Raw genomic sequence first — 54043 nt, 5'->3', positions numbered from 1 at the left:
CGGAGCCGTAGAAGGCGCCCGGCGTGGAATGGTGGGTGGCGGCGTTCGCCTGGACGTTGAGCAGGACGCGCATCCCGGTCGCCAGCACCGCGTCGATCGCATCCGACAGGGTGCCGAGAAGCTCGGCCCGTCGCGCGCCGGTGAACGCCACGAACGGCCCCGGATCGAGCGGAAGCCGGGCGAAGTCGAAGCCGAGCTCTGCCAGCCGGCGCAGGTCGTCCCGGCTCGGCACGGGGCGGTCGGCCTGGAACGGCGGCCAGGCATAATCGGTCCGCGGCGCCGGAAACTCGGTGGTGAGCGAGAACCACGGCCATAGGGCGATGCCGCGGCGGAGCTGAAGCGGCTCCGGGGCGGCCACGACCGGGAGCGCGCCCGTGCCGGCGACGGCGAGCCCACCGGCCAGCACGGACCGCCGGCTCGCCCTCATCCCTCCGTCCCGGCCGTGGCGCGCTGCGGGCTTGCATGGGCCCTGAGACGGGGATCCGGGGTCGGCAGCCGCGGGTAGCCGCCGACCCGGCGCAGCTCGTCCTCATAGGCGGCCAGGACGTCGTCCCAGCGGAACCGTTCGGCCTGGGCACGCGCCGCGGCCCGGGCGGCCGCGACCGCACCCTCGTCGGTGAGGACCCGCTCGATGGCGGCGGCGCAGCTGTCGCCGTCGGTGAAGTAGAACTGGCCTTCGCCCGCGGTGCCGCGGTTGAACGGGTTGTCGTGCGCGATCACCGCGTTGCCGGCCCACAGGGCTTCCACCAGCGACGGGTTGGTGCCTCCGACCGTGTGGCCGTGGAGATAGGCGCGCGCGTGGACGCGCAGGCTCTGGACCATCTCCGGCTCGTAGATCGCCCCCGGCATCAGCACCTCGAGCCCGGCGGCGTCCTCGACGGCGCGGTGATAGGCGTTGCCGACCTTCAGGGTGCCGAGCACCACCAGCCGCATGCCCCTGGGCTTGCGGGAGAACGCCTCGACCAGGGTCAGGATGTTGTTGTCGGGTTCGATGCGGGCGATCGACACCAGGTAGCGCCCCGGCTCGAGCCCCAGGGGCGGTGGCCGCAGATTCGCCGGCGGCGGATCGCCCCCGTAGGGAATCGTCGCGATGGCGCGACGCGGGCGGCGGCGGGCCAGATGGTCGGCGATGGCCGGATGGTCGGCCACGAGCCGCTGCGACGACCAGGCCGCGATCCATTCGCTCCCGTAGAAGAACGCCCGCACCGGCAGCGGCCATTTCGGCCGGCGCCACTCGATTCCATCCATGTTGGTCAGGATCCGGCCGCCGCGCGCCCGCAGGTAGGGCAGGAACGCCGCGCCGTTATAGCCGAGGACGAGGCAGACGCCGCCTCGCGTCGCCGCGTCCTTCACGCAGAACGCATCGAAGGCCAGCGTCGCGGCCGGACCGCGCAGGGCCACCTCCACGGTGATCAGCGTGATGCCGTTCCAGGTCCGGGTCGAGACCCGGTCCCGCACCCGCTCGACCTCCGCCTGACAATAGACGCCGACCCGCCAGCCGCGACTGGCGAGATGCAGCGCAAGCCGTTCCGCGAAAGTCTCGAAGCCGCCATGGGCGGCCGGAATCCCGCGCGTCCCAAGAATAAGTAGTGTGGGCGCATCGACGGGCACGGCTCTTCCTTTCCTGTTATCGGTTCATATTGTACAGCGGCAGGAATAACGGTCGCCTAAATAGGCGATACAACCCTCGGTTGTTATAGATCGATAAGTTTTCATCTTATGGTAGATAGTTCGATACTGGCTTCATCTTCTAGCCCAGTTGGCGGCGGCGTGGCACCGCGTCCCTCGGCTTTGCGGCCGGATGCGCCCCCCGCCCTGCGGCGCGACACCGCCACCGATTCGGGAGCGACCGGGACGACCGGCACGTTCGCGTTCGGGCGCCAAGCGGGAAGCGCGCCGGTCACGCGCATCACCTGCGTGCATCAGGGCTTCGAGCTCTACGGATCGGATCGCTGCTTCATCGAGACGGTGCGGACCATCCGGGCCGCCCATCCCACCGCGCGGATCGAAATCGTCCTGCCCCGGCGCGGCCCGATCGTGGCGGCGCTCGAGCCCTATGCCGACGCGATCGTGATCGAGCCGCTGTGGATCCTGCGGCGCAAGAACCTCGCCCGCCTCGCCACGTTGGGAATGATGGCCCTGCCCTTCGCGGTGGCCCGGGCGCTCCGGCGGATCCGCGACAGCGATCTCGTCTACATCAACACCACGGTTGTGGCCGATTACCTGCTCGCCGCCCGCCTGCTGCCGGGGCGCAGCATCGTGCACGTGCACGAGATCCCGGAAGGCGCCGTGCTGAAGGTCCTGCGCGGGCTGATCCGCTGGAGCGGCGCCAACGTCGTGTTCAATTCGCGCGCCACCGAGCGCGCCTACGCCCTGCCCGCGGAGGCCACGGCGCGCGTGGTCTATAACGGCATCGCCGGACCGGCGGAGCCGAACGGGCGGGATTACGACGGCACGCGGCCCCTGCGGGTGCTGATGCTCGGCCGAATCAGCCGGATCAAGGGCCAGGACGTGCTGGTCGAGGCGCTGGCGTCCCTGCCGGCGGCCATCCGCAGCCGGATCGAGTTGAAGATCGTCGGCAGCGCCTTCGAGGACGCCGCGCGCGAGGAAGCGCTGGCCGCGCGGATCGCCGAGACCGGCCTGTCGCAGCAGGTTACCCTCCAGCCCTTCGTGGACGATCCGTCCGCGCTCTACCGCTGGGCCGACGTGGTGACGATGCCCTCGCAGCGTCCGGAATCGCTCGGCCGGGTGGCGATCGAGGCGATGTCCTACGGCGTGCCGCCGCTGGTCACGGATATCGGCGGCCTTCCCGAGGTGGTGGCCGACGGCAAGACCGGCTGGATCGTGCCGCCCGGCGGCCCGGAGCCGATCGCCACGGTGCTCGCCCGAATCGCCACCGACCCGGCCGGCTGGCGCGGCTTCGGCCGGGCGGCCCGGGAACGCTACGAGGCCCTGTTCTCGGAGGCCTCGGCCGCCGAGGGGATCGACGCCATGGTGCGCGCGACCCTGCGGCGCGCCCGGAGCCCCGAGACGGCGGTGGCCGCAGAACGGACCGCGCGCCCGGCGGCCTGACCAACATGTCTTCGGTCCGCGCCTATACAGGACGGAGACCGGCCTTTGTCCGCGCTCGATCTTCGGTGGACAATCACCGGCACTGTCAAATTCGGTAAGCACCGCGCGACGATAATAGCCGCCGCGCAGGTCGCCGACGATGCCGAGACGCGCGCAGCGCCGCGCCGGCGCGTTGAGCGTCTCAAGCGAATCCGGCGGTTTCCGTCGGCGTGCAAGCCGGGCTGGCGGAGGGAAACGACTCGTCATGGATGTCGTTCAGTTCATCACGCGGATCATCGACAGGGTCTCGGCCGAGAACCTGGTCGCCGCCGGCCTGCTGTTCGCGACGGCGTTCGGCTGCGCGCTGATCGCGTATCTGCGCACCGCGGAACGCTACTCGTTTGCCGAGTTCTTCGAATTCGCGCTGCCGCACGAGGTGATGACCCACCCCTCCGCCCGGGCGGATTTGCTGTTCTACGTCACCCGCAAGGCGATCATGCCGTTCCTGCTGATCCCGGCGGGCGTGACCTTCGTGGTGGCGGTCGGCTACGCGACCAACCGGGTGCTGGGCACCCTGTTCGGCATCGACCAGCCGATCTTCGGCGAGCCCGGGCCGGTGACCGTGGTGCTGTTCACCCTCACCATGCTGCTCGCCTACGACCTGTCCTATTACCTTTACCACACGGCCCAGCACCGCTACCCGTTCCTCTGGGAGCTCCATAAGGTCCACCACTCGGCCGAGGTGATGGTGGGCATCACCAAGGACCGGGTCCACCCCCTCGACGAGCTGATGAACCGGGCCTGGGACGGGGTGATCCCCGGGATCTGCTTCGGGATCTGGAGCCTGCTGGCCCTGAACCCGGTCGAGCTGACGGTGTTCGGGATCAACGTCTACATCATGCGCAACATCCTGATGATGGACTTCGTGCGCCACACCCATTTCAAGATCTCGTTCGGCCGGCTCAACGCGGTGATCCTCTGCCCGCACTGGCACCAGCTCCACCACTCGACGGCGCCGCAGCATTACGACAAGAATTTCGGGCTGCTGTTCTCGTTCTGGGACCGCCTGTTCGGCACCCTCCACGTCCCGGAGCCGAACGAGGATTTCACCTTCGGCTTGGTCGATCGCGATGTCGCCGATTATCAATCCCTCTCGGGTCTCTACGTGCTTCCTCTCAAGAAGATGGGCCGGCGGATCGCCCGGCAGGTCCGCCGCCTGCGCGGGATCCCCGCCCAGCCTCGCTCCGGCGCCTGACCATGTCCCCTGAACGTTTCGAGATCGTCCGCACCGCGGAGCGGCTGGCCGCCGTCGGGCCGGCCTGGACCGCGCTGTGGCGCCGCAGCGGCGCCCTGGTGTTCCAGAGCCATCCCTGGATCTCGGCCTGGTGGGCCAGCGCCCCCGACCGCGAACGGCGGGCGCTGGCGATCGTGCTCGCCTGGCGCGGCGACACCCTGGTCGGCGTGCTGCCCCTGGCCACCGTGCGGCGGAAGGGCTTCCGCGTGCTCGAATGGGCCGCCAAGGATTGCTCCGATTTCGGCGACGCTTTGCTGGCGGACCGCACGAATGCCGGGCTCGTCCGGCGGATGTGGCAGCAGGCCAGCCGGGCCGGCGGCTTCGACCTCGCCTATCTCAACCGGCTCCTGCCCGACGCCGCCGCGCGGGCGCTGCTCACCCCAATCTCGGGCAGCACGAGGCTGCGCCTCAACCACCGCGACGAGGCGAACTGGCGGGTGCGGGGCCCCTGGCCGACCGGGCAGGCCTGGTTCGACGCGCAATCGAAGAAGACCCGCCAGAATTACCGGCGGGGCCAGAAATCCCTGGGCGAGCACGGCCCGCTGACCTTCCGGCTGCTCGGCCCGGAGGAACCGCTCGGGCCTGTTCTGGACAAGCTCACCCAGTTCAAGCGCGCGTGGCTCGCGACCCACAACCTGCCCTCGACGGCTTTCTACGACGAGGGCTCGCAGGCGCTGCCCGCGATGGTGGAGGTGCTGGCCGGGACCGGACTCCTGCACGCCTTCGTGCTCGAATGCGCCGGCGCGCTGGTGGCCGTCTCGATCAACTTCGTCCAGGCCGGCACGATGATGGCCTTCGTCACCACCTACGACCCCGCCTTCGAGCGCGGATCGCCCGGCATGGTGCTGATGATGGACTACATCATGTGGTCGATCGACCAGGGCTTGCACACGGTCGACTTCCTGTGCGGCGACGAGGGCTTCAAGGGCCGCTTCGGCACCGAGAGCCTGACCCTCGCCTCGATGATGGGCGGTCGCACCCCGCAGGGGGCGGCGGCGCATCTGGTGGACCGCACCGGGCACGTCCTGAAGCAGCGCTTCGGCAAGGCGGACGACGCGGCGACGCACGCGGCCGAAGCGGCGGCGTGACTGGCAGACCCGTGCTGGTTGAGAGGAAAGGGTCCCGTCGGGGCGCTGAGCATCCCGACGATTCCAGGCGGCCGCGCTAGGGCGATCCCGTCGCCGAAACGCCCGCGCCGCGCCCGCCCCGCGACGACGCCCGAAACGCCCCCACCGACCAGATCAGCGTCGCGATCTCGGAGGCGAGAAGCCCGAGAAGGGCCGTGTCCGGCGGCATCAGCAGCAGGAGCGGCACCATGAGGGCGAAGCCCAACGCGGCGCTCGCCACGGCCCCGGCCGTGATCGTCCGGAACGCCGCGGAGGCTTCGAGATAGGCGCGCGGGATGGCGTAGAGCAGCGACGTCGTCACGACGGCCCAGACGCCGAGCCCGATCCAACCCATGGGCTCGGCGGCGAACCGCCCCTTGAACAGGACCTGCTCGATCAGCGGCAGGGTCGCGGCCATGACCAACCCGTAGACCAGGCAGGCACAGCCGATCAGCAGGACGTGGCGCATCACGAGCCGGCGGGCGGCCTGGACCTGCCCGGCGGCCAGCAGGCCGCTGATCTCCGGCAGGACCATGTTCATCAAGGCGCTCGTGGGGATGCGCAACGGCGCGTAGAGCACCAGCGTCGCGGCGATCGGCGCGTAGGCGGCCGGCCCGGCCAGCAGGGCGAACAGGAGCGTCAGGCCCTGGCCCTGCACGGTGAGGCTGGTGACGCCGGCGAGCGACCAGGCCAGGGTCCGCCAGATCGCCCGGTAGCGCGCCCGCGCCCGGGCGTGGAGCGAGATCCGCAAGCGTTGCCGCAGGGCCCCGTAGGCCACCGCGATGGCGATGGCATGGGCCAGCGCGATCGCGAGGAACGCCCGGTCGAGCAGGGCCGCGCCCTCCCCGCTCACCCCGCGCCACACGAAGGCGGCACCGCAGACGGCGTAGACGAGATCGCTCAGACCCGCGATCCGCGGCCGCCCGCGCGCCAGCAGCACGATCCGGAGGTAGCTGCGGAAGCCGTACAGGCCCACGAACGCCCCGGCCGCCAGGGCGCCGAGGCCGATCACCGGGATCAGCGCCACGGAGGTGGCGAGCGCCATCAGCACGGAGACCAGGGCTGCGCCGGAGCCGAACATCACGTCGTAGCCTAGCGCCGCCGGGCGGCCGAGGCTGCGGGCGAGGTGGAGCGTCGCCGGCACCGCGACCAGGGCGCGGATATAGGTGATGCCGACCGCGCCGACCGTGAACACGATCGCGAACAGCCCGTAATCGTGCGCCCCGAGTTCGCGCACCAGCAGGATGTTCAGCGCGAAGTGGAACAGGCTCTGGATCAGCTCGCCGGAGAGGATCACGGCGAACCGTCCGGAAAGGCCGGCGCGCGCCGTCGCGATCAGGTTCAGGCGGCGGGCCGGCATGGAAAGGGTCTCACCGGGTCGCGGCATCGGTCTCGGCATGATGGTGTGGGGCGGCCTTCTTCCGGTGACGACGGCCGCGCTTCGATCCGGTCATCTAGGGGCGGTGTCCGGGACGGCATCCGCATTCGCCCGGGCATGGCCCGGAAACTCTCAACCCTGCGCGTCCGTTCGGTCTCCGGCGCCGCGGCCGAGCACGCGTGCGAGTGCGCCGACGCAGCGGGCGACATCCTCCGCATCGGCCCAGACATGCGGGCTCAGGCGCAGTGCCCCCGACCGCTCGCTCACGAAAACGTTTGCCTCCTGCAGACGATCCACCAGATTTCCGGGCAGGCCCCCGGGCAGCCGTGCCCCGAGGATATGACCCGCGCGCAGGGGCTCCGGCGCGACGGCCAGGCCCAGCCCCGCGACGCCTTTGGCCAGGCGGTCGGTGAGGTCGCGCAGCCTGGCCGCGACGGCCGAAACGCCCCACCCGGCGATCAGGTCCAGGCCCGCCGCCGCCATGGAGAGCGCCACGGGATCGTTCAGTTCGCCGCGATCGTAGCGTCGGGCTCCGGCCACCGGCGACCGGTTCCCGGTATGCTCCTCGATCGGCACCCCGTCCTGCCGGCCGGGCGCGGCGTACAGGAAGGCGACGCCGTAGGGGCCGAGCGCCCATTTGTAGGTCGGAAAGGCCAGGAAGTCGGGCCGCCAGCGGGCGACGTCCACCGGCATCGCCCCGACGGCCTGGGTGGCGTCGATCACCAGGGCGGCGCCGGTGTCGCGCACCGCCGGAGCGAGCCGGTCGAGATCGATCAGGCCGCCATCGGTCCAGTGCAGGGGCGTCAGGGTGGCGACGGCGAGGGGCTTCGCCGCCGGGCGCCGGATGGCCGCCAGCAGAGCCGCCGTCCAGTCGCCGTCCGCCGGCCGGGCGACCTCCTCCACGACGAGATCATGGGCTTCCGCCAGCCGGTCGAAGGCGTAGCGCAGGGACGGGAACTCATCGGCCACCCGCAGCAGCCGGCCGCCCGGCGCGGGGGCGAGGTTGCGCGCGGCAATCGCCATGGCGTGGCTCACGGACCCGACGATCGCGACGTCGTCGATGCCCGCACCGATTAGCCGCGCCGCCCCCGTGCGGGTCCGCTCGGCGAGAGCCGGGATCGCCGTCCGGGGAAAGGTCCAGGGCTGGCTCTTCACCAGGATCCCGGCCTCCCCCGCCGCCCGCACGGCCCGCGGCAGCGGCGACCACGCCGCCGCATCCAGGTAGGCGACATCCGCGGGCACCTCGAACAGGTGGCGCTGGCTGGGAATCGGTTCGACGCGCGGCATGATGGCCGGGACCGTAGGAGATCGCGCGGGAAGCCGCCATGGTCCGGACTTGATCGCTCAGCCCCGATGCCGCAAGCCGGCAGGCCACAGCCCCGCGAGGCAACCGTGCCGACCCGCTCCCTGCCCAAGACCGATATCGCGTCACGATGGGACGCCTGAGCCGCGACTGCTTCGATGCCGGGCCCGCGCCGATGCGGGTCGCCGAGGCGGTGGCGCTGCTGCGCGCGCGGCTGCCGATCCTGTCGGGGATCGAGTCGGTCTCCGTCGAGCGCGCCGACGGGCGTGTTCTGGCGGAGGATCTGATCGCCCCGATCGATCTCCCCCCGTTCGATAATGCCGCGGTCGACGGCTACGCGGTGCGGGCCGGCGACCTTGCGCCGGCGGGCGAGACCCGGCTGCCGCTCGGCGGCCGCGTCCCGGCCGGCCACGCGCCGGCCGATCCCGGGCCGGGCTTCGCGGTGCGGATCTTCACCGGGGCGCCGATGCCGCCGGGCACCGATACGGTGGCGATGCAGGAGGATGTCCGGCTCGACGGCGACGCCGTGATCCTGCCGGCCGGCCTCGCCCCGGGCTCCAATCGCCGCCGGGCCGGGGAGGATGTGGCCCGCGCCAGCCGCGCGATCCCGGCCGGGACGCGGCTGGGGCCGCGCCACCTCGCGCTCGCTGCGGCCCTCGGCCTGCCCGCGCTGCGCCTGCGGGTGCCGCTTAAGGTGGCGCTGTTCTCCACGGGCGACGAGCTGACCCCGCCCGGCCACGCGCTGCCGCCCGCCGGCATCCACGACGCTAACCGGCCGATGCTCGCCGCCCTGCTGCGGCGGCTCGGCGCCGAACCCGTCGATCTCGGCATCCTGCGCGACGCGCCCGGCCCCCTGCGCCAGCGCCTCGCAGCGGCCGCCGCCGCGCACGACCTGATCCTCACCTCCGGCGGCGTCTCGGTGGGCGAGGAGGATCACGTCCGCGCAGCCGTCGAGGCCTCGGGCGGCCTGACCTTCTGGCGGCTGGCGATCAAGCCCGGCCGTCCCGTGGCCCTGGGCCAGGTGGCGGGAACCCCCTTCGCCGGACTCCCGGGAAACCCGGCCGCCGCCTACGTCACCGCCCTCGCCGTGCTCCGCCCCCTGGTCCTGCATCTCTCGGGCGCGCACGACGCGGCGCCGACGCTGACCGTCCGCAGCGGTTTCGACCGGGAGAAGCGGCCGGGCCGGCGGGAATACCTGCGCGTCTGCCTTCGCGCCGGAGCGGACGGCGTGCCCGAGGCGGTGCCGGCGCCCGGCGGCGCCCTGTCCGGCCTGGCGGCCAGCGACGGGCTGGTGGAGCTGGCCGAGGATCTGAGCGCCGTGCGAGTCGGCGATGCCCTGCCGTATCGACTGCATGGCGATTGGGGGATGTGACGGCGGGATTGGCGCCCCCGCCATCGACATGACGCCACGAACGTATATACTTTAGGGTATATACACGGAGGCCCGCATGACGAGGACCCGCGTCTTCCAATCGGGGAACAGCCAGGCCGTCCGGTTACCAGCCGGGTTTCGCCTCCGGGGTCCCGAAGTCGAGATCCTGAAACGGGGCGATGAAATCGTGCTGCGGGAGATTCGGCCGCACGATCTCTCTGCTGCCTTCCTCCTTCTGACTGAGCTTCCGATCGATGAGGTCGTCCGTGAGGACACGCCGCCTCAGGAGCGCGAAGGCCTATGAAGCCGCGCTACATGCTGGATACCAACATCTGCATCTACATCCGCCGCGCCCGGCCTCCTCAGGTGCTCGAACGGTTCCGCGACCTGACGCCGGGCGACGTGGTCATGTCGCCGATCACACAAGGCGAACTGCTGTTCGGCCTGGAGAAAATCCGGACGACGACCGGCTTCGACGCGGCGCTGCGTGGTTTCACAAAACTGGTCGAATTGATCCCGGTCGTGGCCTTGGGCGAGACCGTTTCCGCGCATTACGCGGGGTTTCGCGCCAAGCTGCAGACGACCGGGTTGATCATCGGGAACAACGACCTTTGGATCGCTGCGCACGCGAAAGCGCTCGATGTCACTCTCGTCACGAACAACACCCGGGAGTTCGATCGGCTCAAGCCCGCCCTTTCGGTCGAAAACTGGGCCGACGAGGCGGCCGGATTTGCCCCGTAGGCGCGCGCCCGCGATCGAGCTTCCATGACCTTTCGGCGGTGAATTGGACCAGACATCCTGCGGGACACCGCGCCCGTGAGCCTGTAGAGCGTCAGGCCCGATCACGCCGCCCTGTTCGAGACACCGTGTCCCTGCTCGCCGACCGCGCCCCCGCTAAAGTCAACCTGACGCTCCACGTCCTCGGGCGGCGCGCCGGCGACGGCTATCACGAGCTGGAGAGCCTGGTGGCCTTCGCGGGCAGTGCCGACCGCCTGACCCTCGACCCCGACGCACCGCTCGGCCTCACCGTCAGCGGCCCGACCGCCGGCCCCGCCGGCCCGACGCAGGACAACCTCGTCCTGCGCGCCGCCCGCGGGCTCGCCGCGAAGGTGCCGTCGCTGCGGATAGGAGCGTTCCATCTGGTCAAGCGCCTGCCGGTCGCGGCCGGGATCGGCGGGGGCTCCTCCGATGCCGCCGCCGGCCTGCGGCTGCTCGCCTACCTCAACGGCCTGGCGCTCGACCACCCGGCCGTCATCGCGGCCGCGCGCGAGACCGGGGCCGACGTCCCGGTCTGCCTCGACCCGCGGGCGCGGATGATGCGCGGCGCCGGTGAAGCGATCGGCCCGGCCCTCGGTCTCGCGCCGCTGCCGGCGGTGCTGATCAATCCGGGCGTGCCGGTGCCGACCGCCCCGGTCTTCAAGGCTCTGGGCCTCGCGGTCGGGCAGGGGCTCGACGGCGCACCGCATCCCGCGATCGCCGAAGGGCTCGGCGCCGACGCCCTCGTGGCGGCGCTCGCCCCGGCCCGGAACGATCTGGAGGTGCCGGCGCTCACGGTCGCCCCGGTGATCGGCGAGGCCCTGGCGGCCCTGCGCGACCAGGGCGGATGCCGCCTGGCGCGGATGTCGGGCTCGGGCGCGACGGTGTTCGCGCTGTTCACCGACCGGCGCGCCGCCATGCGGGCGGCGGCCACTCTGCGGGCCGCCCGTCCGGGCTGGTGGGTGGCGCCGACCTTCCTGCGCTGAGCGACCGACGGCTCCCGTCAGCCCCCGGCCGTACCGGCGCGCACCCGGCCGCGGCGGAAATACGCCCGGCGCTCGGCCTCGGCCCGGACCGTCGTGGCGCGCACCTGCAAGAGGTCCTTGCGGGTGAGAAGCCCGACCAGCGCGCCGCTCTCCGGATCGGTCACGGGCAGGCGCCCCTGCCCGGCCGAGAGCATCACGTCGAGGGCGTGCGAGACCACGTCGCCCGGATGGACGACCGCAAGGTCGGCATCCGAGACGCGCTCGGCGAGGGTGCCGTCAGGCCCGCCGCCCTCCCCCGTCTCGACCGTCCAGCGCAGGGCGTCGTTGCGCGTGACCAGCCCCACCGGCCGCCCGGCGCTGTCGACCACCGGATAGGCGTGATGCTCGCCGACACGGATCGCCGCCAGGGCCTCGGCGAGCGCGAGTTCTCCGTCGAGGGTCTCGACCGCGCGGGTCATCACCGCCTCGACCCGGGCGAGATCGTAGGGATCGATGCCGTATTCCCGGGTCACGTGCTGGCCCCGCCGGGCGATCTTCTCGGTGAGGATCGAGCGCTTGAGCAGCAGCACGGTCACCGCATAGGCCGCCATCGTGGCGGCGAGCAGCGGCGCCAGGGCGGCGACGTCCCCGGTCACCTCGACGGCGAACACCACCCCGGTGAGCGGCGCCGGCAGGGTTCCGCCGAGCATCGCCGCCATGCCGAGCAGCGCCCAGAACCCGTGCGCCCCCGGCAGAACGAGCCCGATCAGCCAGCCGATGGCGCCGCCCAGGATCAGCAGCGGCGCCAGCACGCCACCGGATGTGCCCGACGACAGGGCCGCGAGCCAGATCACCGCCTTCACCACCAGGATCGTCAGCACGGCCCCGGCCAGCAGATGCCCGGCGAGGAGGTCGCGGATCACGTCGTAGCCGACGCCGAGCGCCCGGGGCTCCACGAGGCCGCCGAGCCCGACCACGAGGGCGCCGAGGGCCGGCCACCACATCCAGTGGATCGGCAGCCGGCCGAACCCGTCCTCCAGCGCGTAGAGCGCCCGGGTCAGCACGCCCGAGATCAGTCCGCAGGCGACGCCGAGCAGGGCGCAGGCGGGCAGGCCCCACCACGGCAGGGCCGGGTTGTCGGTGAAGGGGAAGAGCGGGCCGGCCTCGAACAGGGCGGGGCGCCAGCAGGCCGCCGTCACCGCCCCGACCGTCACCGGCACGAGGCTGCGCGGCCGCCATTCGAAAAGCAGCACCTCGACGGCCAGCAGCACGGCCGCCACCGGCGTCCCGAAGATCGCCGTCATGCCGGCGGCGGCGCCCGAAACCAGCAGCGTCTTCCGCTCGCCCGCGCTGAGATGGAAGAACTGCGCGAACAGCGAGCCCACCGCGCCGCCCGTGACGATGATCGGTCCCTCGGCGCCGAACGGGCCGCCGGTACCGATCGCCACCGCCGAGGAGAGCGGCTTGAGCACGGCTACCTTGGGCGACATCCGGCTGCCGCCGATCAGGATCGCCTCCATGGCCTCCGGGATGCCGTGGCCGCGGATCTTCTCCGAGCCGTAGCGCGCCATGACGCCGACGATCAGCGCGCCGATCACCGGGATCGCGATCATCTACGGCCCGGGCGTGGCGCCGGCCAGGGAGGTGAGTGCGGTGTCGAGCCGGCCGTACCAGACGGCGTTGGTCACGAGACCGATCAGGGTCAGCAGGATCCAGGCCGTGCCGGAGGCCGCCGTGCCGGTGATCACCGCCAGCCCGGCCAATGCGAGCACGCGGCGATCCGCGCTGAAATCGCCGAGCGCCCGCCGCAAGGGCCTTTCGTTCGACCGCTCGATCCCAGGTTCGCCGTCCATCCGATCCTCCATCCGCCCGCGGCTAATTACATCGTGATACGATATATTCAATGACCGCGGGTCTGCGTGACGGTGCGACGGGGACGGCGAGCGCCTATGGATCGGCACGCCGGTGCGCTGGGCGCCGCGCGGGAGCGGCCGGGAGACCACCATGGACGCCGACGATCCTGAGACCGGGCTGCTCTCCCAGGAGCAGTACGCCGCGCTGGCCGAGTTCCGGTATCGGCTTCGGCGCTTCCTGGCCTTCAGCGAGGCGGCCGCATCCCGGGCCGGTATCCCGCCCCAGCAGCACCAGGCCCTCCTGGCCCTGGCCGGCCATGCCGGTCGCGCGCCGCCGACGGTCGGATTGCTGGCCGAGCAGCTCCTGATCGCCCCGCACAGCGCGGCCGAGCTGGTCGCCCGGATGGTCGAGGGCGGCCTGTTGACCAAGGAGCGGTCGAGCGAGGATCGCCGGCGCAGCGAGCTCGCGCTGACGCCCCGGGCCGAAGCGTTGCTGCGGGCCCTGACCGCCGCGCATCTGGAGGAGCTGCGCGGCTTGGCGCCGGCTCTGGCCGATGCGCTGACACCCGCGGCATCTTGACGCGAAATGGGACCGTTGGTTTCCTCCCCCATGGGGTGACCGGATGGCGGATCGAGTCGGTTCGGACGCGCGCAGCGTCAAACTTCGCGGCTTCTACGCGTCCCTCGTGGCGGGCCAGAGCGCGGCGGCCGACGGGCGCATCGAGGAGGCCTTCGCGGCAGTGCCGCGCGAGCCGTTCGCCGGGCCGGGTCCCTGGTCGATCCTGGCTGCCAATGTCTGGCGGTCGCGGGACCGCGGGTCGCCCTACGTGACCACTCCGGACGACGATCCGGCCTTTCTCTACCAGGATGTGCTGGTCGCTCTCGACGCCGCCCGCTCCATCAATATCGGCCAACCGAGCCTGCACGCCCTGTGCCTCGACGCGCTGGCGCCCCAGCCCGGTGAGACCGCGATCCAGGTCGGCACCGGCAGCGGCTATTACACGGCGCTGCTCGCCCATCTGGTCGGACCGGAGGGCCAGGTCCACGGATTCGAGATCGATCCCGGCCTCGCCGAGCGGACGGCGCGCAACCTCGCGCCCTGGCCCTGGGCCCGGGTCGAGGCACGCTCCGGCGCGTCGGACGGGCTGCCGCAAGCCGACGCGATCTACGTCAATGCCGGCGCACCGCGCCCGGCGCCCGCCTGGCTCGATGCCCTGCGGCCGGACGGGCGGCTGCTGTTCCCGCTCCAGCCTCGCTACGGCCGGGGCGGCATGCTGCTGATCCGCAAGGTCGCCGGTGCCGCCGCATGGCCGGCGCGGTTCGTCTCGCCCTCGGTCTTCATCCCCCTGCAGGGCCTGCCGGAGGCTGACACGGAGGGGTTGTCGGAGGCCTTCGCCCGGGGGCCGCTGATGACCGTCCGCGCGATCCGCTTCGGCGAGAAGCCCGATGCGAGCTGCTGGTACGATGGCGGCGATTGGTGGTTGTCCACCCGCGCGCCGTGAGGCCGCCGGCGGCTACCGGAACGGGCACGCCGTGAAGGCCGGCAGCGTCTCGGCGCGGGCGCAAAGGGCGGTGAGGTTCGGATGCGCGTCCTCCGAGACCGCATCGCCCTGGACGCTGCGGGTAAATCGGCAGACCACCGCGGCGGTGATGTCCGGCTGAAGCGGCTCGGGCCCGAACAGCCAGGGCTGCCGCGCACCGACCTCCCGCTCCAGCTCCGCATAGGCGGCCGCGAGCTGCGCCTGGACGCGCTCGAGCCACGGCGCGTGATGCTTCTCCTCGGGGCGCAGGTTGCGCTCGTAGACCAGTTGCACCGTCTTGTCGGCGGCCGCCAGGGCGAGGCCGAGGATGCGGCAGGCCCGGGCATGGGCATCCGGCGTCGCGGGCATCAGGCGGGCGCGTGCGGGGTGCAATTCGGCCAGGTGGGCCAGGATCAGCGTCGAATCCATCAGCACGATCCCGGCCTCGGTGATCAGGGTCGGGGCCTTGATCACCGGGTTGAGGGCGCGGAAGGCGTCGATGTTGCGCAACACCGACAGGGGCTCGAGGGTGAACGGGATGTCGGCCAGCCGCATCGTGATCGCGACGCGGCGGACATAGGGCGAATCGAGCATACCGATCAGGCGCATGGCGACATCCTCAGACTGGCCGCATCCCTCTGTGCGGATAGGCGAAATGTCCCCGGTGCGCGCCTCCGTTGCCAGTGGCACGATCGGCCATTACCAGCGGGATCATGCCAAAATCGCGCCGTCCCACCGTCGTCATCCTGGCCTATGACGGGCTCTGCACCTTCGAGTACGGCTGCGCCGTCGAGGTCTTCGCGTTGCCCCGTCCGGAATTCGGCGCGCACTGGTATCGCTGCGCCGTCGCGGCCGTCGAACCGGGGCCGCTGCGCGGCAGCGGCGGGGTCATGATCCAGGCCGATGGCGGCCTCGAACTGCTCGACGGTGCCGGAACGATCGTGATCCCGGGCTGGCGCGGCCCGACCGGCGCGATCCCGCCCGCCCTGCTCGACGCGTTGCGGCGGGCGCATGCGCGCGGGGCTCGCCTCGTCTCGATCTGCGCCGGGGCCTTCGTGCTGGCCGAGGCGGGGCTCCTGGCGGGGCGCCGCGCCACGACCCACTGGCATTTCACCGACCGGCTCGCGGCCTATCCGGGCGTGCAGGTCGCCGCCGACGTTCTGTATGTCGATGCGGGCGCGATCCTGACATCGGCCGGGAGCGCGGCCGGGCTCGACCTGTGCCTCCACGTCGTGCGGACGGATTTCGGCGCGCAGATCGCCAACCGGGTCGCCCGCCGCATGGTGGTCCATGCCCATCGGGACGGCGGCCAGGCGCAGTTCGTCCAGCGGCCCGTGCCGAAGCGGGCCGGCGCCAAGCTCGGGCTCCTGTTCGATCGCGTGCGTGAGACGCTCGGCGAGACCTGGACGGTCGAGCGCATGGCGGCCGAGGCCGGGCTCAGCCTGCGCAGCCTCCATCGCCACGTACGCGACGCCACCGGCCAAGCGCCGGGGACCTGGCTCATTGCCGAGCGGCTGGCCGAGGCGCGGACGATGCTCGAGGAGACGACCCGCTCGGTGGACGAGATCGCCCGGCTGGTCGGGTTCGGCTCGGCGCCGGCCCTGCGCAGCCATTTCCGCAGCCTCCTGGGCGTGACGCCCACCGCCTACCGACGCAGCTTCACCACCGGGCCTGCAAGGGCTCTGCAGGACGCAGCCTGAGCCGCCGCTTCAGCGCGCGCGGGCGACGCAGAACTCCACCGCGCCGTTGAGCGCAGCCTTCACGGGCCCGTCCGGGAAGATGTCGAGGGCGGCGCGGGCCTGGGCGCCGTACTGGTGGGCGCGGGCCACCGTCTCCTCCAGGGCGCCGTGGCGCTGGAGCAGGTCGAGGGCGGTGCCCAGGTCGTCCTCGCCGATCTCGCCCTGCTGGAGAGTCCGCCGCCAGAAGCCGCGCTCGCCCTCGCTCGCCCGGCGATGGGCCAGCACGATCGGCAGGGTGATCTTGCCCTCGCGGAAATCGTCGCCGACATTCTTGCCGAGCTCGGCCGAGGTGCCGCCGTAATCGAGCACGTCGTCGATCAGCTGGAAGGCGATGCCCAGATTCATCCCGTAGGCGCGGGCGGCGTCCTGCTCGGCCTTCGGCCGGCCGGCCAGGACCGGCCCGACCTCGCAGGCGGCGGCGAACAGCTCGGCGGTCTTGCCGCGGATCACCGCCAGGTAGGCGGCCTCGTCGGTCTCGAGGTTCTTGGCGTTGGTGAGCTGCATCACCTCGCCCTCGGCGATCACCGTGGCGGCGGCGGACAGGATGTCGAGCGCCCGCAGGGAGCCGACCTCGACCATCATCCGGAAGGCCTGGCCGAGCAGGAAGTCGCCGACCAGCACCGAGGCCTCGTTGCCCCACTTTATCCGGGCGGCGACGCGGCCGCGGCGCATGTCGCTCTCGTCGACCACGTCGTCGTGCAGCAGGGTCGCGGTGTGCATGAACTCGACGCTGGCGGCGAGCTTCACGTCGCCGTCGGCGTCGCCGGCATAGCCGCAGAGCTTGGCGCAGGCCAGCGTCAGGATCGGGCGCAGGCGCTTGCCGCCGGACGCGATCAGGTGGTTGGCCACCTCCGGGATCATCGCCACGTCGGAGCCGGTCCGCGACAGGATCGTGGTGTTGACCCGGGCCATGCCGTCCGCCACCAGCGCGACGAGGTCGTTCAGCCCCGCCTCGGCCTCGGGCTTCGGATTCTCGATGGAGAGGGCCATACCCAAGATCCGCGACCTCCAGTCCGGTTCCCCCGCAGGGAGCGGGCGATCCCTTCGCACGCGCCTCGCGGCGCCGCAACATCAGCGCCACCGGGATATGGTGCGACGAGCCTGCGCAGCGAACGCGACGAATGCGCCGGAAGCCCGGCCTCCCGCCGAAGAATTGCGATGATCGTGCTGATTTCCGCGAATGACCCGGTCCTGATCGGCTTCGCCCGCTCGGTGCTCGAAGCGGCCGAGATCCCGGTCCTGGTGGCCGACACCCATATGAGCGTGATGGAAGGCTCGATCGGGGCGTTCGGCCAGCGGCTGATGGTGCCGGGGGATTGGGCGCCCCAGGCCCGCCGGTTGCTGAAGGATGCCGGGCTCGCCAACGAGTTGCGCGACCCGTGAGCGACGCGCCGGACGCATTCCTGGGCGGGATCCTGCGCCTGCACCAGCCGCAACGGGGGGCGCACCGGGCGGGGACCGACGCGGTGCTGCTCGCCCGATGGCTGGCGCCGGCGGCGGGGGAGCGGTTCTGCGATGTCGGCGCGGGGACCGGCGCGGTGGGCCTGGCCTGCGCGGCGCTCAATTCCGGCAGCCGCCCGACCCTGGTGGAGCGCGATCCGGATCTGGCCGGGCTGGCCCGGGCGAACGCCGCCCTCAACGGACTCGACGCGACCGTGATCGAGGCCGACATGCTCGCCCCCGCGTCCGAGCGCCGCGCCGCCGGGCTGGAGCCCGACAGCTTCGACCTCGTCCTGACCAACCCGCCGTTCTTCACGGAAGGCCGCCACCGTCCCTCCCCGCATCCCGGCAAGGCCACGGCGCACACATTTCCCGAGGGCAGCCTGGATCTCTGGATCCGCGCCTGCACGACGATCCTGCGGCCGGGGGGGCGGTTCGGGCTGATCCACCGGGCCGATGCCCTCCCGGCCTGCCTGGAGGCGCTCAAGGGCCGCTACGGCGGGATCGCGATGCGCCCGGTCCATGCCAGAGCCGAAGCCCCGGCGATCCGGGTGCTGATCGCCGCGACACGGGGCAGCCGGGCGGCGCCAAGCCTATTGCCGCCCCTGGTGCTGCATGGCCCGGACCCGAAAACATTCACCCCGGAGGCCGAGGCGCTCCACCGGGGCGCCCCCTGGCCGCCGGCCTGATCAGGCCGCCAATGCGGTCGGCGCCACATCGCCGATGCCGAGGAACCGCTCGACGGCGGGCAGGTCCGAGAACCCCAGAAATTCCGGGCGCAGGGGCTCGGGCAGCCCGTCGAAATTGAGCCCCGGGAACGTGTCGGGATGCGGGTAGAGCTGCCACTCGGCCCCCGGCTCCACCGGCGGGAACAGGATCGCGACCTTCTCCTCGCCCAGGCGCACGATCCGGGTCGGGCTGTAGGACAGGGTCTCGATACTCCAGTTCCGGTGATGGTCCCGGCGGGCCTTCAGGGTACGGCGGCTCGGCGCGCGATGCATGGCGGTCTCCTGCGGTTGGGGGATGGTGTGGGGGTTCAGGCGGCGCTGCGGCGGCCGGTGCGCTTCGGCCAGCCCAGGGACACGAGGCGCGCCTTGGCGTAGTCGCGGACCTCGTCGCGGGTGCCGGGCGGCATCGCCGCCAGGATCGCTTGGGTCGCGCCGTCGAGCATCAGGTCGGTCACCGCGTTGATCGTCTCGGCCTCCTCGATCCGGCGCTTGAGGTCGCCCTCGGCCTCGGTGACCTCGTCGAAGGGCTGGGCCTCCTCGAAATCCTCGTCCACCGCCCGGACAGTCGGCAGCTGAGCGCGGAACTCGTCGGCCTCCTCCTCCGAGTAGACCAGGCCGTGGAGCTCGATCAGCTTGAGGATGACGCGGTCCTTCCCGCGCTTCTCGGCCATGGCGTAGACGTAGGCCGCCTGCTTGCCCGAGACGCGGTAATTCACGTTGACCAAAGCCTCGCCCATCGACCACTCGATCCGGTCGGGGGCCTGTTTCGCGCCGGCCTTGGCGCCGGGCAGGCACCCGGTCACCAGCAGCACGGCCTCGTCGCGCTCGGCCCGGATGATGGTCGGCGGATCGAACACGATCCCGGCCTGCGCGGCGATGCGCTCCAGGGTCTTGTGATAGATCACGGCCGTGCCCTGCACGCGCCAGACGTTGCCCCCGAAGGGCTCCCCGTAGCGCACCAGGATGTCGGCGATCTGCTTGTCGGCGGTTCGCATGCGGGGCTCGTTCCGGTGTGAGACAGCTGCGTCATCCACAGCTTTCTACGGCGACGCTCTTTGTTCCTGTTTTGTTTCACCGTATATGCGTGATTGCGGGGGCGTGCGCAAGGGTTGCGGCGCGTCCGCCCTGTCGATTGGTGGGGCTGCGTCAGTGCGCGCGGGCGTGCCGGGGGCAGGCGGGGAGGGTTCGGTTTCGAGGCGGTTTCAGGGATCGGCTTGAGGCGGGGCGGTGATGCGCGGGCGTTCGGATCGCTTCCCGGCACGCGACGCGGCGTCGTCCGGGCCCGATCGGCGCGCCTCCTTTTTGGGTCCTGGCTGGCGACCGACGATCGCGGGACCTCGACGAAGTCCTCCGGAAACCCGGGGCTGGCGGGACGCCGGCTTCGAAGCCTCCGCTTCGGCACTTCGGGATCGAGGAGCGGTTCGGAAGACCGGCAGGTTCGCCGCTGCCCCACCCTCATCGCCAGCGCAGGGACGGATCCGGGGGACCGAAACGGGTCCGCATGAGGGGTGCTGCGTTCGACCGATATGGGCCGCGCGGACAGCCCTTGGGGCTTCGCGCATGAGGCGGTCCTAACCGGCGCCCGGTCCTATAGCGTGCACGGAGGCGTCCCAGCATGTCAGGCGTCGAGGACGCGGACGTCGTTGAGCGCTGCGCCGTTCCACCAGGGCCGGCCCCATGCCCGGCCTCGGATCCGCGCAGCTGGTGTGGAACGCCGCCTCTTCCGAGCGCCGCCAAGTCTTCGCGTCAATGACCGCCTATCGTCCAGCTTTCGCGGCCAATATCTGCAATGGTCAAGGTAAGAACGGGGTGTCATTTTATTACAATTGATTTTAATAGTGCAGCCCCGGGAAACATTCCGGCGCGAATACATTCTATGCAGGAGCACCCTTGAGCAGAGTCGAGAATCCTTCCTCCTGATTGGGGAGACGGTCCATGAAAGCACTGGTTTGGCACGGCACTCAGGATATCCGCTGCGATACGGTTCCGGACCCCAAGATCGAGGATGATCGCGACGCAATCATCAGGGTCACCGCCTGTGCGATCTGCGGCTCGGATCTGCACCTCTACGACCACTTCATGCCCGGCATGGAGAAGGGCGACGTCATGGGCCACGAGTTCATGGGCGAAGTCGTCGAGACCGGCAAAGGCGTCAAAGGCGCTCTCAAGAAAGGGGAGCGCATCGTCGTGCCGTTCACGATCATCTGTGGTGAGTGCGATCAGTGCAAACGCGGCTATTTCTCCGTCTGCGAACGCTCGAACCGCAACAAGGATATCGCCGACAAAGCCTTCGGTCACACCACAGCGGGCCTGTTCGGCTACACACACCTCACCGGCGGTTATCAGGGCGGGCAAGCCGAGTACGTCCGGGTGCCGTTTGCCGACAAGACGCACATCAAGGTGCCGGAAAACCTGAGCGACGAGCAGGTCCTGTTCCTCGGTGACATCTTCCCCACCGGCTGGCAGGCGGCCGTACAGGCCGACATCCAGCCGACCGATACGGTCGCGATCTGGGGCGCCGGCCCCGTCGGCCAGATGACGCTACGCTCCGCGCTCCTGCTCGGGGCCAAGCGGGTGGTCTGCATCGACAGCGTGCCCGAGCGCCTGGAAATGGCGCGCGCGGGCGGTGCGACGACGATCGACAACAGTCAGGAAAGCACGGTCGAGCGCTTGAACGACCTCACGGACGGCAAGGGCCCGGAGAAGTGCATCGATGCCGTCGGCATGGAGGCGCATTCGCCGCGCGCGCTCGAACATGCTTACGACCGGCTGAAGCAATCTGTGATGCTCGAGAGCGACCGGGCCTCGGTGCTGCGCGAGATGATTTACGTCTGCCGCCCCGCCGGCATCCTTTCGATCCCGGGCGTTTATGGTGGGCTTGTCGACAAGATGCCGATGGGAGCCCTGATGAACAAGGGTCTCACCATCCGCACGGGTCAGACCCACGTGAACCGGTGGACGGACGACCTCGTCAAGCGCATCGACGACGGGCAGATCGATCCGTCCTTCGTCATCACCCATCGGGCCAAGCTCGATCAAGGGCCCGAGATGTATAAGACCTTCCGCGACAAGAAGGACAACTGCATCAAGGTCGTGCTCAGACCCTAAGTGGTTCCGCAGCCCGTCGCGCTGCGGCGGGCTGGCCACTTCGCCCCCATCGCGGCAGCGAGGAAGTCAGCATGTCCGACGGTACATCTCAACGCGATCCGAGGCGTGCGCCTGTGCGCTCTTCGCTGCCGAGCTATCTCACTGCGGACCCGCGCCGAAGACCGGATCCCGCGACCAGGGAGCTCGCTCACGGCTTAGGTTGGTTCTCGATCGGCCTCGGGGTGACCGAGGTGGCGTGTGGCGGTGCCATCGCGCGCTGGCTTGGAATGCCGCGCGCAGCCCCTGTCATCCGAGCCTATGGCGTGCGGGAACTCCTACAGGGGGTCGGGATCTTGGGCTCGCGTGATCCGACCCCCTGGGTCTCAGCGCGTGTCGCGGGCGACGCCCTCGACATCGCTACGGTCCTGCCCGGGCTTGAGGGCGATAATCCGCGCAAGGACAATGTGCTGATCACCCTCGTGGCGTTGCTTGGCGTGACCGCCGTCGACGTGATCTGTGCGCAGAACCTCGCGGAGGCACCCCTTGCCCCGTCTGAGACGGTCCGACGCGATTACCGCCGCCGCAGCGGCTTCCGCCGCCGTGCCGAGGCGATGCGGGGCGCGGCACGCACCTTCAAACCGCCACCCGACATCATTGGCCCGGAGGCGATGCGTCCTTGGACGCTGACCAACGTCTAAGGCTGGAAGGATGGCCGGCCGGTTGCGGCCTGTTCTCGAAGAGGCGGCGGGACGGGTCTTGTTGCGGACCGGTCCGCCCATCTCACACGGCCTCGGTCGTGAGCAGTCCCTGCGGCTCTGTTCGTATTTAGATAGTCACTGTCATAGGCGGACGGAGAGAAAACGGCCGCGATAAGGCATACCGGCGCAAGATCGGGCGAAGCGTAAGCGGCCGCGCTTTCACGGCTTCGTTTTGATGCTGTCATGCGCGTGGTTGGCCGCCTCAATCGCTGCGCCGTGATCAAGTGCCCACGCGCAGAGCGCCTCGAAGGGCTGGCGTAGCGAATGGCCCAGCGGGGTGATCGCATACTCGACGCCGATGGGTGCGGTCGGCAGCACGGTCCGGGTCACCAGACCGTTGCGCTCCAGCCGCTTGAGCGCGTCCGCCAGCGCCTTGTGCGTGATGCCATCGAGCCGCCGCTTGATCGCATTGAACCGTGCCGGCCGCGGGCAGAGCACCGTGAGGATCAGGATCGTCCACTTATCGGCGATCTTGTCCAGCACCGGGCGGACCCGCGCCATGTTGGCGAGCGCGCTCGCGGACAGGGCATCCAGGTCGGTATCATCGGCCATATCTAGGCTAACCTAAGTGCGTTCTTGATAGCAGATATACGATCTGTATCTCATGCGTCGTCGCAGATGAAGGGATGCCGCGATGGCGCGTATGGTGGACAAGGTTGCTCTCGTGGTTGGCGGCGCGAAGGGCATCGGCCTGGCGATCGCCGAGCGGCTGGCGATCGAGGGCGCGTCGGTCGTCTTCACCGGGCGGCGTGCCGACGAGGTCGCGGCAGCTGCCGCGAGGATCGGGCGCGGTGCGCGGGGTCTCGTCGCAGACGCAGCCTCACAGACGGATCTGCACCGTGTCGTGGCGACGGTGCGGGAGACGCAGGGCCGGATCGACGCGCTGGTGCTCAACGCGGGCATCTCGGAACCGGCGACCCTGCGCGACGGGACGGTCGAGCATTTCGACCGGCACTTCGCGGTCAACGTCCGTGGGGCCGTCTTCGGGTTGCAGGCGGCGCTGAGCGCGATGGGTCGGGGCGGGGCGGTCGTATTGGTGGGCTCCATCGCGGACGTCATGGGGGTGACGCCCTACGGAACTTACGCCGCCACGAAAGCGGCCCTGCGTTCCTACGCGCGCACATGGACCGCGGAACTGGCCCCCCAGGGCATCCGCGTGAACGTGGTGGCCCCCGGCCCGACCGACACCGCCATGATGGCGAGCGTGCCGGAGGCGGGGCGGGCGGCGCTGATCTCACCGATCCCGCTCGGCCGCATGGCGCGTCCTGAGGAAGTGGCTGCGGCCACACTGTTCCTCCTGAGCGACGAGGCGAGCTTCGTCGCGGGAGCCGAACTGTGCGTCGATGGCGGGATGCAACAGGTCTAGCGTCTCGATCACGGTTTCCGCGTGTCCGCTTCGGCCGGTTTGCATCCCCGAAGCGGACCGTCTCGAACCCACCCAACCCAGACCCCGGGTTGGTCGGTGCGTCCTGTCGAAACCCGACGTTCCCGCAGCCCTCAGCTTGCGCGGCTCGACCGCGCGTTGTGGTCTCGTCCACGACGCGCGGGACCGGTCCACGCGGCAGCGGCCCGTACATGTGCCGGCGGTCAGCCGCCGTGCGTTCGGAGCCACCCGGCGATCCCCTCCACCACCTGCTGCTCAAGGCCGTAGTAACCGTGGGGCGAGAGCGAGCCGCAGGCCCTGTCCGACCGCTGCAGACCGCCGGCGACGGCGAGGACGCGAACGTCTGGCGCGTGCGTCAGGGCTGCGGCGATGCGGGGGGCCATCTCGGGCGGAGCCACGTCGCAGGCGTCGTCGCGGTTCGCCACGACCAGCACCGGAACGCGCACGCCCTGCGGATCCGCGTCGAAGACCGTCTCGGTGCTCCGTCGCCCGGGCACGGACACGGACTCGGTCAACACCAGGCCCGCAATCAAGCCCGGCCGGGCGTGGGAGGCCCCGTTCATCGCCGCTATCGTCCCCTGGCTGGTGCCGACCAGGAAGACGGGCACAGGGGCTTGATCCCGCGCGTAGGCTGCCAGGCCGTCCACCAGCCGGCCGTAGGCCGGGGAGCTTCGCACGCCCCGCAGGTTTGCCTGATCGACGGTGTCGGGGATCAGCACGGCGTAGCCCCTTGCCACCCAGTCCGCCCGGGTGCGGACGACGAAGTTGTCCGCGTGGCGCAGGTCACCGTCGCGCCGAACGCCGATGTCACCGGAGCCGCCCGGCAGCATGACCAGCGTCGCCCTTGGGTGAGGCGGTGCGTCGTAGAGGACGCGCTGGCCCAGACCGGCGCCGAGCGGCAGATCCACCACCCGCTCTCCCGCAACCAGGGCCTGCCTCACCGATCCGGTCTGAGCGATGGCCGGGGCGCCGAGCAGGCTGAGGGCGACGAGCGAGAGGGCGAATTGACCCGGCATCACAGCTCTCCCTGAACCGACCGAGAGGAACGACCTGTTCGATGTCTGCAGACTGCGCTCGCGTTCCTGCAAGCTGGCTGAACGGCTTGGCCGAGGACATCAAATTCCAGTCACGATACAGACTGCAACGCTCCGTGTTCGAGCAACAAGCCGCGTTGCGTTGAGCCGAATGGTCTCGGGCCGACGCACGCATCATCCGGTTTCGCCCTCTCGATCGCCCGCAGGACGTAGCGGGTCGCCGAACCACCGACGCGCAGACAGTTCGAAGGCCCGAGATCACCGCAGATGGGCGCGACGGCGGCGTCGGCGTCCTACGTTTCGCGCTCAGAAGCGGACCGGCGGAAATCCACTGACCGCGCTCGTTCAAACGCTGGGACCGCATGTCCGGACCTGGGCATCGCAGGGGACAGCGCGGAACCACGGAGGCTGGCCGCTGGGGTTGCGATGAGCCGGCCCCCTCCGTTCGTGAACGCGCCGAACGCACTCACGAAGGCTGAAGACGCCGATGTCGGATCAGCCCACGTCCGCATGAACTCAGTGTTTGCTGTGCGCGGCAGCGTAATTGCCAGGTGTCGCTGCCCCCTCCGGCTCGGAAAGCGAAAGGGCGGACTCCACGTCCGGCGCGTCATCGGTGACCCGAAGACCGTCAGCCGACCGGGTGAACGTCACATGCATCGCCGGTTGGCCAGCAGCGCGGGGCGCAGAGAGCGTGACGGATTGTTCAGGCGTTCCGAGAAGCGTCTCAAATCGCGTGGCCGATCCACCCTCCGCGGCCGTCGTGACGACGAGCAGCAATCCGTCTCTCTGATCCGTGAAATAGGCGATGCCGTGAGTCAGGCCCAAACCGATGGAATAGGCCTCCATCGATTTCATATGCCTGTCCATGGCAGACGCTGTATCCGACAGATAAAATGGCGCGCAGATCGCGGCAATCGAGGACAGGCAGACGCGATAGCCGATTTTGGACCGGGACTTAGTCATATTCGATTCCATTTCAGAGCCAGCCCGTCGCATCACCGCCTCCGGGTGATCCCGTATCGACTTCGATTGTGCGTGACGCTGGACTTTATTTCACCGATTGACGCCGAAGAGGCATGTCGATTTGCCGCCGCCGGGATTGCATCGCCATGACAAGTTCGCGGAACCGCGCTTCAGATGAAATATTCGGCATCCGCGCGCGGGCTATCGCGGCTGTGCCCGGCTCGGTCGCGTGCGTTCCGACGAGCATCCCGGCGCAACAGGGGCGCGCACGACCCGCGCCGAGGGAGCCGCGAAGCCGCCCCGGTGGCGCATGGCCGAGCCGTCATGAAGCGCTACACGAGCCGACCGCGTCGCGCTCGTCACCCTGCACCGCGTAGCGATCGGAATCCGGAGGTCCGCTTCAGCGATCCCGCGCGGGCGGCTTGCGCGGCCGCGCAGGGTGCGGAACCGTCGATTCGGGTTGTCCGAGTTGGTCTTTCGAAACCGGGCCCGGTCGTGGCGTCGATCGCCGCTCCTCACGACGCCCCGCGGTTCGCGCAAGGCGGGGATCGCGCCGGCTATCGCAGATGCTCGACCAGGCGCCAGCAGCCCTGTCTGTGCTCGAAGACATAGGCCTCGGGCGCGCCGAACGTCCGGATGAGGTTGCCTTCGGGGGAGAACTTGGCCTTGACGAGACCCAGGCGCATCCGGTTGCCGTCGAGCGTGAAGCTCAATTCGACCCGCGCCAGCTTGCCTGGGTCGCGGCCGGGCTCGTCGTAGGACCACATGTAATCGATCAGGGTCAGCCGGAACGGCTCGACGGGGCGCGCGACCGGCTTGGCCGGGTCGTTCAGGTCGCGCTCGGCGATCTGGGGAGCGCTGTAGGCCGCACGCAAAGCCGGATCGGTCACGATCGCGTTCAGGAATGCGGTGAATCCGTCCTCCGTCTTGTCGCAGGCCCCCGACGGCAAATCGGCGCGGGTCGCGGCCGGTCGCACCAGGCCAGGAGTTGCCAAGGCGGTCGCCGCCATGGCGGTCGGTGCGGTGGCTGCGGCGGTCGGCTTGCCGCCCGGCAGGAGCAGGACCAGCAGCGCGGTCGTGAGCCGGCGTTGCCTCATGACGGCGTTCCTTCTTTCCGGCACGCCGCGGCCAGCGGGACACGGCGTAGGGGACTCGAGACGCGCACCGCCATCCTCGGCCCGGCCGGCCCTGTCCAGGGGACTAGCTCATCGCCGCCCCATGGACGGACGCGCGTGCGTTTTGCCAGGGCCTCAAGGCGCGCGGAGGCGGTTCCCCGAACCGGTGCCACCCGCGACGCCGGATCTCCGGCAGGCGGCTGACCATGCCCGGCGCCCTCAGGTCATCGAGGGACCGGAATACCCGCCTCGCTATGCCCACGCGCTGCCCGCTGGAGACAGAAATCCCCCCGCAGACGGCGTCACGCCTCACGCGATCCGGAAGCGGCACAACCGGAAAGCCCGAAAACCCCGGTTCCGGTCAGTTCAACGGACAGCGCCCAGAGCCGCTCAGCTTCTTCAGGATCCACGGCATAGGCCTTGACGCCCACGAACGGCTCATCGGTCGCCTCCGCCTGCACGGCCACGTCGCAATCCTCGCAATAGAGGCCGCCCAACCCGTCGAGCAACGCCGCGGTCGCGGCCCAGACCTGGGTGGCGGCGCCCTGAGCCGGGGTCTTGAAGGTCGGGTCCGCCAGCGCGCCGGACGCGTCGAGCCAGCCCTCCGCGATCATCTCGGCCCGGGTCAGGTGGCGCTGGAGCGGCGTCAGGATCTTCCCCGGATGCAGCGAGAAGGCGCGGATGCCCCGGTCCCGGCCGAGCCGGTCGAGATGGACCGCGAACAGGGCGTTGGCGGTCTTCGCCTGGCCGTAGGCGCGCCACTTGTCGTAGCCGGACGCGAAGTGGGGATCGTCCCAGCGGATCGGCGAGAGGTGGTGCCCGGCCGAGGAGACCGCGATCACCCGGGCACCCGGCCGGAGCAGCGGCAGGAGGCGGTTGGTCAGGGCGAAATGGCCGAGATGGTTGGTCGCGAATTGCGCCTCCCAGCCCGGCCCGACCCGCATCTCCGCGCAGGCCATGAGGCCCGCATTGTTGATCAGCCAGTCGATCGGCCGGCCGGCGGCCAGGACGCCCTCGGCGAAACGCCGGACGCTGGCGAGGTCCGCCAGGTCGAGGGCACCGACCGTGACCCCGGGGATCGCCTGGGTCGCGATCCGGGCGGCGTCCGGATCGCGGGCGCCGACCAGGATCGTCGCGCCCGCTTCCGCGAGCGCCCGGGTGGTCTCCAGACCGAGGCCCGAATGGCCCCCGGTGACGAGGGCGTGCCGCCCCGTCAGGTCGCGTCCGGCCAGGACGTCGGCGGCGGTGCTGCGGGGGCCGAAGCCCGATCCGAGGGGATTCTGGTGATCGATCATGGTCCTGCTCCGCGGCGGCGAAGCGATGCCGCCGTATCCCCGGGATGATCGACCCGCGGTGCCGGACGCTCCATGCTGCGCCGTCCGCGAATCCGACGCGGGCGTCCGGTCGTCGCCATGGATCCGCTCTCCGACGTGCTGTCCCTGCTCAAGCCCCGGAGCGTGCTGAGCGCCGGGCTCGATGCCGGCGGCGCCTGGGCGATCCGCTTCCCCGCCCATGACGGGATCAAGTTCAACACGGTGATGCGCGGCGCCTGCTGGGTGTCGGTGGAGGGCGAGGCCGAGCCGGTCCGGATCGCGGCCGGCGACTGTTTCCTGCTGACCCGCGGGCGGCCGTTCCGCCTCGCCACCGATCCCGGACTGCCGGCGATCGATGCGGCCACGATCTACGACCGGGCGGCCGACACTATCGCGACCTGCAACGGCGGCGGCGCCTTCTTCCTGATCGGCGGGCGGTTCTTCTTCGAGGGCGCTCCGGCCGGCCTTCTGTTCGACGCGCTGCCGGCCATCGTCCATGTCCGGGACGCCACCAACCAGGCCGCGATCCTGCGCTGGGCTCTGGAGCAGCTGGCGGCCGAGCTGCGCCTGAGCGCGCCCGGCGGCACCCTGATGGCCGACCATCTCGCGCAGATTATGCTGCTCCAGGTGTTGCGGCTCTGGCTCGCCTCCGGGCGGCCGACCGGCTGGCTCGGGGCGATCGCCGATCCACGGCTGACGCGGGCGCTCACGGCCCTGCATGCCGAGCCGGCGCGGCGCTGGACGCTCGCGGAATTGGCCGGGCGCGCCGGCATGTCGCGCACGACGTTCGCGGAACGGTTCAGGGCGGTGGTCGGGCAGCCGCCGCTGGCCTATCTCGCCGGCTGGCGGATGCAGCTCGCGGCCGACCGGCTGCGCAGCTCGGATGCGCGCGTCGCATCCATCGCGTATGCCGTCGGCTACGAATCCGAGACCGCGTTCCGCACCGCCTTTCGCCGGCAGATGCTGTGCACGCCGATGCAGTATCGGCGGAGAATGGCCGCATTGTTGCTGCACCGCACCCTGCGCTAAAGCTCGTCCGGAAAAGGTGGAGGCCGGCTTTTCGGGCGCGATGACGCGACCGAGACCGGACCGCCGGGACGCTGTCCGAGACCGAGCCGCGATGACGCCTTCCCTCTGGACCCGCCTGTCGAACCCCAGCCACTTCATGCGCTGGTCCGGCGCCCTGGTGCCGTGGCTCGCCGCCCTGTCGGCGGCCCTCGTCGGCCTGGGGCTGTACCTGACCTTCTTCGTCGTGCCGCCGGACTACCAGCAGGGCGAGACCGTGCGGATCATGTACATCCATGTCCCGGCGGCCTGGCTCGGGGTGTTCTTCTACGGCGCCATGAGCCTGTCGGCGATCGGCACCCTGGTCTGGCGCCATCCCCTGGCCGACGTCGCCCAGCGCGCCGCTGCGCCGATCGGGGCGGCCTTCACGCTGATCTGCCTGGTCACCGGCTCGCTCTGGGGCAAGCCGATGTGGGGCACCTACTGGGTCTGGGACGCGCGCCTGACCTCGATGCTGATCCTGCTGCTGATCTATTGCGGCATCATCGCCCTGTGGCGCACCCTGGAGGAGCCGAACCGGGCGGCCCGCGCCGTGGCGATCCTGACCCTCGTCGGCGCGGTGAACCTGCCGATCATCAAGTTCTCGGTGAACTGGTGGTCGACCCTGCACCAGCCGGCCTCGATCCTGCGCATGGGCGGCTCGACCATCGACCCGTCGATGCTCTACCCGCTGCTGATCATGATCGGCGCCGCGACGCTCGGCGGTACGACGCTCCACCTCTACGCGATGCGCACCGAGATCATGCGCCGCCGGGTGCGGACGCTGACGATCCGCGAGGCCGAGCGCCTGGACCGCACGCAGCCGCGCCTCACGCCGAAGCCCGCCGGGATGCCGGTCGGGCAGCCGGTCTAGGATATTCCCGATGGATCTCGGCTCCCACGGCGGCTTCATCGTCGCCGCCTACGCGTTCACGGCCCTGGTCATGGCCGGCCTGATCGGCAACGCCATCCGCGACCGGCGGGCGCAGCTGCGCGCCCTCAGGGGCTTCGGGGAGGAGCGGCGGTGACCGGCGACGACCTTACCGACCGGCCGCCCCCCGTCCGACGGTCGCTGCTGCTGGTCGTGCCGGTGCTGGCGTTTGCCGCGCTGGCCGCGGTGCTGTTCCTGCGCCTGCGCTCGGGCGCCGACCCGGCCGCCCTGCCCTCCGCGATGATCGGCAAGCCGGTGCCGAGCTTCAGCCTGCCGGCAGTGCCCGGGCTCAAGGTCGGGGACGCCCCGGTGCCGGGCCTGTCCAGCGCCGACCTGAAGGGCCAGATCACGGTGATCAACGTGTTCGCCTCGTGGTGCGCGCCCTGCCAGGTCGAGCACCCTATGCTGATGCGGCTCGCCCGGGAGCCCGGCATCCGGCTGGTCGGCATCGATTACAAGGAGCCGAACCCGGCCGCCGGCCAGCGCTTCCTGGCCCGGCACGGGGTGCCGTTCAGCGCCGTCGGGGCCGATGCCGACGGGCGCGCGGCGATCGATTTCGGCGTCTACGGGGTCCCTGAGACCTTCGTGGTCGGGCCGGACGGGGTGATCCGCGACAAGCTCGTCGGCATCCTCACGCCGGACAATTACGCCAGCGTGCTCACGCGGATCCGGGCGGCCGGAAAGGTCGCGCAGGCGCGCTGACTCTCACTCGCCCGGCTGCGGCTCCTTGCGCTCGTAGCGGCTGAGCAGCGGCGTCTGGGCCAGGGCGAACAGCACGGTGATCGGCATGATGCCGAACACCTTGAAATTGACCCAGAAATCCTCGGTCTGGGTCCGCCACACGATCTCGTTCAGGGCCGCCAGGACGAAGAAGAACAGGCCCCAGCGGAAGGTGAGCTTGCGCCAGCCCTCCTCGGTGAGGCTGAACATCGAATCGAGCACCACCGACAGGAGCGAGCGCCCGAAGGCGAGCCCGCCGAGCAGCACGGTGCCGAACAAAGCGTTCACGATGGTCGGCTTGACCATGATGAAGGTCTTGTCCTGCAAGGCCAGCGTCAGGCCGCCGAACACCACCACGACCACGCCGGAGACGAGCGGCATGATCGGCAGGCGCCGCACCAGGACGAAGTGAACCGCCAGCGCCACCACGGTCGCCGCGATGAACACCCCGGTGGCCACGAACAGCTTCTGGTCGGACGCGACGCCGAGGCGTTCCGAATAGGCGTTGCCCAGGAAGAAGATGACGAGGGGCCCGAGCTCCAGCGCCAGCTTCACGAGCGGCGGCAGATGGCGGCGGGGGGGAACGGATTCGATCTGCATGCGCGTCAGTTGGCTCGGATGCGGCCCTCGCGTTAGGCTGGAGGCCGGGCTGGCGGTTTCGGGGCTGTGTGGAACGGGGGGCTCACGATGTCCATCACGATCGACAATGCCGAGGTCGAGGCGCTCCTCGCCGACCTCACGGCCACCACCCACCGCGCCGCGCCGGATCTGTTGCTCGAGCTGCTCCGACGGGAGCGGGCGCGGGTGGCGGAGGATCGGGAGCGCCGCATCGCCGAGGGCTTGGCCGCCGATGAGACGATGCAGCGTCGCTTCGAAGCGAGCCGGATCGTGGATCCACGTCCGATCGAGGAGATCCTCGCCTACGACGAGAGCGGTCTTCCGGCGTGATCGTCGTCGATTCGTCAGCCTTCATCGCGATCCAGCGTCGAGAGCCCGAGGCGGAAGCCTTTTCACGTGTGCTGGCGCTGGCCGAAAGCCCCGCGATGGCCGCGGCAACGTATCTCGAATGCGCCATCGTCGCCTCGCGCGCGGCCGACGGGCGCGCGGTGCTCGACGAATGGATACGGGCACGCCGCATCGCCGTCGTCCCGGTCGACCACGCCCTCGCCCAGGTCGCCGCCGACGCCTTCGCCCGCTACGGCAAGGGCCGGCACCCGGCCGGGTTGAACTTCGGCGATTGCTTCGCCTACGCGCTGGCCCGGTCGCTGAACGCGCCGCTCCTGTTCAAGAGCGACGACTTCGCCCGGACCGACGTGCTGCGCGTCGGACCCTGAAGCATCGTCTTGATCCGAAAGCCGGCAACCACCTTTCGGGACGATGCGCTAATCCTTCTCCAGCCCGGCGATCGCCCGGGCGAAGTCCCGGGCCGCGAACGGCTCCAGATCCTCCACGCCCTCCCCGACGCCGATGAAGTGCACCGGCAGGCCGAACTTGGCCGCCAGCGCCACCAGGATGCCGCCGCGGGCCGTGCCGTCGAGCTTGGTCATCACCAGGCCCGAGACCGGCGCCGCCTGGGAGAACAGCTCCACCTGCGAGATCGCGTTCTGGCCGACGGTGGCGTCGAGGACGAGGATCGTGGCGTGCGGCGCCTCCGGGTCCTGCTTGCGCAGCACGCGGACGATCTTCTCCAGCTCGGCCATCAGCCCGGCCTTGTTCTGGAGCCGTCCGGCGGTGTCGATCAGGAGCACGTCGGTCCCGGCGGCCCCCGCCTGCTTCAGCGCGTCGAAGGCGAGGCCGGCCGCGTCGGCCCCCTCCCCGCCGCTGACCACCGGGGTGCCGGTGCGCGCGCCCCAGACCTTGAGCTGCTCCACCGCCGCCGCCCGGAACGTGTCGCCGGCCGCGAGCATCACGGTCCGGCCCTCCGCGCGCAGCTTCGAGGCGAGCTTGCCCAGAGTCGTAGTCTTGCCGGCGCCGTTGACGCCGACGGTCAGGATCACGAACGGCTTCTTCGTGCTGTCGATGACGAGCGGCACCGCCACGGGCTCCAGCGCCCGCTCCACCTCCGTGGCCAGGATCGCCCGGACCTCGTCGGGCGAGATGCCCTTCTCGTAGCGGCCCTTGCCGACCGCGTCGGAGATCCGCGTCGCGGTCTCGAGGCCGAAATCGGCCTGGATCAGGGCATCCTCCAGATCCTCCAGGGTGTTGGCGTCGAGCTTGCGCTTGGTGAACAGGCCGGTCACCCGGTCGGTCAGGGCCGACGAGGTCCGCTTCATCCCGGAAGTGAGCCGGGTCCACCAGCCCTTGGCCTCGGGCTCCCGGTCCGGCCCGGCGCCGGCATCGTGGGCGAGCGCGGCGGCGGAATCCACCGGCTGGATGTCGGGCATCGGCGCGACCACCGGCTCCCGGTTCACGTCCCCGGTATCGACCGGGTCGGCGCCGTGCGCGGGATCGTCCCCGGCCGTGCCGGCGGGCGGTCGCTCGAGCTCGCCTTCGATCGGCAGCAGGTCCGCCCCCTCGACCACGTCGGCGACGGGGGCCTCCGTCTCCTCGGGCGGCAGCGGGATATGGGCGACGTCCTCGGCCCCAGTGGCGTAGTCGGGCTGGCCCTCGGAGGGCGAGGCCGGCGCATCCGCAGGCAGCTCCGTCTCCGCCTTGTGCGCGTCCGTGCCGTCGCCCGTGCTCTGGCCCTTGCGCCCGAACAGGCGCCCGAACCAGCCGGGCTTGTCCTCGCTCGCCATGAAACCTCGTCCTCGCCCCAGCTTGCCGACCCGATGCCGAACCCCTAGAGCCGTTGCCGACCGCGTTGCAAACGGCAACGGCTCCAAGTCCTTGGTTTGACGCGCTCGCCTGCGCCGAACCGGCCGCCGCTTTGGCGGCGCGCGCCCTGGCCCGACCGGATGTCCCTCACCTTCGACATAGGTGCCCGCCTCCTCTACCGCGATGCCCTGCTGCTCGTCATCGACAAGCCGCCGGGCCTGCCGGTCCATCCGGGACCGCGCGGCGGCGAGACCCTGACCGACCATCTCGACGGCCTCCGCTTCGGCCTGCCGCGCCGCCCCGAGGCCGCGCACCGGCTCGACCGCGACACCTCCGGCTGCCTGGCGCTCGGCCGCCACGCCAAGGCGCTGGCCCGGCTCGGCAAGCTGTTTGCCGGCAGCGCCGTGGACAAGACCTACTGGGCCGTGGTCGAGGGCGGCCCCGACGCGGAAACCGGCCGGATCGACCTGCCGCTGGCCCGCCGCTCCGACGATCCGCGCTCCTGGTGGATGAAGGCCGACCCGGCGGGCGACCCGGCCCTGACCCATTGGCGCGTCCTCGGCCGGGCCGGCGGCCGGACCTGGCTGGAGCTGAAGCCGGTCACCGGCCGCACGCACCAGCTCCGGGTCCACTGCGCCGCCTCCGGCTGGCCGATTTTGGGAGACTCGATCTACGGCAGCGGCCCCCGGGGCGGCAGCCTGCACCTGCACGCGCGGACGCTGACCATCCCGCTCTACCCGAAGCGGGAGGCGATCACCGTCACGGCGCCCCCGCCGCTGCATATCGCGGACGCCGTAGCGCGAATGGGCGGCTAGACCGCCATTCGGTTTCTGGTGACGGTTTCGCAGCGCCAGCCGTCATGGCGAGCGTAGCGAGGCAAGCTAGGGATACGCCTCGTCCGGAAACCGTGCGGTGCACTGGGTTGCTTCGCTGCGCTCGCAATGACGGTGCGGATAAGAATATTGCGGTTTGAGGGGCTTCACGCAGCGATCAGCCGCGCCCCGTCATGCCCCGCGATCGTGACCGCGTGGAACGTCCCCGCCTCCGCCTCTCCGGCCAGCCGCACCGGCGTGAAATCCGCGCTCCGACCGGTGCCGCCGCGCTCGGCCAGGACCGTCAGCGTGCGCCCGACCTGGCCGTCGAGGTGCCGGCGCAGGGCGGCGGCACCGGCGGCGCGCAGGCGGGCGGCGCGGTCGCGGATCGCGTCGGCGGCCACCGGGGGCATGCGGGCGGCCGGCGTCCCGGGGCGGGGGGAATAGGGGAAGACGTGCAGATGCGTCAGCCCGCACTCGGCCACGAGGTCGAGGGAGCGGGCGAACTGGTCCTCGGTCTCGGTGGGGAAGCCCGCGATCAGGTCGGCGCCGAACACCACGTCGGGGCGCAGGGCGCGGACCGTCGCGCAGAAGCGGATCGCGTCGGCGCGCGCGTGCCGGCGCTTCATGCGCTTGAGGATCAGGTCGTCGCCGGCCTGGAGGGACAGGTGCAGGTGCGGCATCAGCCGGTCCTCCTCGGCGAGCGCGGCGAGCAGCGCGTCGTCGACTTCCACCGAGTCGATCGAGGAGATGCGCAGGCGCGCGAGCTCCGGCACCGCCCGCAGGATCGCCCGCACGAGGCCCCCGAGGGAGAGCGACGGTTCGGGCAGGTCGCGGCCATAGGCAGTGAGGTCGACGCCGGTGAGCACGACCTCGCGGCCGCCATGGGCCACGATGGTCTCGACCTGCGCGACGACGTCGGCGACCGGCACCGAGCGCGACGCGCCCCGGCCGAACGGGATGATGCAGAAGGTGCAGCGATGATCACAGCCGTTCTGCACCGGCACGAAGGCCCGCGTATGGCCGGCGATCGCGTCGATCCGGGTCGGCGCCACGGTGCGGGCCGCCATCACGGCGCCCGGGCCGGTGGCGGCGGGCGACCAGCCCGCGGGGCTCAGCTTCTCGGCATTGCCGACGAGGCGCGCGACTTCCGGCATGGCCGCGTAGGCCTCGGTCTCGACCTCGGCGCCGCAGCCGGTGACCACGATCTCGGTGCCGGGCCGCTCCCGGGCGATCCGGCGGATCGCTTTGCGGGCCTGGCGGCCGGCCTCCTGGGTCACCGCGCAGGTGTTGACCACCACCCGGTCGCGCCCGTCGGCGGCCGCATGGACGCGCAGGGCCTCCGATTCCACGGTGTTGAGCCGGCACCCGAAGGTCAGGGTCTCGACGCCCATCAGGCGGCGCCGGAAAACAGCTCCGGCGCCAGATTGCCCTCGGCGACGAGCGCGACCGGACCGGTCATCAGGACATGGTCGTCGGCGCGCCATTCGACGAACAATTCGCCCCCGGGGAGCCGGACATGGGCCTGCCGGCCGATCATCCGCAGGCGCGAGGCCGCCACCACGGTGGCGCAGGCGGCGGTGCCGCAGGCGAGCGTCAGCCCGGCGCCGCGCTCCCAGACCCGCAGGGTGATCGCCTCGCGCTCGGTCACCTGGGCGATCGAGATGTTGGCGCGCTCCGGGAAGAGCGGGTGGTTCTCCAGCATCGGCCCGATCCGGGCGAGATCGTAGGAGGCGGGATCCCGGTCCACGAAGAACACCGCGTGCGGGTTGCCCATATTCACGGCGGCCGGCGAGTGCAGGATCGGCTCGTCGATCGGGCCGATCTGCAATTCGATCCGCCGCGTGTCGGGGAACGGCTCGGACAGGGGGATCTCGTCCCAGGCGAGCTTCGGACGGCCCATATCCACCGTGAAGGCGCGCTCCGATATCCGGCGCACGCCGACCCGCCCGGCCGCCGTCTCCAGGACCAGCCTGCCGCCCTCGGCGGGGCGGGCCATGGCCGGGTCGTCGAGCATCGCGTAGGCGACGCAGCGCGTGCCGTTGCCGCAGGCGCCGGCTTCCGAGCCGTCGGTGTTGTAGATCCGCATGAACGCGTCGGTGCCGGGGCTCACGGGATCGTGCAGCACCATGAGCTGGTCGAAGCTCGAGCCGGGATCCTGCGCGATCGCCCGCGCCTCCTCGGGCCGGACCTGGGCCGTCGAGCCGCGCAGGTCCAGCACCACGATCGCGTTGCCGGCGCCGTGCATCTTCAGGAAGCGTCTATGGGCGAGTGCGCTCATGCGGCCAGAAGCTTTGAGGGGATCGAGCGGCTATATGGCAAACCCGCTCGCCCGACGCGAGGGGGGCCGGCAGCGTGGCAGATGCGCCGCACCCGCCGCTCTCGTGCCTCGCGCCCTCGCGGGCGGGCCGGATCGCCACTAGGTTAGCCGGCGGGAGCCCACGCGACGATCCGCCGGGACCCGACCGGAGCGCCACCCGTGATCCGCCTTCGTTCTCTCGTCGCTCTCTCGACCGCCCTGCTGCTGGCAGCCGGCGGTCCCCTGGCCGCGCAGCAGCAGCCCGCGCCGCCACCCTCCACGGCGCCGGCGCCCGCCCAGACCAGTCCGCTGCCGACCACCACGGCACCCAACCCGGTCGCCGACCCGACCAAGAGCGCCGCCCCGGCGCCGCAGCAGGCGGTGGCCCCGCCCCCCGCCGGCCAGGCCGCCGTGGGGACACCCGGGCGGCCGACGCTGATCGAGAAACCCGGCGAGCCCGGCGACGTCGACGAAGTCACCCTGCCGGCCAAGCCCGCCGCGATCGTCTCGGGTAAGACCAAGTGGGAGGAGGCCATCGTCAACCTGACCAAGGCCTTCACGCGGATCGAGGCGGATCTCGCCAAGCTCGGCATCGCCCCGGCGGGCCGGCCGCTGGCGGTGTTCACCCGCACGGACGATGACGGTTTCGAGTTCGAGGCGATGATCCCGGTGGCCGCCGCCCCGAACCCGGCCCCCGCGGAGGCGGACGGGATGCGCTTCGGCACGACCCCGTCCGGCAAGGCCCTGCGCTTCCCGCACCGGGGCTCCTACGAGTCGATCGACGGCACCTACGAGACGCTGACGGCCTATCTCGACGCCAAGGACATCGTGGTCCAGGACCGCTTCGTCGAGGAATACGCCACCGACCTCAAGGACGGTACCGACGACAACCTCGACGTGAATATCTTCGCACTGGTGAAGTAGGCTGCTCAAACACGGTCACAGAAAGAATTCTTGTTCTCTTCGGCAGACGAAAGGTCGCCCGGGGGTTAATCGTCCGCCCTGTCATCCCGGGGCCGCGAGGCGGAGCCCGGAATGACGGTGTGGCTCATCCGGAGTCGGTCCATCACCGATCGTAGAACGACATTCGGCAGCGCCTTGATCTGCCGAACAGCCGTTCCCTCGCGCGATGATCCAATAATCCCATGCGCACGTCGCGTGGCCTTGGCCGATGGACAGATCGCCGCTGGTTTCGGCGCCCCGGAACAGCGGCGGCGGCTTGCGGATTCCCCGTGCATGCCGACGTCCCTGTTCCCCACCCCCTCCGCACCGCCGTCGCGCCGTAGGGCCGCGCCGTCGCCGGCCGACCCGGCTGTCGCCGACAAGGCGCTCGCAATCCACGCCCGGCTCTGCCCGGTCTATGGCTGCCCGATCCCGTATTTCCACAGCCTCGATCCGGTCAGCGAGCTGGTCTCGTCGCTGCTCTCGCACCGCACCCGCAACGCGGAATCCGGTCGGGCCTTCAAGGCCCTGCGCGCCCGCTTCCCGGATTGGGAGTCGGTGATCGACGCGGAGGTGCCGGAGATCCAGGCGGCCATCGCCGGGGTGACCTGGCCGGAGCTGAAGGCGCCGCGGATCCGCGAGGTCCTCATCGCCGTGCGCGAGCGCTGCGGCAGCCTCGACCTCGCCTTCCTGGGCGACATGGATGTCGCGGCGGCCCGGGCCTGGCTGGAGGCGATCCCCGGGATCGGCCCCAAGACCAGCGCGGCGGTGCTGTCGTTCTCGACCCTGCGGATGCCGGCCCTTCCGGTGGACAGCCACCACCACCGGGTCGCCCAGCGGCTCGGCCTGATCGGCCCGCGGGTCGATGTCGGGCCCTCGCACGCGATCCTGCGGGCGCAGCTGCCGGCCGACTGGAGTGCGCAGGCGCTCTACGACAATCACGAGATCCTGATGCTGCACGGCCAGCAGGTCTGCCACCATCGCCGCCCCGCCTGCGGGCGCTGCGTCCTGGTCGATCTCTGCCCGAGCGCGGCCCTCGGCGCGCGGGAGCCGTGACGGCATCCTTGACCGGTCCGGGCCGCGGGTGCGAGTAACCCCGCGCCCGGCAGGCGCGGAGCCCCGGCGTCTTCGTTTTCAGGATCGGCGCCGATGGCCGCGTTCACCGAATTGGTCTTCTCGGGCGTCCAGCCCACCGGCAACCTGCATCTGGGCAATTACCTCGGGGCGGTGAAGCGCTTCGTGGAGATGCAGGGGCGCGAGGCGCAGTGCCTGTACTGCGTGGTCGACCTGCACGCGATCACCGTCTGGCAGGACCCGGAGGCCCTGCGCGGCCAGATCCGCGAGGTCACGGCCGCGTTCCTGGCCGCCGGCATCGATCCGAAGCGCTCGATCGTGTTCAACCAGAGCCAGGTGCCCCAGCACGCCGAGCTCGCCTGGGTGTTCAACTGCGTCGCGCGGCTGGGCTGGCTGAACCGCATGACCCAGTTCAAGGAGAAGGCCGGCAAGGACCGGGAGAACGCGTCGATCGGGCTCTACGATTACCCGGTGCTGATGGCGGCCGACATCCTGGCCTATCGGGCCACCCACGTCCCCGTGGGCGAGGACCAGAAGCAGCATCTGGAGCTGACCCGGGACATCGCCCAGAAGTTCAACACCGACTTCGCGAAGTCGATCGCGGCCCACGGCCACGGCGAGGCCTTCTTCCCGATCACCGAGCCGCTGATCGGCGGGCCGGCGGCGCGGGTCATGTCGTTGCGGGACGGGTCCAAAAAAATGTCGAAGTCGGACCCGTCCGACAACGCGCGCATCAACCTCACCGACGAGGCCGACACCATCGCCCAGAAGATCCGGCGGGCGAAGACCGACTCGGAGCCCCTGCCCTCCGAGATCGCGGGTCTCAAGGAGCGGCCAGAGGCCGACAACCTGGTGGGGATCTACGCCGCGCTCGCCGGCATCACCCGCGAGGCGGTGCTGCGCGATTTCGGCGGGGCGCAATTCTCGACCTTCAAGCCGGCTTTGGCCGACCTCGCGGTGACGAACCTCGCGCCGATCGCCGGGGAGATGCGCCGGCTGACCGCCGATCCCGGTCATATCGACGCCGTGCTGGCCGACGGCGCCGGGCGAGCCGAGACGATCGCGGCCCAGACCCTCGACGCGGTCAAGGACATCGTCGGCTTCGTCCGCCGGAGCCCGAACCTCCAGGCGGTCCGGTGACGGTCCGGGCGCTCGTCTTCGACGTCTTCGGGACGCTCGTCGACTGGCGCTCCGGGGTGGCCCGCGAGGCCGCGCGCCTGCTCGCCCCCTACGCGCCGGCCCTGGATGCCGGCGCCTTCGCGGATGCCGATTCTTTCGCCGATACTTGGCGCGCCCGCTACAACCCCTCGATGGAGACCGTGCGCTCCGGCGCCCGGCCCTTCGTCGACCTCGATACCCTGCAGGCGGAATCCCTGCCCGACGTGCTGGCACAGTTCGGCATCGCGGGCGTGCCCGAGGACGTGCGGCGGGAGCTGGTCCAGGCCTGGCACCGGCTCGACGCCTGGCCCGAGGTGCCCGACGCCATGCGCCGGCTGCGGGAGCGGCACCTCCTGGCGCCGAACTCCAACGGCCATGTCCGGCTGATGGCCGACCTCGCCCGGCGCAACGGCTTCGTCTTCGACGCGATCCTGGGCGCCGGCTATTCCCGCGACTACAAGCCCAAACCCGCGCTCTACCGCGACGCGGTGGCGGCCTTCGGCTTCGCGCCGGCGGAGACCCTGATGGTCGCCGCCCATTCGAACGACCTCGCGGCGGCGGCGAGCCACGGCCTGTCCACCGCACACATCGCCCGGCCGCACGAGCACGGGCCCGGCGGTGGCGAAACCGCGCCCAGCGTCCCGGTGACTTACGCCGCCCGGGACCTCGCGGACCTGGCCGACCAGCTCGGCTGCTGACGAGAGACGAAAGGGGGAGCACGATGGCCGATTGGAACCCCGCCCTCTACACCCGCTTCGAGGACGAGCGCACCCGCCCGGCGGCCGAGCTCCTGGCCCGGGTGCCCCTCGACGCCCCGCGCCTCGCCTACGATCTCGGCTGCGGCCCCGGCAATTCGACGGCCCTGATCACGGCGTGCTTCCCCGAGGCCGAGGTGATCGGCCTCGACACCTCGCCCGCCATGCTCGAGAGCGCGCGGACCCGGTTGCCGGGCCTCGCCTTCGCGCTGGCCGACGCCGCGACCTGGACACCGGAGCGGGCGCCGGACCTGATCTACGCCAACGCCGTGCTGCAATGGCTGCCCGACCATCCGGTGCTGCTGCCCCGATTGTTCGGGCTTTTGGCGCCCGGCGGCGTGCTGGCGGTGCAGATGCCCGACAATCTCGCTGAGCCCTCGCACCGGCTGATGCGCGAGACCGCCGCGTCCGGTCCCTGGGCTGAAGCGATCGGCGATCCGGCCGTGGCCGGGCGTGTCGGGCGGATGCTGGATCCGGCCGGCTATTACGACCTGCTGGCGCCGCTCGCCGCCGACCTGGATGTCTGGCGCACCGCCTATCATCACCCGATGGCGGATGCCGCCGCCATCGTCTCCTGGGTCCGGGCCACCGGGCTGCGCCCGTTCCTCGACCCGCTGGACCCGGACCAGACGGCCGGGTTCCTCGCCGCCTACGAAACCGCCATCGACGCCGGCTACCCGCCGCGCAGCGACGGCCGGCGGCTGCTGGCCTTCCCGCGGGTGTTCATCGTCGCCCGCAAGGGCGGGTAGCGGCCCCGGTTTCTGCGAGCCCGGCTGACATCGCGCACTTCGTCGGACCGCCCCGCAGCGTCGCTTCGCGCATCGCGCGGCAACCCGGGGACACGCCCGTCCCGAGGTCGCGCTTCCCAGGGCCGCTTGGCGCACGCCCACACGGTCGGTGAGCGTGCGCGGGGCGTCCGTTCAGGCCTCGCCGCGGGCGACCAGCGCCTCGTACTCGGCCACCTCGAGCTTGCCCTCCTGGGCGACCCGGGCCTTGTCCGCGTCGCTGATCACGTCGCCGGCGAGGTCGAGGCGCTTCCAGGAGGCGAGCGGGGTCTCACGCCCGGGGGTCGGGACGTACTTGTTCTGCTCGAGCTTCTGGTACTTGTGGATGTAGCGCGGGCAATTGACCCAGATCTTCTTCACCGCGACCTTCACCAGGTACTTGGCCTCGGTGTACTCGGCCATCAGGGCGTCGTCGCGCAGCAGCGTCGCGTGGCCCTGGACGCGGATCCGGTGCGGCGTCTCGAAATCGATGAACAGCAGGCCGACCTTGGCCTGACCCTCGATATTGCCCATCGAGTAGAACATGCCGTTGCCGTCGAAGCCCGGGAACACGAGGGTGTTCTCGTCGAGCACCTTCACGAAGCCCTGGGGTCCGCCCTTGTACGAGACGGTCGGCATGCCGTCGGGATCGACGGTGGACAGGAAGAACATGTCCCGGGAGCCGATGAAGGCGCCCTCGTCCGGCCGGATGCTCTCGTGGACCCAGTCCTCGTCCAGGCGCACGGCGAGCTTGGTGGTGCCGAACTCGGTCTGCAGCGCCCGGTGGACGTCCGAATAGAGCGATGCCATGGCGTGTCCTCTCCAACCCTCTCCGGTCCTCATGCAGGCGGGACCGCTGGGGCGTTTATCGCCGGGAATGGCCGCGCTCGGCAACCGGCAATAGAAAAGGCCGGCCTCGCTTTCGCGTGACCGGCCCGCGCAGGCGCGGCCAGGCAGAGCCCGGCCGCGCGATCCGAACGATCAGTTGCGGGTCTTGTCGACCAGCGCCTTCTCGGAGATCCACGGCATCATGGCGCGGAGCTTGGTGCCGACCTCCTCGATCGGGTGGGTGGCGAGCTTGGCGCGGGTCGCCTTGAACGAGGTCTGGTTGACCTTGTTCTCCAGCATCCAGTTGCGGGTGAAGGTGCCCGACTGGATGTCGTTGAGCACGCGCTTCATCTCGGCCTTGGTCTCGGGCGTGACGATGCGCGGGCCGGTGACGTACTCGCCGTACTCGGCCGTGTTGGAGATCGAGTAGTTCATGTTGGCGATGCCGCCCTCGTAGATGAGGTCGACGATCAGCTTCACCTCGTGCAGGCACTCGAAATAGGCCATCTCGGGCGCGTAGCCCGCCTCGACCAGGGTCTCGAAGCCGGCCTTGATCAGCTCGACCAGGCCGCCGCAGAGCACGGCCTGCTCACCGAACAGGTCGGTCTCGCACTCTTCCTTGAAGGTGGTCTCGATGATGCCGGCGCGGCCGCCGCCATTGGCCGAGGCGTAGGACAGGCCGAGATCGTGGGCGTTGCCGGAGGCGTCCTGGGCGATGGCGATCAGGGTCGGCACGCCGCCGCCGCGCAGGTACTCGGAGCGCACGGTGTGGCCGGGGCCCTTCGGGGCGACCATCAGGACGTCGAGGTCCTTGCGCGGCTCGATCAGGTTGAAGTGGACGTTGAGGCCGTGGGCGAACAGGAGGGCGGCGCCCTCCTTCATGTTCTTCTCGAGGGACTCGCGGTAGATGTCGCCCTGCAGCTCGTCCGGGGTGAGCATCATCACCACGTCGGCCCACTTGGCGGCCTCGGCCACCGACAGGACCTTGAAGCCCTCGTGCTCCGCCTTCTTGGCGGTGGCGGAGCCCTCGCGCAGGGCGATGACGATGTCCTTCACACCGGAATCGCGCAGGTTGAGCGCGTGGGCGTGGCCCTGGCTGCCGTAGCCGACGATGGCGACCTTCTTGCCCTTGATCAGGTTCAGGTCGGCGTCGCGATCGTAATACACCCGCATGTCGGTTTCCTCTTCGGTGTTGGTTTCGGGTTGGGTTAGGCCTTCGCCCGGCCGTACAGGGCCAGGAACTGCTCCACGGCGCGGTCCGCGTCGCGCCGGATCTCATCCTCGCCGAGGTCGAGCGCCTCGCCGAGCAGTAATCGGATCTGAATATCGCGGCCGACGAGGCCGAAGAAGGTCCGGAACGCCGCCTCGCTGTCCGCGAAGGCGAGCAGCCCGGCATCGCGCCCGGCCTCCAGCACCGGCTTCACCCGCTCGCCGATGGCGAAGCGGCCGTTCGCCAGCACGATGCCGCCGAGATTGCTCTTGCGCGAGCCGGCATGGGCCACGGCGATCCGGTTCAGCGCCACCGAGGTGCGGCTGGTGATCACCGTCAGCCACGAGACCGCGAAGTCCTGAAGATGCTCCCGCAGGGTCGCCCCGTCGAGGGCCTGCACGGCCGCGCCTCCGGCATGGACCCGGGATGCCTGCCACCGCACCGTCGCGGTGAGCAGCCCGTCGCGGTCGCCGAACCACTTGTACAAGGTCTCCTTGGAGCAGCTCGCCCGGCGCGCCACGGCGTCCATGGTGAGCTGGTCCCCGTCCTCGACCATGAGGGCGAGCACGGCGTCGAGCACCGCCTGCTGGCGCACGGACGGGGTCGCCGGCGCCTTGGCGCCCGCCTCCACCGTCTCCTGCCGCTCTGCGAGGCTCGACCGCATCGTTTCCAGTACCGTACCGTACGGTACGCTCGATAGAGCGATTCGCCGGGCGCCGCAAGGGGCCCGGCGGGGCCGGATTCAGGCCGGCAGGGCCAGCCCTTCGCGGGCGAACACCGCCCGCACCGCCGGCCGCTCGGCGACCCTGCGGGCATGGGCGTGCCAGGCCGGGAAGCGCGCGGGCATGTCGAACCGGAGCGACGCGCCGGAGGCCCAGACCCAGAAGACCATCAGGTAGGCGTCGACCACGCCGTACCGGTCCCCCACGGCCCAGCCGCCATTCGAGAGGTGGACCTCGGTCATGGTGCAGAGATCGCCGTAGGTATCGGCGGCCTTGTCGCGGATGCCGGGAAACGCCTCCTCGTCGGCGGTGTAGCGCTCCGGCCGGCGGACATGCGCGTAGGCGACATGGTGGTTGGCGGCGAGCCAGCCGAGCCACTCGTCGGCCCGGGCCTGCTCGCGCAGGTCGGTCGGCCAAAAGCCCTTCTCGGGTACGGAGCGGGCGACGTGACGCAGGATCGCGGCGCATTCGGTCAGCACCCAGCCGTCCTCGACCAGGGCCGGCACCCGGCCGCGCTCGTTGATCGCGAGGTATTCCGGAGCGCGCTGGTCCCCCGCCGCGAGGTTCAGCTTGACGCCCTCGAACGGCAGCCCGGATTCCTCCAGGATGATGTGGGCGGCCAGCGAGCAGGCGCCGGGGGCGTAGTAGAGGGTGCGGGTTGTCATTCGGGTTTTACCGTTGATGCTGAAGAAAGATCATCTGACCTAACGAAGGTCAGCCCGAGAAGCGTTCGCAGCTTGCCGCGCACTTCGGCGACGACTTCGTCCGGTGCCGACCCGAGGCTCCTCAGGATCCGATCAGCCCGGTCGATCGATCGGACTTGGTCGACCAGCACGGCTCCCTTTACAGCGAGGCCAGCAGGCAGGAACACCTTCGTCGGCCACGGGTGCGGATTGCGCGTGATCGGGCAGATGATGACCCGGCGCGTCAGATGATTCATGTCCGGATCCGAGACGACGAGTGCCGGCCGTATGCCGTTCTGCTCCGTGCCGCGGACCGGTTCCAGATCGATCAGAAGCAATTCGCCCGGATGCGGTTGCCAATCAGTACGGGTCGTTGGCGTCATCGATGATCTCGGAACCGCGGTCGGGGCCCCAATCGACAGTCTCGGGCTCCGCCTCAGGTCCCAAGCGCCGTGCCTCGGCGATCATCTCTCCCATCGTATAGACAGGCAGGCCGTCGACATAACGGCGACCGTGCCATTGCCGGGGCTCCGCCGGTGGCGGGGTCTTCGACACAATCTCGACGGTCTCGCCCTCGCGGATGCCGAGTTCCTCGGCTTCCGCGCTGCTCAGCCGCACGGCGAGATCTTCACCCCAGCGTATGACCTTGGCTTCCATCGCTCCGCCTCCCGCGAGGACGACGGAACATAGCAGATCCGGGCCGGCGCTTCCTACAGCGGCTCCGACCCACGCCCCATGGCGCTGATGCCGGTGCGGCAGATCTCTACCAGGCCGATCACGCTCATCAGCCGCACGAACCGGTCGATCTCCTCGGTGGCGCCGGTGAGTTCGAACACGAAGGAATTGAGCGTGGCGTCCAGCGTCTTGGCGCCGAAGGCGGCCGCGAGCCGCAGCGCCTCGCTGCGGTGCTCGCCCTCGCCCTTGACCTTCACGAGGCAGATCTCGCGCTCCAGCGCGTTGCCCTGGAGGGTCAGGTCCACGACCCGGTGGACCGGCACGAGCCGGTCGAGCTGCGCCTTGATCTGCTCGATCACGGCGTTGGTGCCGGCGGTCACGATGGTGATCCGCGAGATGTGGCGCGCCTCCTCGGTCTCGGAGACGGTCAGGCTCTCGATGTTGTAGCCGCGGCCGGAGAACATGCCGGAGATGCGGGCGAGCACGCCGGGCTCGTTGTCGACGATCACGGCGAGCGTGTGCCGGTTCACCGGCTCGACGCGCACGGCGTCGGGATAGTGGGTGTTCATCGCGTTCATGCCGGCTTCGTCCTCGTCGTCCAGTCCGTGCTCATCGGCGTCCGCACGCCGCCCATACGGCAGGCGGCGACCCCGAAAAGGGCCGCCGCCAAACCCGTCACACCAGCATCTTGCCTTCCTCGGAGATCACGTCGCCGAGCTCGACGCCGGTCTCGCCGAGGTAATCGGACAGGAGCATCTCGTTATGCGCCTTGCCTGAGGGGATCATCGGGAAGCAGTTCTCGGTCTTGTCGACGATGCAGTCGAACAGGACCGGCCCGTCATAGGCCAGCATCTCCGCGATGGCGCCATCGAGGTCGCCCGGCTTCTCGCAGCGCATGCCCTTGGCGCCGTAGGCCTCCGCCAGCTTGACGAAGTCCGGCAGGCTCTCGGAGTAGCTCTGGGAGTAGCGCGAGCCGTGCAGCAGCTCCTGCCACTGCCGGACCATGCCCATGTACTCGTTGTTCAGGATGAACACCTTGACCGGCAGCCGGTACTGAACCGCCGTCGAGAGCTCCTGCATGTTCATCAGGATCGAGGCCTCGCCGGCGATGTCGATCACCAGCCCCTTCGGGTGGGCGAGCTGGGTGCCGATCGCCGCCGGCAGGCCGTAGCCCATCGTGCCGAGGCCGCCCGACGTCATCCAGCGGTTCGGCTCGTCGTACTTGAAGTACTGGGCCGCCCACATCTGATGCTGGCCGACCTCCGTGGTGATGTAGGTCTCGCGGTCCTTGCAGGCCTCGTAGAGGCGCTGCACGGCGTATTGCGGCTTGATGATCGTCCCCGACGGCCAGTAGGCGAGGCAGTCGCGGGCCTTCCAGGCGCCGATCTTCTGGAACCACGGATCGAGGTTGGATGTCTCGGGCCGCGACGGCAGGGCACGCCAGGCCTCCAGCATGTCGGCCAGCACCGAGGCGCAATCGCCCACGATCCCGACATCGACCTTGACCACCTTGTTGATCGAGGAGGCGTCGACGTCGATGTGGATCTTCTTCGAGAACGGCGAGAACGCGTCGAGCCGGCCGGTGATCCGGTCGTCGAACCGGGCGCCGACGCAGATCATCACGTCGCACTCGTGCATCGCGAGGTTGGCCTCGTAGGTCCCGTGCATGCCGAGCATGCCCAGGAACTTCGGGTCCGTGCCCGGATAGGCGCCGAGCCCCATCAGGGTCGAGGTGACCGGGAAGCCGGTCTCGGCGACGAGCTCGCGCAGGAGCCGGGAGGCCTCCGGACCCGAATTGATCACGCCGCCGCCGGTGTAGAAGACGGGACGACGCGCGGTCGCCATCAGCTCCACCGCCGCGCGGATCCGGTCGCCGTCGCCCTTGACCGCTGGGCGGTAGGTCTTGTGGCTCGAGATCTCCGGGCGCTCGTAGAGGCCGGAGGCGAACTGGATGTCCTTGGGCAGGTCGACCACGACCGGGCCGGGCCGGCCATTGGCGGCGACGTAGAACGCCTCGTGCAGGATCCGCGGCAGATCCTCGATCGATTTGACCAGGTAATTGTGCTTCGTGCAGTGGCGCGTGATGCCGACCGTGTCGCATTCCTGGAACGCGTCGGTGCCGATGAGATGCGTCGGAACCTGCCCGGTGATGCAGACGAGCGGGATCGAGTCGAGCAGCGCGTCGGTCAGGCCGGTGACGATGTTGGTGGCGCCGGGGCCCGACGTGACCAGCACGCAGCCGACCTTGCCGGACGAGCGCGCATAGCCCTCGGCCGCGTGGACGGCGCCCTGCTCATGCCGGACGAGCACGTGCTTCACCGCGTCCTGGTGGAACAGAGCGTCGTAGATCGGAAGTACGGCACCGCCCGGATAACCGAACAGCGTGTCCACGCCCTGATCCCGGAATGCCCGGATGACCATCTCGGCCCCGGTCATGACCTCGCCGCCCATGCTCTCCTCCTCCGCTCCCCGGATCGTCAGCGGCGGTCGTGCGCCGCCGGACGGACCGGTTCCTTTCGTCCTGCACCTTCGTCACGCGAGGCGGCATCCGCCTCGCCCGAAAGCACTGTGTTCGTCGGTATCTCGAACGCCTGGATCTCGTTGGCCGTGATGCATCACCGGGCAGCGGGCAATAAAAAAGGGCCCCGAGGGACCCTGCATGCGCCACCGCTCGGATTGCAGCCCTGAATTAGGGCCGCCCCGTCGGTGACGCTTCCGCTACAATAAGAACCGCGTTCATCGGATATCCGAGCCTGCCTCGCGGCGATCGACAAATCCAGGATCGGATTCAGTCCAGTCGCACGTGAAGTGTTGGGCCTCATACCGGAGACCCGGGAACCGGTCAACGCGAAAGCCGAGGATCGGACGCGCGCTCAGTGCAGGGGCGGCGGGCAGCGGCGGACCCAGTTGCTCGCCGCGTCGTAGGCCGCGCCGAGCTGGAGGCAGGCGAGTTCGCCGTGATTGCGGGCAACGATCTGGATACCGGTCGGCAGCCCGGCCTCGCCGAAGCCCGCCGGGATATCGAGGGCCGGCAGGCCGGACATGGTCACCGGGACCACGGTCTGCATCCACCGGTGGTAGGTGTCCATCGGCCGGCCGCCGACCTCGCGGGGCCAGCGCAGGTTCTTGTCGAAGGGGAAGACCTGCGCGCTCGGCATGACCAGGAAATCGTAGCGCTCCATGAACCGGCGCACGGTCTCGTACCAGCGGGTGCGCCCCTCCAGGGCGGCGGTGAGCCGGTCGATCGTGAGTTCGAGACCGCGCTCGGCCTCCCAGATCGCCTCGGGCTTCATCTGCGCCCGGTGGGCGGGCACGTCGTAGAGCGGCCGGAGCACCGGCGCGACCATCAGGGCCCGCAGGGTAATGAAGTCGCGCCAGAGCTGCTCCATGTCGAACCGGGGCGCGGCCTCCTCGACCACGCAGCCAATCTCCGTGAAGGTCGCCAGCGCGGCGCGGCCGAGGTCGAGCACGCCGGGATCGAACGGGATCTGCCCGTCGAAATCCCCGAGCCAGGCGATCCGCGTCCCGCGGAAATCCCGGGCCAGCGGGCTCGCGAAGGCCGAGGGGTCCTGGCGGATCGTGTTCGGGCAGCGCGGATCGTAGCCCGCCTGCACCGACAGCATCAGGCCGATATCGGCCGGGCTGCGCCCGACGGCGCCGAGCACGGACAGGCCGGGGGTGAACACGTCCTTGGTCTCGACCGGGATCCGCCCCCAGCTCGGGCGCAGGCCGTAGCAATTGTTGAAGGCCGGCGGGTTGCGCAGGGAACCGCCGAAATCGCTGCCATCGGCCACCGGCTGCAGCTTCAGGGCGACCGCCACCGCGGCGCCGCCGCTCGACCCGCCCGCACTCTTCTCCGGATCGTAGGCGTTTCCGGTGGCGCCGTAGACCGGATTGAAGCTGTGCGAGCCGAGCCCGAATTCGGGGATGTTGGTCTTGCCGATAAAGACCGCCCCGGCCGCGCGCAGCCGGGCGACCATGATCGTGTCATTTTGCGCGATCCGGTCGGCGAAGATCGGCGACCCTTGCGTGAACGGCAGCCCCCGCACCGCATCGAGATCCTTCACGGCGAGCGGAAACCCGTGCAGCGGCCCAACAGCCTCGCCGCGGGCGAGCGCGGCATCCCGCGCCTCCGCCTCCTGCAGGAGCGCCGCATCGTCCTGAAGCCCGACGATGGCGTTGACCTGCGGATTGAGCCGGTGGATCCGCTCCAGATAGGCGCGCATGACATCCACGCAGGAAACGATCCGGCCGCGGATGGCGGCCGCGAGATCGACGGCGCCGAGCGCCGTGATGCCGTCCTGTCGCTCATCCTGCATGGTCGGGTCTCCAGATTGGTAGTCGGCTTATAGAAAGTCTGCGCGTTGGAAAATCGTCTGTCTGCGCGTAGGTTACATGTCACCCGAGCGGAGCGTGCGATTCATGCCGAGTCTGCCAAACTCTCCATCACTGCGCCTGAAGGTTCGCAATTATCGTGCGCGCTTCCGTGCCCAGGGTCTGAGACCCATTCAGATCTGGGTTCCCGACGTCAGGACAGCTGCGTTCAAGGCCGAGGCGCACCGCCAATCGCTCGCTGTCGCCAACACGGCGGGCGAGGCCGAGGATCAGGCCTTCATCGATGCCGTGTCCGCCCTGGATGAGGAATGAGACGCGGGGAAATCTGGACCGTTTCCGGCGGAAGGACCTATGCCGGAAAACCGCGCCCGACCGTCATCCTCCAAGACGATAGCTTCGACGCGACGGATTCCATCACGATCTGCGCCTTCACGTCGAACGAGCAGGAGGCGCCACTCTTCCGGATTCCGATCCTGCCGTCCGAGCGAAACGGGTTGCGCACGCCTTCACGCCTGATGGTCGACAAGATTACGACCGTCCCGAAAAGCAAGATGGGCGGCCTGATCGGGCGCCTCGACGACGAGGACATGCTGCGGCTCAACCGAGCGATCCTCGTCTTTCTCGGCCTGGCCGCGTCTCCGAAACAGAGCCGATTGCCCTGAGGGCGGTCAACGCCATAGCCTCGTGTTCGACACCGGTCACCGCGAGAGCCCCGATGCGAGGTCGCGTCGTGAACGCGGCCCGTTCCCGCGCCTACGCGACCACCGCCCAGGGCAGCGTCTCATCCCCCCGGAACACCACCACGGCGGTGTCTTCGACGGTCACCGCCTCGATCACGCGGCTCTCGCGGCGCTCGAGGGTGACGGTCGCCGCGTTGGGCTCCAACCCGTGGAAGCGCGCGCCGTTCAGCGACGCGAAGGCCTCGAACCGGTCGAGCGCGCCTTCCTCGTCGAACACCTGCACGTAGGTCTGCAGGGCGGTCGGGCCGCAGAACACGCCGGCGCAGCCGCAGGACGCCTCCTTGGCGCCGCGGACATGCGGGGCGGTGTCGGTGCCGAGGAAGAAGCAGGCCTCGCCCGAGGTCGCGGCCGCCCGCAGGGCCAGGCGGTGGCGCTCGCGCTTGGCCACGGGCAGGCAGTAGAGATGCGGGCGCAGGCCGCCCTGGAAGATGTGGGTGCGGTTGATGACGAGGTGGTGGGGCGTGATCGTCGCCGCCACGCGGGTCCGGTTGGCCCGCACCACATCGAGGATCTCGGCCGTGGTGGCGTGCTCGACCGTGACCTTCAGGCCCTGGTGCCGGGCGAGCAGCGGGATCAGGCTGCCCTCCATGAAGGCGGCCTCGCGGTCGAAGATGTCGATCTCCGGGTCGGTGGCCTCGCCGTGGATCAGGAGCGGCATGCCGATCCGCTCCATCCGCTCCAGGACGGGTGCGAGCCCGATCAGGTCGGTGACGCCGGCATGGGAGTTCGTGGTCGCGCCGGCCGGGTAGAGCTTGGCCGCGATCCAGACCTTCTCGGCAAAGCCGCGCTCGATCTCGTCCGGGTCGGTGTCGTCCCGCAGGTAGCAGGTCATCAGCGGGGTGAAGTCGAGCCCCTCGGGCAGGGCCGCCAGGATCCGCTCGCGATAGGCGCGCGCGGCCGCCACCGTGGTCACCGGCGGGACCAGGTTCGGCATGATGATGCCCCGGGCGAACTGCGCGGCCGTGTAGGGCAGCACCGCCTTCAGCATCGCGCCGTCGCGCAGGTGGATGTGCCAGTCGTCCGGCCGGCGGAGGGTGATCCGGTCGGCGGACGTCGCGGCCGGCGGCTGCGCGGCGGGGAACAGGTCGGCGACGCTCATCGCTTGCGGCTCCTCAGCCCTGACCGAAGGAGGAGATGCCGCCATGGGCCGCCGACCATTCCGCCGGCCCGTTGAGGAAGCTCTCGACCTCGGCCAGCGTCTTCGGATCGAAGGTGCCCATCTCCTTGGCGACCGCCAGCACGTCCCACCAGGTCGTGAGGTAGTGCAGCTTGATCCCGGTCTCCTGCATCAGCGCGGCGCTGCCGGGGAAGATGTCGTAGTAGAACAGCACGAAGCAGTGATCGACCTGGGCGCCGGCATCGCGCAGGGCCTGGCAGAAATTGACCTTGCTGCGCCCGTCGGTGGCGAGATCCTCGACCAGCAGGGTCCGGGCGCCCTCGACCACCTCGCCCTCGATCTGGGCGTTGCGGCCGAAACCCTTCGGCTTCTTGCGCACATACTGCATCGGCAGCATCAGCCGGTCGGCGATCCAGGCGGCGAACGGGATGCCGGCGGTCTCGCCGCCCGCGATATGGGTGAGCGACTCGTAGCCGATCTCGCGCACGATCGTGGCGGTCGCGAAATCCATCAGCGTCGCGCGCAGGCGCGGGAACGAGATGATCTTGCGGCAATCGATATAGACCGGGCTGGCCCAGCCCGAGGTGAACTTGAACGGCTCGTCCTTGTAGAAATGGACGGCCTGGATCTCGAGGAACATCTTGGCCGCCTCGCGGGCGATCAGCGTCCGGTCGATGGGCAGGAAGGACGTGGTCATGCGGCGTGCGCGCTCCGCTGGGGGCACTCTCCGCCGGGGACCGGTTGAAGAGCGCGAGGATAGGGAAGGCCTGACCGGTCTCCTCCGCCCTGTCTCTGCCAGCGTCAACCCTGAAGCGGCCGCTATCCGCCGCTCAAGCCGCGCCGGCCCTGGCTCGCAGCTGCGCCAGATGCCGGATCGCGAGCGCGTAGCCGTGCGTTCCGAAGCCCGCCAGCACCGCGGTCGCGGCGAGCGAGATGTAGGAATGGTGCCGGAAGGCCTCGCGCCGGTGGACGTTCGAGATGTGGCACTCGATCACCGGCACCTCGCAGGTGTTGAGCGCGTCGAGGATCGCCACCGAGGTGTGGGTATAGGCCCCGGCATTGATCACGATGCCGGCGGACCCGACCCGGAAATCGTGGATCGCGTCGATCAGCGCGTGCTCGGCATTGCTCTGGCGGAAATCCACAGCGAGCCCGAAGCCGGCGGCGGTCTCTCGGCACAGGGCCTCGACATCGGCCAGGGTCTCGCGCCCGTAGATCTCCGGCTGCCGCTTGCCGAGCAGGTTCAGGTTCGGTCCGTTGAGGACCAGGATCGTGTCGTTCATCGCGTTCCCCGCCGCCCCGTGCGGCCGGCCTCGAGCCTCGATGCGCCGAGACCTTCGCTCGCCTGCTCCCACCCAAACCCTCATCCTGAGGTGCTCGCGAAGCGAGCCTCGAAGGAGCCCTCCAGGGATCGCGCGGCAGGCTGGAGGCCTCCTTCGAGGCCTCCGCTACGCTGCGGCACCTCAGGATGAGGGCGCGGGTTGGTTCGCCCCGTTGTGGCCGTGCGTTGGGTGAGCGTCAAACACGCCTCTGCATTCGCCCTGTCACCGGCCTCGAGATGTCCCGTGCCGAAGGCCGCCCGGCGCGCCGGAGCGGTTCAGTTTCCCCGCGGGCGGGGCTATCCCGCACGCGAAGCAGACGAACGATCAGGGAGAAGACGCGATGGCAGGATCCCCAAGCGACGCGCCCGTGGTGATCGCGGTGGCGATCACCGGCTCGGTGCCGCGCAAGACGGACAACCCGGCCGTGCCGGTCACCGTGGCCGAGCAGATCGAGTCGACGCGGCAGGCCTTCGAGGCCGGCGCGACGCTGGCCCATATCCACGTGCGCAACGACGACGAGTCGCCCTCCTCCGATCCCGACAAGTTCGCCGCCGTGCAGGAGGGGCTGCGCAAGCACTGCCCCGGGATGATCGTGCAATTCTCCACCGGCGGCCGCGGGCGCGATCCGGCCGCCCGGGGCCTCTCGCTCAAGCACCGGCCGGACATGGCCTCGCTGTCCACCGGCTCGGTGAACTTTCCGACCATCGTGTACGAGAACAGCGCCAGCCTGGTCACCGACCTCGCCGGCCAGATGAAGCAGTTCGGGATCCGGCCGGAGATCGAGATCTTCGACCTGTCGCACCTGCATGGCGCCAAGCGGCTGGTCGAGGCGGGCCTCATCGATGCGCGCCCGCACGTGCAGTTCGTGATGGGCGTCCAGAACGCGATGCCGGCCGAGGAGCATCTGCTCGACATCCTGCTCGCCGAGACGCGGCGGATCCTGCCCGGGGCGACCTGGACCGCCGCCGGGATCGGCCGCAACCAGGCGGTCGTGAT

General features: G+C 70.3%; 59 protein-coding genes and 1 pseudogene (2 of these 60 running past the window's edge). 30 read left to right on the top strand and 30 right to left on the bottom strand.

The window, feature by feature from the left end:
* Window positions 1-427, bottom strand: partial view of a cellulase family glycosylhydrolase gene (locus WYO_RS10230; protein ID WP_007561972.1) — the 5' end (the start) only. It extends 818 nt beyond the left edge of the window; 427 of the gene's 1245 nt are visible here — the first part of the coding sequence; the start codon lies at window positions 425-427; its stop codon lies off the left edge, out of view.
* The gene (locus WYO_RS10225; RefSeq protein WP_007561971.1) at window positions 424-1611 is read right to left on the bottom strand and encodes a DUF1972 domain-containing protein; all 1188 of its coding nucleotides are present in this window, start codon (window positions 1609-1611) and stop codon (window positions 424-426) included. The genes WYO_RS10230 and WYO_RS10225 overlap by 4 nt, the downstream gene beginning before the upstream one ends.
* A 297-nt stretch (window positions 1612-1908) precedes the next feature.
* Here WYO_RS10225 and WYO_RS10220 point away from each other — a divergent pair, with 297 nt between their 5' ends.
* The 3 genes from WYO_RS10220 to WYO_RS10210 all read left to right on the top strand — a co-directional run bounded on the left by WYO_RS10220 (window position 1909) and on the right by WYO_RS10210 (window position 5433).
* Window positions 1909-3072: a glycosyltransferase family 4 protein gene (locus WYO_RS10220; RefSeq protein ID WP_039902677.1), complete on the top strand. Its 1164-nt coding sequence runs from the start codon at window positions 1909-1911 to the stop codon at window positions 3070-3072.
* Between the two features lie 244 nt (window positions 3073-3316).
* A complete protein-coding gene (locus tag WYO_RS10215) occupies window positions 3317-4306 on the top strand; it encodes a sterol desaturase family protein (protein WP_007561969.1) in 990 nt (329 codons plus the stop codon).
* 2 nt (window positions 4307-4308) lie between these two features.
* Window positions 4309-5433 (top strand): GNAT family N-acetyltransferase, encoded by a 1125-nt coding sequence (locus WYO_RS10210; protein WP_007561968.1) that lies wholly within the window; start codon window positions 4309-4311, stop codon window positions 5431-5433.
* Between the two features lie 76 nt (window positions 5434-5509).
* Here WYO_RS10210 and WYO_RS10205 read toward each other — a convergent pair whose 3' ends face one another.
* Both WYO_RS10205 and WYO_RS10200 read right to left on the bottom strand, forming a co-directional pair.
* A complete protein-coding gene (locus WYO_RS10205; protein WP_007561967.1) occupies window positions 5510-6811 on the bottom strand; it encodes a hypothetical protein in 1302 nt (433 codons plus the stop codon).
* A gap of 150 nt (window positions 6812-6961) precedes the next feature.
* The gene (locus WYO_RS10200; RefSeq protein WP_007561966.1) at window positions 6962-8116 is read right to left on the bottom strand and encodes an aminotransferase class V-fold PLP-dependent enzyme; all 1155 of its coding nucleotides are present in this window, start codon (window positions 8114-8116) and stop codon (window positions 6962-6964) included.
* A gap of 146 nt (window positions 8117-8262) precedes the next feature.
* Here WYO_RS10200 and glp point away from each other — a divergent pair, with 146 nt between their 5' ends.
* From glp to WYO_RS10180, 4 genes are all read left to right on the top strand, one after another.
* Window positions 8263-9504, top strand: a complete 1242-nt coding sequence (gene glp / locus WYO_RS10195) for a gephyrin-like molybdotransferase Glp (RefSeq protein ID WP_007561965.1) — start codon at window positions 8263-8265, stop codon at window positions 9502-9504.
* A 76-nt stretch (window positions 9505-9580) separates the two neighbouring features.
* Window positions 9581-9808 carry an AbrB/MazE/SpoVT family DNA-binding domain-containing protein gene (locus WYO_RS10190; protein WP_007561964.1) on the top strand — a complete coding sequence of 76 codons (228 nt, stop codon included), beginning with the start codon at window positions 9581-9583 and terminating at the stop codon, window positions 9806-9808.
* Window positions 9805-10245, top strand: coding sequence for a type II toxin-antitoxin system VapC family toxin (locus tag WYO_RS10185; protein ID WP_007561963.1), 441 nt, complete (start codon window positions 9805-9807; stop codon window positions 10243-10245). The genes WYO_RS10190 and WYO_RS10185 overlap by 4 nt, the downstream gene beginning before the upstream one ends.
* A 125-nt stretch (window positions 10246-10370) precedes the next feature.
* Window positions 10371-11246: a 4-(cytidine 5'-diphospho)-2-C-methyl-D-erythritol kinase gene (locus WYO_RS10180; protein WP_007561961.1), complete on the top strand. Its 876-nt coding sequence runs from the start codon at window positions 10371-10373 to the stop codon at window positions 11244-11246.
* 17 nt (window positions 11247-11263) lie between these two features.
* Here the strand turns inward: WYO_RS10180 and WYO_RS28980 are convergent.
* Window positions 11264-13078 (bottom strand): annotated as a pseudogene (locus WYO_RS28980) (chloride channel protein).
* Window positions 13079-13229: 151 nt separating this feature from the next.
* On the opposite strand from WYO_RS28980, the gene WYO_RS10170 reads away from it, so the two are divergent.
* Entirely contained in the window at window positions 13230-13658 is a 429-nt protein-coding gene (locus WYO_RS10170) for a helix-turn-helix domain-containing protein (RefSeq protein ID WP_007561954.1), read from the top strand.
* A gap of 43 nt (window positions 13659-13701) precedes the next feature.
* The gene (locus WYO_RS10165; protein ID WP_007561952.1) at window positions 13702-14580 is read left to right on the top strand and encodes an O-methyltransferase; all 879 of its coding nucleotides are present in this window, start codon (window positions 13702-13704) and stop codon (window positions 14578-14580) included.
* A gap of 12 nt (window positions 14581-14592) precedes the next feature.
* On the opposite strand, the gene WYO_RS10160 is transcribed toward WYO_RS10165, so the two are convergent.
* Window positions 14593-15207 (bottom strand): glutathione S-transferase, encoded by a 615-nt coding sequence (locus WYO_RS10160; RefSeq protein ID WP_007561951.1) that lies wholly within the window; start codon window positions 15205-15207, stop codon window positions 14593-14595.
* 104 nt (window positions 15208-15311) lie between these two features.
* Between WYO_RS10160 and ftrA the strand changes: the two genes are divergently transcribed.
* The gene (gene ftrA / locus WYO_RS10155; RefSeq protein ID WP_007561949.1) at window positions 15312-16298 is read left to right on the top strand and encodes a transcriptional regulator FtrA; all 987 of its coding nucleotides are present in this window, start codon (window positions 15312-15314) and stop codon (window positions 16296-16298) included.
* Between the two features lie 9 nt (window positions 16299-16307).
* On the opposite strand, the gene WYO_RS10150 is transcribed toward ftrA, so the two are convergent.
* Entirely contained in the window at window positions 16308-17327 is a 1020-nt protein-coding gene (locus WYO_RS10150; RefSeq protein ID WP_007561947.1) for a polyprenyl synthetase family protein, read from the bottom strand.
* Window positions 17328-17495: 168 nt separating this feature from the next.
* Between WYO_RS10150 and WYO_RS10145 the strand changes: the two genes are divergently transcribed.
* Window positions 17496-17720 carry a DUF2007 domain-containing protein gene (locus tag WYO_RS10145; protein ID WP_007561945.1) on the top strand — a complete coding sequence of 75 codons (225 nt, stop codon included), beginning with the start codon at window positions 17496-17498 and terminating at the stop codon, window positions 17718-17720.
* Window positions 17717-18466: a methyltransferase gene (locus WYO_RS10140; protein WP_007561943.1), complete on the top strand. Its 750-nt coding sequence runs from the start codon at window positions 17717-17719 to the stop codon at window positions 18464-18466. The genes WYO_RS10145 and WYO_RS10140 overlap by 4 nt, the downstream gene beginning before the upstream one ends.
* On the opposite strand, the gene WYO_RS10135 is transcribed toward WYO_RS10140, so the two are convergent.
* Window positions 18467-18778, bottom strand: coding sequence for a hypothetical protein (locus WYO_RS10135; protein WP_007561941.1), 312 nt, complete (start codon window positions 18776-18778; stop codon window positions 18467-18469). It abuts the gene before it with no gap.
* A gap of 35 nt (window positions 18779-18813) precedes the next feature.
* Complete coding sequence (locus WYO_RS10130; RefSeq protein ID WP_007561939.1) at window positions 18814-19500, bottom strand: hypothetical protein; 687 nt, start codon at window positions 19498-19500, stop codon at window positions 18814-18816.
* Window positions 19501-20440: 940 nt separating this feature from the next.
* On the opposite strand from WYO_RS10130, the gene WYO_RS10125 reads away from it, so the two are divergent.
* Window positions 20441-21613, top strand: a complete 1173-nt coding sequence (locus WYO_RS10125; RefSeq protein WP_007561935.1) for a zinc-dependent alcohol dehydrogenase — start codon at window positions 20441-20443, stop codon at window positions 21611-21613.
* Between the two features lie 71 nt (window positions 21614-21684).
* Window positions 21685-22290, top strand: a complete 606-nt coding sequence (locus tag WYO_RS10120) for a hypothetical protein (protein WP_039902654.1) — start codon at window positions 21685-21687, stop codon at window positions 22288-22290.
* 219 nt (window positions 22291-22509) lie between these two features.
* On the opposite strand, the gene WYO_RS10115 is transcribed toward WYO_RS10120, so the two are convergent.
* Window positions 22510-22902, bottom strand: a complete 393-nt coding sequence (locus tag WYO_RS10115; RefSeq protein WP_007561931.1) for a helix-turn-helix domain-containing protein — start codon at window positions 22900-22902, stop codon at window positions 22510-22512.
* Window positions 22903-22984: 82 nt separating this feature from the next.
* Between WYO_RS10115 and WYO_RS10110 the strand changes: the two genes are divergently transcribed.
* Window positions 22985-23716, top strand: coding sequence for an SDR family oxidoreductase (locus WYO_RS10110; protein ID WP_007561929.1), 732 nt, complete (start codon window positions 22985-22987; stop codon window positions 23714-23716).
* A gap of 221 nt (window positions 23717-23937) precedes the next feature.
* On the opposite strand, the gene WYO_RS10105 is transcribed toward WYO_RS10110, so the two are convergent.
* The 4 genes from WYO_RS10105 to WYO_RS10090 form a co-directional block, all read right to left on the bottom strand.
* A complete protein-coding gene (locus WYO_RS10105) occupies window positions 23938-24750 on the bottom strand; it encodes an alpha/beta hydrolase (RefSeq protein ID WP_007561927.1) in 813 nt (270 codons plus the stop codon).
* Between the two features lie 534 nt (window positions 24751-25284).
* Window positions 25285-25764, bottom strand: a complete 480-nt coding sequence (locus WYO_RS10100) for a hypothetical protein (protein WP_007561926.1) — start codon at window positions 25762-25764, stop codon at window positions 25285-25287.
* Between the two features lie 524 nt (window positions 25765-26288).
* Window positions 26289-26828: a hypothetical protein gene (locus WYO_RS10095; protein ID WP_007561924.1), complete on the bottom strand. Its 540-nt coding sequence runs from the start codon at window positions 26826-26828 to the stop codon at window positions 26289-26291.
* A gap of 320 nt (window positions 26829-27148) precedes the next feature.
* Window positions 27149-28141: an SDR family NAD(P)-dependent oxidoreductase gene (locus WYO_RS10090; protein WP_007561923.1), complete on the bottom strand. Its 993-nt coding sequence runs from the start codon at window positions 28139-28141 to the stop codon at window positions 27149-27151.
* A 117-nt stretch (window positions 28142-28258) separates the two neighbouring features.
* Between WYO_RS10090 and WYO_RS10085 the strand changes: the two genes are divergently transcribed.
* The 4 genes from WYO_RS10085 to WYO_RS10070 all read left to right on the top strand — a co-directional run bounded on the left by WYO_RS10085 (window position 28259) and on the right by WYO_RS10070 (window position 30836).
* A complete protein-coding gene (locus tag WYO_RS10085) occupies window positions 28259-29188 on the top strand; it encodes an AraC family transcriptional regulator (RefSeq protein ID WP_039902669.1) in 930 nt (309 codons plus the stop codon).
* A gap of 91 nt (window positions 29189-29279) precedes the next feature.
* Window positions 29280-30077: a heme ABC transporter permease gene (locus tag WYO_RS10080; RefSeq protein WP_007561919.1), complete on the top strand. Its 798-nt coding sequence runs from the start codon at window positions 29280-29282 to the stop codon at window positions 30075-30077.
* A gap of 10 nt (window positions 30078-30087) precedes the next feature.
* Entirely contained in the window at window positions 30088-30231 is a 144-nt protein-coding gene (gene ccmD, locus WYO_RS10075; RefSeq protein ID WP_007561917.1) for a heme exporter protein CcmD, read from the top strand.
* The gene (locus WYO_RS10070) at window positions 30228-30836 is read left to right on the top strand and encodes a DsbE family thiol:disulfide interchange protein (protein WP_007561916.1); all 609 of its coding nucleotides are present in this window, start codon (window positions 30228-30230) and stop codon (window positions 30834-30836) included. Before ccmD ends, WYO_RS10070 begins: the two co-directional genes overlap by 4 nt.
* Window positions 30837-30839: 3 nt before the next feature.
* Here the strand turns inward: WYO_RS10070 and WYO_RS10065 are convergent, their stop codons facing one another.
* Window positions 30840-31454: a septation protein A gene (locus tag WYO_RS10065; RefSeq protein ID WP_007561915.1), complete on the bottom strand. Its 615-nt coding sequence runs from the start codon at window positions 31452-31454 to the stop codon at window positions 30840-30842.
* Between the two features lie 87 nt (window positions 31455-31541).
* On the opposite strand from WYO_RS10065, the gene WYO_RS10060 reads away from it, so the two are divergent.
* Together WYO_RS10060 and WYO_RS10055 are read left to right on the top strand one after the other, a co-directional pair.
* Window positions 31542-31802, top strand: coding sequence for a type II toxin-antitoxin system VapB family antitoxin (locus tag WYO_RS10060; RefSeq protein ID WP_007561914.1), 261 nt, complete (start codon window positions 31542-31544; stop codon window positions 31800-31802).
* A complete protein-coding gene (locus tag WYO_RS10055; RefSeq protein WP_007561912.1) occupies window positions 31799-32188 on the top strand; it encodes a type II toxin-antitoxin system VapC family toxin in 390 nt (129 codons plus the stop codon). The genes WYO_RS10060 and WYO_RS10055 overlap by 4 nt, the downstream gene beginning before the upstream one ends.
* Window positions 32189-32236: 48 nt before the next feature.
* Here the strand turns inward: WYO_RS10055 and ftsY are convergent, their stop codons facing one another.
* Window positions 32237-33592 (bottom strand): signal recognition particle-docking protein FtsY, encoded by a 1356-nt coding sequence (gene ftsY / locus WYO_RS10050; RefSeq protein WP_007561910.1) that lies wholly within the window; start codon window positions 33590-33592, stop codon window positions 32237-32239.
* Window positions 33593-33751: 159 nt separating this feature from the next.
* On the opposite strand from ftsY, the gene WYO_RS10045 reads away from it, so the two are divergent.
* The gene (locus tag WYO_RS10045; protein ID WP_007561901.1) at window positions 33752-34426 is read left to right on the top strand and encodes an RluA family pseudouridine synthase; all 675 of its coding nucleotides are present in this window, start codon (window positions 33752-33754) and stop codon (window positions 34424-34426) included.
* Window positions 34427-34590: 164 nt separating this feature from the next.
* Here WYO_RS10045 and mtaB read toward each other — a convergent pair whose 3' ends face one another.
* Window positions 34591-35817 carry a tRNA (N(6)-L-threonylcarbamoyladenosine(37)-C(2))-methylthiotransferase MtaB gene (gene mtaB / locus WYO_RS10040; protein ID WP_007561900.1) on the bottom strand — a complete coding sequence of 409 codons (1227 nt, stop codon included), beginning with the start codon at window positions 35815-35817 and terminating at the stop codon, window positions 34591-34593.
* On the bottom strand, window positions 35817-36704 hold the full coding sequence (gene dapF, locus WYO_RS10035; protein ID WP_007561899.1) for a diaminopimelate epimerase: 888 nt from the start codon (window positions 36702-36704) through the stop codon (window positions 35817-35819). Before dapF ends, mtaB begins: the two co-directional genes overlap by 1 nt.
* Window positions 36705-36902: 198 nt before the next feature.
* On the opposite strand from dapF, the gene WYO_RS10030 reads away from it, so the two are divergent.
* The 5 genes from WYO_RS10030 (at window position 36903) to tam (ending at window position 41400) form a co-directional block, all read left to right on the top strand.
* A complete protein-coding gene (locus WYO_RS10030) occupies window positions 36903-37646 on the top strand; it encodes a GyrI-like domain-containing protein (RefSeq protein ID WP_007561898.1) in 744 nt (247 codons plus the stop codon).
* A 312-nt stretch (window positions 37647-37958) separates the two neighbouring features.
* On the top strand, window positions 37959-38720 hold the full coding sequence (locus WYO_RS10025) for a (Fe-S)-cluster assembly protein (protein WP_007561897.1): 762 nt from the start codon (window positions 37959-37961) through the stop codon (window positions 38718-38720).
* Between the two features lie 93 nt (window positions 38721-38813).
* Window positions 38814-39878, top strand: a complete 1065-nt coding sequence (gene trpS, locus WYO_RS10020; RefSeq protein ID WP_007561896.1) for a tryptophan--tRNA ligase — start codon at window positions 38814-38816, stop codon at window positions 39876-39878.
* Window positions 39875-40594: a haloacid dehalogenase type II gene (locus WYO_RS10015; RefSeq protein ID WP_007561894.1), complete on the top strand. Its 720-nt coding sequence runs from the start codon at window positions 39875-39877 to the stop codon at window positions 40592-40594. Before trpS ends, WYO_RS10015 begins: the two co-directional genes overlap by 4 nt.
* Before the next feature lie 23 nt (window positions 40595-40617).
* Window positions 40618-41400 carry a trans-aconitate 2-methyltransferase gene (tam, locus tag WYO_RS10010; RefSeq protein WP_007561892.1) on the top strand — a complete coding sequence of 261 codons (783 nt, stop codon included), beginning with the start codon at window positions 40618-40620 and terminating at the stop codon, window positions 41398-41400.
* Between the two features lie 171 nt (window positions 41401-41571).
* On the opposite strand, the gene WYO_RS10005 is transcribed toward tam, so the two are convergent.
* From WYO_RS10005 to WYO_RS09970, 9 genes are all read right to left on the bottom strand, one after another.
* Window positions 41572-42225, bottom strand: coding sequence for a pyridoxamine 5'-phosphate oxidase family protein (locus WYO_RS10005; protein WP_007561889.1), 654 nt, complete (start codon window positions 42223-42225; stop codon window positions 41572-41574).
* 171 nt (window positions 42226-42396) lie between these two features.
* Window positions 42397-43416 (bottom strand): ketol-acid reductoisomerase, encoded by a 1020-nt coding sequence (ilvC, locus tag WYO_RS10000; RefSeq protein WP_007561887.1) that lies wholly within the window; start codon window positions 43414-43416, stop codon window positions 42397-42399.
* Window positions 43417-43451: 35 nt separating this feature from the next.
* Window positions 43452-44117 (bottom strand): TetR/AcrR family transcriptional regulator C-terminal domain-containing protein, encoded by a 666-nt coding sequence (locus tag WYO_RS09995; protein ID WP_007561885.1) that lies wholly within the window; start codon window positions 44115-44117, stop codon window positions 43452-43454.
* Window positions 44118-44195: 78 nt separating this feature from the next.
* Window positions 44196-44840, bottom strand: coding sequence for a glutathione S-transferase N-terminal domain-containing protein (locus WYO_RS09990; protein ID WP_007561884.1), 645 nt, complete (start codon window positions 44838-44840; stop codon window positions 44196-44198).
* A complete protein-coding gene (locus WYO_RS29840) occupies window positions 44837-45241 on the bottom strand; it encodes a type II toxin-antitoxin system PemK/MazF family toxin (protein ID WP_081496959.1) in 405 nt (134 codons plus the stop codon). Before WYO_RS29840 ends, WYO_RS09990 begins: the two co-directional genes overlap by 4 nt.
* On the bottom strand, window positions 45219-45515 hold the full coding sequence (locus WYO_RS09985) for a hypothetical protein (protein WP_007561881.1): 297 nt from the start codon (window positions 45513-45515) through the stop codon (window positions 45219-45221). Before WYO_RS09985 ends, WYO_RS29840 begins: the two co-directional genes overlap by 23 nt.
* A gap of 53 nt (window positions 45516-45568) precedes the next feature.
* On the bottom strand, window positions 45569-46111 hold the full coding sequence (ilvN, locus tag WYO_RS09980) for an acetolactate synthase small subunit (protein WP_007561879.1): 543 nt from the start codon (window positions 46109-46111) through the stop codon (window positions 45569-45571).
* 97 nt (window positions 46112-46208) lie between these two features.
* Window positions 46209-47984 (bottom strand): acetolactate synthase 3 large subunit, encoded by a 1776-nt coding sequence (locus tag WYO_RS09975; RefSeq protein ID WP_007561876.1) that lies wholly within the window; start codon window positions 47982-47984, stop codon window positions 46209-46211.
* 422 nt (window positions 47985-48406) lie between these two features.
* Window positions 48407-49852: an amidase gene (locus tag WYO_RS09970; RefSeq protein ID WP_007561874.1), complete on the bottom strand. Its 1446-nt coding sequence runs from the start codon at window positions 49850-49852 to the stop codon at window positions 48407-48409.
* A gap of 103 nt (window positions 49853-49955) precedes the next feature.
* On the opposite strand from WYO_RS09970, the gene WYO_RS09965 reads away from it, so the two are divergent.
* Window positions 49956-50180 carry an antitoxin MazE family protein gene (locus WYO_RS09965; protein WP_007561872.1) on the top strand — a complete coding sequence of 75 codons (225 nt, stop codon included), beginning with the start codon at window positions 49956-49958 and terminating at the stop codon, window positions 50178-50180.
* Window positions 50177-50530: a type II toxin-antitoxin system PemK/MazF family toxin gene (locus WYO_RS09960; RefSeq protein WP_007561870.1), complete on the top strand. Its 354-nt coding sequence runs from the start codon at window positions 50177-50179 to the stop codon at window positions 50528-50530. The genes WYO_RS09965 and WYO_RS09960 overlap by 4 nt, the downstream gene beginning before the upstream one ends.
* 91 nt (window positions 50531-50621) lie before the next feature.
* Here WYO_RS09960 and pyrC read toward each other — a convergent pair whose 3' ends face one another.
* The 3 genes from pyrC to aroQ all read right to left on the bottom strand — a co-directional run bounded on the left by pyrC (window position 50622) and on the right by aroQ (window position 53008).
* Window positions 50622-51707 (bottom strand): dihydroorotase, encoded by a 1086-nt coding sequence (gene pyrC, locus WYO_RS09955; protein WP_007561868.1) that lies wholly within the window; start codon window positions 51705-51707, stop codon window positions 50622-50624.
* 13 nt (window positions 51708-51720) lie between these two features.
* Entirely contained in the window at window positions 51721-52422 is a 702-nt protein-coding gene (locus WYO_RS09950) for an orotate phosphoribosyltransferase (RefSeq protein ID WP_007561866.1), read from the bottom strand.
* 133 nt (window positions 52423-52555) lie between these two features.
* Window positions 52556-53008, bottom strand: coding sequence for a type II 3-dehydroquinate dehydratase (aroQ, locus tag WYO_RS09945; protein WP_007561864.1), 453 nt, complete (start codon window positions 53006-53008; stop codon window positions 52556-52558).
* Between the two features lie 379 nt (window positions 53009-53387).
* Here aroQ and WYO_RS09940 point away from each other — a divergent pair, with 379 nt between their 5' ends.
* Window positions 53388-54043, top strand: the 5' portion of a protein-coding gene (locus tag WYO_RS09940; protein WP_007561862.1) for a 3-keto-5-aminohexanoate cleavage protein. It continues 187 nt past the right edge of the window; only the first 656 of its 843 coding nucleotides appear in the window; its start codon is at window positions 53388-53390; the stop codon falls past the right edge of the window.

Source organism: Methylobacterium sp. GXF4, assembly GCF_000272495.1.
GTDB classification, from domain to species: Bacteria; Pseudomonadota; Alphaproteobacteria; order Rhizobiales; family Beijerinckiaceae; genus Methylobacterium; species Methylobacterium brachiatum.
Note: the sequence above shows the minus strand (reverse complement) of the source record. Positions and strands in the feature narration are given on the sequence as shown.

Bases quoted from the DNA above. Each gene is read 5' to 3' on its own strand.
- WYO_RS09965 (WP_007561872.1), top strand. From the start codon at position 49,956: ATGCCGAGTCTGCCAAACTCTCCATCACTGCGCCTGAAGGTTCGCAAT.
- WYO_RS10125 (WP_007561935.1), top strand. From the start codon at position 20,441: ATGAAAGCACTGGTTTGGCACGGCACTCAGGATATCCGCTGCGATACG.
- WYO_RS09995 (WP_007561885.1), bottom strand. From the start codon at position 44,117: ATGCGGTCGAGCCTCGCAGAGCGGCAGGAGACGGTGGAGGCGGGCGCC.
- tam (WP_007561892.1), top strand. From the start codon at position 40,618: ATGGCCGATTGGAACCCCGCCCTCTACACCCGCTTCGAGGACGAGCGC.
- WYO_RS10205 (WP_007561967.1), bottom strand. From the start codon at position 6,811: ATGCCGGCCCGCCGCCTGAACCTGATCGCGACGGCGCGCGCCGGCCTT.
- WYO_RS09990 (WP_007561884.1), bottom strand. From the start codon at position 44,840: ATGACAACCCGCACCCTCTACTACGCCCCCGGCGCCTGCTCGCTGGCC.
- WYO_RS09985 (WP_007561881.1), bottom strand. From the start codon at position 45,515: ATGGAAGCCAAGGTCATACGCTGGGGTGAAGATCTCGCCGTGCGGCTG.
- WYO_RS10160 (WP_007561951.1), bottom strand. From the start codon at position 15,207: ATGCGCCTGATCGGTATGCTCGATTCGCCCTATGTCCGCCGCGTCGCG.
- WYO_RS09970 (WP_007561874.1), bottom strand. From the start codon at position 49,852: ATGCAGGATGAGCGACAGGACGGCATCACGGCGCTCGGCGCCGTCGAT.
- WYO_RS09950 (WP_007561866.1), bottom strand. From the start codon at position 52,422: ATGACCACGTCCTTCCTGCCCATCGACCGGACGCTGATCGCCCGCGAG.
- WYO_RS10115 (WP_007561931.1), bottom strand. From the start codon at position 22,902: ATGGCCGATGATACCGACCTGGATGCCCTGTCCGCGAGCGCGCTCGCC.
- WYO_RS10120 (WP_039902654.1), top strand. From the start codon at position 21,685: ATGTCCGACGGTACATCTCAACGCGATCCGAGGCGTGCGCCTGTGCGC.
- WYO_RS10085 (WP_039902669.1), top strand. From the start codon at position 28,259: ATGGATCCGCTCTCCGACGTGCTGTCCCTGCTCAAGCCCCGGAGCGTG.
- ilvC (WP_007561887.1), bottom strand. From the start codon at position 43,416: ATGCGGGTGTATTACGATCGCGACGCCGACCTGAACCTGATCAAGGGC.
- WYO_RS10095 (WP_007561924.1), bottom strand. From the start codon at position 26,828: ATGAGGCAACGCCGGCTCACGACCGCGCTGCTGGTCCTGCTCCTGCCG.
- WYO_RS10100 (WP_007561926.1), bottom strand. From the start codon at position 25,764: ATGCGACGGGCTGGCTCTGAAATGGAATCGAATATGACTAAGTCCCGG.
- WYO_RS10145 (WP_007561945.1), top strand. From the start codon at position 17,496: ATGATCGTGCTGATTTCCGCGAATGACCCGGTCCTGATCGGCTTCGCC.
- WYO_RS10170 (WP_007561954.1), top strand. From the start codon at position 13,230: ATGGACGCCGACGATCCTGAGACCGGGCTGCTCTCCCAGGAGCAGTAC.
- WYO_RS10060 (WP_007561914.1), top strand. From the start codon at position 31,542: ATGTCCATCACGATCGACAATGCCGAGGTCGAGGCGCTCCTCGCCGAC.
- trpS (WP_007561896.1), top strand. From the start codon at position 38,814: ATGGCCGCGTTCACCGAATTGGTCTTCTCGGGCGTCCAGCCCACCGGC.
- WYO_RS10200 (WP_007561966.1), bottom strand. From the start codon at position 8,116: ATGCCGCGCGTCGAACCGATTCCCAGCCAGCGCCACCTGTTCGAGGTG.
- WYO_RS10065 (WP_007561915.1), bottom strand. From the start codon at position 31,454: ATGCAGATCGAATCCGTTCCCCCCCGCCGCCATCTGCCGCCGCTCGTG.
- WYO_RS10005 (WP_007561889.1), bottom strand. From the start codon at position 42,225: ATGGCATCGCTCTATTCGGACGTCCACCGGGCGCTGCAGACCGAGTTC.
- WYO_RS10185 (WP_007561963.1), top strand. From the start codon at position 9,805: ATGAAGCCGCGCTACATGCTGGATACCAACATCTGCATCTACATCCGC.
- WYO_RS10165 (WP_007561952.1), top strand. From the start codon at position 13,702: ATGGCGGATCGAGTCGGTTCGGACGCGCGCAGCGTCAAACTTCGCGGC.
- WYO_RS10215 (WP_007561969.1), top strand. From the start codon at position 3,317: ATGGATGTCGTTCAGTTCATCACGCGGATCATCGACAGGGTCTCGGCC.
- ccmD (WP_007561917.1), top strand. From the start codon at position 30,088: ATGGATCTCGGCTCCCACGGCGGCTTCATCGTCGCCGCCTACGCGTTC.
- ftrA (WP_007561949.1), top strand. From the start codon at position 15,312: ATGCCAAAATCGCGCCGTCCCACCGTCGTCATCCTGGCCTATGACGGG.
- WYO_RS09975 (WP_007561876.1), bottom strand. From the start codon at position 47,984: ATGGGCGGCGAGGTCATGACCGGGGCCGAGATGGTCATCCGGGCATTC.
- WYO_RS10080 (WP_007561919.1), top strand. From the start codon at position 29,280: ATGACGCCTTCCCTCTGGACCCGCCTGTCGAACCCCAGCCACTTCATG.
- WYO_RS10090 (WP_007561923.1), bottom strand. From the start codon at position 28,141: ATGATCGATCACCAGAATCCCCTCGGATCGGGCTTCGGCCCCCGCAGC.
- ftsY (WP_007561910.1), bottom strand. From the start codon at position 33,592: ATGGCGAGCGAGGACAAGCCCGGCTGGTTCGGGCGCCTGTTCGGGCGC.
- WYO_RS10110 (WP_007561929.1), top strand. From the start codon at position 22,985: ATGGCGCGTATGGTGGACAAGGTTGCTCTCGTGGTTGGCGGCGCGAAG.
- WYO_RS10135 (WP_007561941.1), bottom strand. From the start codon at position 18,778: ATGCATCGCGCGCCGAGCCGCCGTACCCTGAAGGCCCGCCGGGACCAT.
- WYO_RS29840 (WP_081496959.1), bottom strand. From the start codon at position 45,241: ATGACGCCAACGACCCGTACTGATTGGCAACCGCATCCGGGCGAATTG.
- ilvN (WP_007561879.1), bottom strand. From the start codon at position 46,111: ATGAACGCGATGAACACCCACTATCCCGACGCCGTGCGCGTCGAGCCG.
- WYO_RS09960 (WP_007561870.1), top strand. From the start codon at position 50,177: ATGAGACGCGGGGAAATCTGGACCGTTTCCGGCGGAAGGACCTATGCC.
- WYO_RS10105 (WP_007561927.1), bottom strand. From the start codon at position 24,750: ATGCCGGGTCAATTCGCCCTCTCGCTCGTCGCCCTCAGCCTGCTCGGC.
- pyrC (WP_007561868.1), bottom strand. From the start codon at position 51,707: ATGAGCGTCGCCGACCTGTTCCCCGCCGCGCAGCCGCCGGCCGCGACG.
- glp (WP_007561965.1), top strand. From the start codon at position 8,263: ATGGGACGCCTGAGCCGCGACTGCTTCGATGCCGGGCCCGCGCCGATG.
- WYO_RS10025 (WP_007561897.1), top strand. From the start codon at position 37,959: ATGCCGACGTCCCTGTTCCCCACCCCCTCCGCACCGCCGTCGCGCCGT.
- WYO_RS10130 (WP_007561939.1), bottom strand. From the start codon at position 19,500: ATGCGAACCGCCGACAAGCAGATCGCCGACATCCTGGTGCGCTACGGG.
- mtaB (WP_007561900.1), bottom strand. From the start codon at position 35,817: ATGGGCGTCGAGACCCTGACCTTCGGGTGCCGGCTCAACACCGTGGAA.
- aroQ (WP_007561864.1), bottom strand. From the start codon at position 53,008: ATGAACGACACGATCCTGGTCCTCAACGGACCGAACCTGAACCTGCTC.
- dapF (WP_007561899.1), bottom strand. From the start codon at position 36,704: ATGAGCGCACTCGCCCATAGACGCTTCCTGAAGATGCACGGCGCCGGC.
- WYO_RS10150 (WP_007561947.1), bottom strand. From the start codon at position 17,327: ATGGCCCTCTCCATCGAGAATCCGAAGCCCGAGGCCGAGGCGGGGCTG.
- WYO_RS10190 (WP_007561964.1), top strand. From the start codon at position 9,581: ATGACGAGGACCCGCGTCTTCCAATCGGGGAACAGCCAGGCCGTCCGG.
- WYO_RS10045 (WP_007561901.1), top strand. From the start codon at position 33,752: ATGTCCCTCACCTTCGACATAGGTGCCCGCCTCCTCTACCGCGATGCC.
- WYO_RS10210 (WP_007561968.1), top strand. From the start codon at position 4,309: ATGTCCCCTGAACGTTTCGAGATCGTCCGCACCGCGGAGCGGCTGGCC.